Genomic DNA, 57671 nt, shown 5'->3' on the forward strand with positions numbered 1-57671 from the left:
CTGGGTATGTCAACAACGTCTCCGGCTGGAGTGATCGCTAACAACCGTCCGGACGTCCGGAGCGGATTCCCACCCCACGGCCTTCGAGGTCGGAAACGCGACCCGTCGGACCCGCGGAGCAGCGCCGGCTGATCGGTTCCACGGACGCCCGACGCGGCAGCCGTTCACGATGCTGCCGGGCACAGCATCGCCCGCCGCCCGCTCGGCGCGACCGCACGCCGCCTCACCACGTGATCTCCTGCAGCGTTTCTTCTAGAGCTCTGGGCTGCGGCTGGAGGCCCTCCGGCGTGATGGCCGAGGTGTCCCGCACGGCTGCGGAAGTCGGCATCGACGTGCCCGTAGGGCTTCCGCGTCCGGCTGCCGCGACGGCCGCCGCGGCGACGACGAGCCCCGCGGCAGCCATGCCGGCGAGCAGTACCACGACCTTCTTGCGGCGATCCCAGGTTCTGCGATTCAAGCCGGTGAACACCGCCGCGCACAGCGTCGTGGCACTGAGCGCCACCAACAGTGCCACCGCGGCGCCTCCGAACGTGGCGGCGGTTGCCGCGGCTGTGAGAACGGTGAACGCGCTGCCGAACACCTGTGCCCAGCCGGGCAGGTCTCGCGGGCTCGTCCGCTGCTCCCGGGTGGGTCGGTGGTCGTCGGGTGGCAGTCCAGATTGCATCGATGACCTCGGTGGTTCGCGTGGTGGGCGGTCGGCGTCGGGTCAGGACCGCGTCGGGTCCGGCGCCGACGGCCCGACCGTCCGCGCTGTCCGGCCACCGAGGGCCAGGGCCGTGGCGTTGTACGCCACCACGCCGAGCGTGAGCAGTAGCGCGAGCCAGAAACCGAACCGCGACTCGACCATGTCGCTCGCGGCGGCGGGGTCCAGGTTCTCGGCGCTCGACAGCCCTGAGGCGAGGAAGTCGTGGACCGAGACCTGGTTGGCGATGAGGAAGAACGCCCCGAGCGCACCGACACCGGCCCCGAGCAGGTGCCCGGCCTTCGACCTGGACAACACGACGATGCCCGCGAGGAGGACGAGCAGGGCGACGACCATCAGCGGCTGCCCGGGGATCGCGCTCTTCGAGGCATAGGCCGACTCGTCGGCCTTGCCCGACATCTCGATCGTCGCCTCACCGCCGAACGCCAGGTCCCACCCGGTGTACTCGGCGCTGATGTTGGCCATCGGCGACTCGCACGACACCGCCGTGAACGGGAAAGCCAGGCACAGCAGGGTGAGGGCCAGCAGGGACAGGTTGACGGGTCTGCGCTTCGGCGAGTTGTTCGGCATGCACCGAGTCTGGAACGGCGGCGAGGCCCTCTGGTACGGGAAGGGGTTCCCAACACCGTTGGATCAGAGAGCTCGCCACACGCAGCCCAAGGGCTCGTGATAGTCGAAGCCTGCCGGCGGCGCATCGAGGAAGTCCACTGTGTACCGCTCCTGGTTCCCGACCGGGATCCGGAACCGCGCGATCATGCGCTGGTCGGTGCGGCACTGGCCGTTCACCGGTTTGAGCACGAGGCCGACCCCGGATTCCAGTCGCCAGTCGGGCTTTTCGGTGCTGGTGTCCAGGGTGGAGTAGTGGTTCGGATCCAGGCCGCCGCACGCCCTGACGCTCGCGTTGCACATGAAGTCCCGGATCAGGCTCGCCGTGCCACCGTCGGGAATCGCTCCGACGGGGTACGCGTAGCCGAGAAATTTTTCGGCGTGGTACCGCTCTTGCACCGTCCCCTCGAAGCGGAGGATGTAGACGGGGGACCCGTTGTCGTGCTGGTAACGCCACAGCGGTACGGCTTGGTAGGGCGAGTAGTGCACGATCACCACGCCGCCGCGCTGCAGGGTGCCTGGGGCGGGTTGCTGGTCGGAGACCACGGCTCGGGGGTGGACACCGTCCGGCCGGAGCTCGCACGTCCAGCCGCCTTCGGCCAAGGTCTGGCACGCCTGCTCCTTGGTCATGTTCCTGACGTCAGGGACCGGAGGTAGCGGGGCGGCTTGGCGGTACACGGTCAGCACGACGGCGTCCCCGATGCGGACCTGTGCACCGGGTGCGGGGGTCGACGACTCGACGGTTCCGGGAGCCGGGCCCTCATTGCCCTGCTCGATCCGGCACTGCACCTGGTCGTTCGACTCGGCGATGATCGCGCTGCAGGCCGCGTCACCGGCGTGCACCCCACCGCGGAGGTCGGGCATCGCCACGAAACCCCAGTGGCGAACGGCGACCCTGGTACCCGCGGTGACGAATTCGCCGCCCTTCGGTGACTGCTCGGCGACCACGCCCAGCGCGGCCCAGTTCGCCCCGGCGGTCGGCATGGCCTGCTCGTCGCAGACGTCACCGCCGGGCGGCGCCGCGGCGGCGTTGACCGAGTCGCACGCCGGCGTGACGAGCATGCCGACGACATCGGGGACGCGCACGTTGTCGCCGTAGACGTGAACGGTCACCGTCGAGCCCTCGGGCGCTTCTGTGCCGCCGCGCGGGTTGGTGTCGCGGACCGTCCCGGTGGCCCCACCCGGCCCGATCTCCACCACCTGGCAGCGCAGTGCGGCCGCCTCGACCAGCGTGCAGGCCTGTTGCCGATCCGTGCCGGGTGGGACGACCGGGACGGTGCGCTTGGGCACCTGTGGCGGGGTCACGGTCGCCGTCGGGGAAGTGGTCGCGGTGGGGCTTGCCGGTGAGGTTGGTCGGGTGGTCGACGGCGGCGGGGGCGTCGAGCTGCGGGGCGGTTCCGACGGTTGCACGGGTTCGGGGTTCTCGGTGTCGGTCTTCACACCGGGCGCCTTGCCCTTGTCGATCACGGTGCGCCGCCCGTCCGGGTCCACCGCGACCGTGCGGCGGTCCACCGGGTCATTGGCCACCACGCGCTTGTCCTGCACCTCGACGGTGAACTTCTCCGACTTGCCCGGCACCGTGATCGACTCGGTGCGGGAGCCGGTGCGCAGGTCGAACGACCGCAGCTCGTGCTCGGCGTAGTCGGGGACGTAGACGCGGTCCTCCAGCACGACCGGTGCGCCCAGGTTGTGGTCGACGCCCTTGGGCAGGTCGAATTCGCGCCGTTGGCCGGTGCGCGGGTCCACCGAGACGAGCTTGCCCCTGCGGTCCAGCACGAGCAGGTAGCGGCCCGCACCCTTGGCCGAGGGCACGGACACGGTGTCGCCGTGTGGCACCGGCTCGCGGCTGATCGACTTCAGCGGCGTCGCGGCGACGTCCAGCGCCTCACCGGACCGCGTGATGCCGATCGGCCGTCCGTCGGCCAGGGTCAGGTGCTCGATGGGCTCCGGTGCGGGGACGGTTCGCTCCACCTGTCCGCCGACCACGTGCACGGCCTTGCCGTCCTCGGTCAGCACCCAGATGCCCGCTCCGCCGTCGCCCACCGCGGTCGGCGTGGCGCGGGGCACCGACACCGGGGTCTGCGGGGTGCCGTCGGGGTCGATCAGCTCGACGACGTCCTCGCCCGGCCGCAAGAGGTAGGCGGCCGAGGTGGCTGCGACGACGACGGGCACCTCGTCGGGGCGCGGCACGCCCGCGGACGACTGGTTGATCGGCGCACCCTGCTTGCCCAGGTCCTCGTTGAGCAGGAGCACCTGCCCGGTGGCGTGGTTGACCGACGCGGTGCGGCCGTCGGCGAGCCGGACCAGCTCCAGTTGCTGCCCACCCGTGGCCAAGGCCCGTGCTTCCGCCTCGACGCGTTCGGTTTCGGTGTTGACCTGCACCACCCCGTCACCGTGGTGCACGATGGCCTGAGCATTGCTCAATTCCGTGTCCGTCATGCTGTAACCAGCGCCGACCGATGCCGCGAACACCGCCGCGAGTACCGCGCCGACCAGCACGAGCAGGCGTGATGTGCTTTTTCGACGGGCTGGCGATTCACTCACTTGAGGTCTCCGGTACGACGATTGGAGTAACGCGTCATTCGGGCGTGGCACGGGGTGCTTGTGGAGGGTACAAAAGCGCCGGGCGCCGTCAAATGGGAAGTACTCCCCAAGGGTCGGAGGATTTGTGAGCGGGCAACTGCCGGTGGAGGTCCGGGTGGGTGCGCGGGCCTACACCGTGTCACCGGGTGAGGAGTTCGAGTTCGGCCGTTCGAGGGAGTGCACGGTGTGCCTGGATCCCGACGACGCGGCGATCTCGCGCCGCGCGGGCGTGATCACCTCGGAGAACGGCATCTGGTTCGTGGTCAACACGAGCGGCAGGCGCGGGCTCGAACTCGTCGACGACCGCGGGCTGCGCAGCCTGGTCGCACCGGGGAAGCGCTCTGTGCTGCAGGGATCGATGCGCGTTTACGTGCAGGGAAGTCGACCTCAACCGCACGTCGTGGAGATCGACGCCCATGAATTCGATTCCGCATTAGTGCGGGAATTGCCGACCGGGCAGCCCACCATCACCGGTGACGATGTCGTGCTCACCCGGGAGGAGAAGCTGGCACTGACCGCGCTGTTCGCCGGTTACCTGCAGAAGGGTGCGGCCTATGATCCCTACCCGCGCACTTATGACGCCGCCGCCAAGCGGTTGGGTTGGCCGCGCACCACGCTGCTGCGCAAGGTCGAATATCTGCGCACCCGTCTGACGAAGGCGGGAGTGCCCAACATGAACGGCGCCAACGCGTTGATCAACCTCGCCGAGCACGTCCTGACCCGCGGCCTGATCACCGAGCACGACCTGCGCCTCGTCGGCCTGTGACGCCGGTTTGGGAAGGGCTTCCGATTCCGTCGCGACAGCGGGCTGCCTAGCGTCCGGACCGACGGCGGAACCGATCGCGGGAGCGGCACGTGGTGGAGGTCGGGTTGGTGTGCGTCGGGCGCGACGGCGTCCGGCGCGCGGTCGTCGTGACCGTCGGGCCGGAGCACCGGGTCGCGGAGTTGGCTCGGGCGCTGGGCTGCCGTGAAGCCCTCTACCTGGGGCCGGTCGCGCTGCCGGGTTGGCTGCCGGTGAGCGGGTCGGGCATCGCGAACGGCACGGTCCTCGGCCTGGACGCGGCACCGCCTGTCGACCGCGGCGCGGCGGTGGGCGGCGGCGCGCGGGAGGTGGCGGTCGTGGGCGGTCTGCACTGCGGGCCGAGCACGACTCTGTACCCGGTGGGGGAGTTGAAGATCGGTCGTGCGGCGGATGCCGACCTGGTCCTGGCCGACGCGGAGGTGAGCAGGCGACACGCCCGGCTGCGGATCTCTGCGGAAGCCGAACGCGTCCACCTGGAGGACGCCGGTTCGCGCAACGGCGTGAGGTGGCGCGGGTGGCTGCTGGAGGGTTCGGCGGAGCTGGTCCCCGGTGACGTCGCGGAGTTGGGCGAGACGGTGATCGGCCTGCGCGAGACCGTACCCGCCGATGCGGAGCTGACCGACGCGCCGGATGGGATGAGCCGGGTGTTGCACCGTCCGGCCGAGCGCCCGACCACGGTGGCGTCCGGCGAGGAACGGGTGCTCCGCGCGCACGACCCCGATCCGACGATGCTGGTGAGCATCGCCTGCGGACCGTCCGCCCGGCTGTGGGAGCGTCGCCGCACCGATCCGGACTTCCTGCGCCTGCGCCTCGGGTTGCACGACCGGCCGGCCGAGGTCCGTTCGCCGTTCGCCGTTCCTGCGCCGATGCTCCACGCGGTGCCGGTCACGGCGGACCTGCACGAGGCCGGCGCGCTCGGCCTCGCCGGACCGCGTCCCGCGCTGCTCGCCTCGGCGAGGGCAGTCGTCGCGCAGGCCGCGGTGTTGTGCGCACCGGACGACCTGGTGATCGTGGTGGTGACAGGGCCGGGCGGAGCGTCGGATTGGGAGTGGGCCGGCTGGCTGCCGCACACCCGGCCCCCGATCACGGAGTTCGACTGCTCGCGGCTCGTCGCCACCGACGAGGACCAGGCTCGCGCCAGGCTCGGTGAACTGCGCGCTCTGGTGGTGCGGCGCCGTGCCGCGCCGCGGTCCGGCGGGAGCCGGGTGCTCGTCGTCCTCGACGGCGTGCGGCGGCTGCACGGGGTGCCCGGCCTGGCGGAGGTGCTGGCGGAGGTGCTGGCCGAGGGGCCGGCGGCAGGTGTCACCGCGCTGTGCCTGGAGGAGGACCCGGACGGGCTGCCCGGCGCCTGCGGCACGACCCTGGTGGCCGGCAACGAATCGGGCAGCCGTGCCGAGTTGCGGTACCGGGGGTTCCCCGCGGTGGCCGACGTGCTGGTGGACGGGCTCCTCCCGGAGCACGCGACGCGGCTCGGCTTGGCGCTCGCGCCGATCGTCATGCCGGGCGACGGCCCGCAGGAGCCGCGAGGAGCAGCGGGAGGTGACCTGTCCGTGCGACCGCGGCTGATCACCGACCTGGGGCGTGCGACCGGGAAGCCGGTGGAGGCCGAGGACGGCCGCACCGGCGTGGTGGTCACCGCACATGTGCGGTTCGCGGGAGATTTCCTTGCGCCGCAGGAAGAAGCGACGGTGGCTCACGTCCGGAGTCCGGCTGTGGGACGTGCGGACCGGTGACTATGTTGTCCCACGATCGGGGGTCGGCGGTGGTTCTGCCGCGGGGGACTGGAGGTGCGGGCGTGGTCGCCATCGAACAGCTCGCCGGTTACCGGGTGACGACCGACCCCGGCCGAGTCGGCCTGTACGCCGTGGCGCGGGCCACGAGAGAGTCCGACCACGCCGAGGTGACCGTGCACGTGGTGGTCGAACCGCTGGACCGCGCGACCCTGCGCAGGGTCCGGACCGAGCTCTCCTCGATGGCCACCGCGCTGGAGGAGCTGAACAACCCGCTGGTCGTGCCGTTGCTGGACCACGGCCAAACGCCCGACGGCCGCCCGTTCTTCGTCACCGGGCCCACCGGCCCCTCCCTCGCCGACGAGTTGGCCGAACGCGGACCGCTGTCCCTCGACCAGGTGCGGCTGGCCGTCTTCGGCACCGCGACCGCGCTGGTGTCGCTGCACGACGCGAACCTCCTGCACCGAGGCCTGGGCCCGGCGGCGCTCCTCCGCCAGCCGAGTGGGCGGGTGCTGTTGAGCACACCGGTGCCGGCGGTGCTCGCCGAGATCGCCGGTGCGGTGACCGAGGGCTCCGGGCACGAGCCGATCGAGGTCCTCAAAGGCGGCGACTGGACACCGCGGGCCGAGGTGTACGCGTTCGCGTCGACGGTGTGGACGCTGGCGACCGGCAGGCCACCGGTGCCGGGGTCCAGGGACGAGCGGTTGCTGCACCTGTTCGACGAGTCGTCCGCGCCGCCGTCCGCGCCGGGCCTGCCGCCGCGGATGGCGGACCTGCTGCGCCGGGCACTCGCGCGAAGACCCGACGACCGGCCGCGTTCCCTCGCGTCGTTCGCCTTGGACCTGAAAGAGGAGCTGGCCGACCCCGGCCGCACGACGCGCCTCTCCCCTGGCGGGTTGACGCCGTCGGAGCAGGCGATGGGCACCGACTACACGCTGCTCTCGGAGTTGGGCTCCGGCAGCGCGGGCACGGTGTGGCGGGCTCGCCGCAGGAGCGACGGGCGCGAGGTGGCGGTCAAGGTCCTCAACCCCGAGGCCGATCCCGAGGGAGCCGGTCTCGCCCGACTCGCCCGCGAACACGCCACCTTGCGCGGACTCGACCACCCGCACCTGGTGAAGGTGCTCGACATCGTGGTCGACCGCGGCCGGTCGGCGATCGTCATGGAGCTCGTGCCCGGCACCGAGCTGCGAGGACTGCTCAAAAGCGGCCTGCTGGCACCCGCGGACGGCGTGCGGCTGCTGTCGGAGGTCGCCTCAGGACTGGCGCACCTGCACGAACGGCGCATCGTGCACCGGGACGTCAAGCCGGCCAACATCCTCGTGCGCACCACGGGGGACCGCCGCACGGCGCTGCTGACCGACTTCGGCCTGGCCAAGCCCCTCGGCGAACCGGACCTGACCAGGGTCGGCCTGCTGCTCGGCACCCCGTCCTACCTGGCGCCCGAGCTCATCACCTCCGGTGAACCCTCACCCGAGGCCGACGTGTACGCGCTGGGTGTCACGGCGTACGAGGTGCTGGCCGGCCGGCGGCCGTTCTCCGGCTCGACGACCGACCAAGTGCTCCGACAGCACCAGGTCCAGCGACCCGAACGGCCGGTGGGCCTGTCGGACGCGGCGTGGAGCTTCCTGTCTGCCTGCCTGGAAAAGGACCCGAGCGCACGGCCCAGTGCCGTCGAGGCGTCGGAGATCCTGCACGACCTGATCCGCGACCTCGCCCTCACCCCGTCGGAACCCGCGTCACCGCCGGACCGCGCCGGCACCGCGGACCAGTCCCTGCCGACGCGCACCGGCGCCCGGCCGGTCGAGCCCGCTCCGGGTCACGCCGTGGTCGACAACGGCGAGCAGTCGTTGCCGACCCGCACGAGCGGCCGTCGACCGGAACCCGCGCCCGCGCCGCCGGTGAGCCGTCCGGCGCGACGCCACCTGGTGGTCGCGGCCGCGGTGGTGGCGATCGCCGGGGCGGGCTTCGCGATCGGCACGCTGGTGATCCCGGGGATCGTCGACCCGGATCGGTCCGCGTCGACCGGTTCCCCGCCGACGAGCACCACCGTCCCCGGCATCTACCGCGTACCGGCCACCGTCGTGGTCGACGCGGACGGCGCGGCAACGGTGTCGTGGCCCGCGGACACGACCGCGTTGCCCGAGCTGGACCGCTTCGTCGTCATGCAGGGCAACAGCCCCCGACAGGAAGTGCCCGCCGACACCACCACCTACCGGGACCCCGAACCGCGCGAAACCGGCTGCTACTACGTGATCGCGCTCGGCACCACCGCGCGACCGCTCGACCCGGTACCGCAACCCGCCTGCCCCACCCGGTGACCCCACTGCGAGGACGACGACCTTGACGACCCACACCGCCACCGACGCCCACGACAAGGCCCTCCGGTTCCGGACCACGCACGACGCCGTCCTCGCCGAGGTCGAGCGGACGATCAAGGGCAAGGCGCCGGCGATCCGGCTCGCGCTCGCGTGCGTGTTCGGCGGCGGTCACCTGCTGATCGAGGACGTGCCGGGCACCGGCAAGACGTCGCTGGCCAAAGCGCTGGCCACGAGCGTGTCCGGGAGCTGGCAGCGCATCCAGTTCACCCCCGACCTGTTGCCCGGCGACATCACCGGCGTGTCCGTGTGGGACCAGACCCGGCAGGAGTTCCGCTTCCGCGGCGGACCCGTGTTCGCGAACGTCGTGCTGGCCGACGAGATCAACCGGGCCAGCCCCAAGACCCAGTCGGCGCTGCTGGAGGTGATGGAGGAGGGTCAGGTGACCGTGGACGGCGTCGGCCACCCGGTGCCCAGCCCGTTCCTGGTGGTCGCCACGCAGAACCCGATCGACCTCGAAGGCACCTACCAGCTCCCCGAGGCGCAACTGGACCGCTTCCTCATGCGGATCTCCCTCGGCCACCCGGACCTGGAGGTCGAGACCGAGATCCTGACCAACCGGGCCGCCGCCGCGCCGCCGGCGCTGCGGCCGGTGGCGACGCTCGACGACGTCGAGTGGATGCGCAGGACCGCGGCCGGGGCGCACACGGCCCCGGAGATCGCCCGCTACATCGCCCTGCTGGCCAAGGCGACCCGCGAGCACCAGGCCCTGCGACTGGGCCTGAGCACCCGTGGCAGCCTCGCGCTCATGCGGGCCGCGCAGGCGTACGCACTGGGGTCGGGGCGCCACTTCGTCGTGCCCGACGACGTGCGGGCGGTGACCGGACCGGTCCTGGCACACCGGCTGGTGCTCACCGCGCAGGCGCAGGTGCGCGGGGTGACCGCCGCTTCCGTGCTGGGCGAGGTGCTCGGCTCGGTGCCCGCCCCCACCCAGGCGGTGCGGGTGTGACCGGCCGCGTGCCGCTCACGGCCTCCGGCTGGGCGGTCCTGCTGGGCACCGGCGTGCTGCTGGTGGCCGGTTCCGTGCTCGGGTACGCGGTGCTCACCTCGTTGGCGGCCGCAGGCGGTGCGCTGCTGGTGCTGTGCGCCGCCACGGTCGTCGTGCGGCCGCGCGTGCGGATGACCCGTGAGGTCGTGTCGGAACGCGTGTCGGTCGGCGAGCCCGCGCTGGCCAGGCTGGTGGTGCGCAACCCCGGTCGGCTGCCCGTTCCCGAGTTGCTGGTGCTCGACCGGGTCGGCGGACAGCCGGTGGAGGTGAGGGTGCCCGCGCTGAGCCCGGGCGGGTGGCGTGCCGTGCCGTACTCGCTGCCGACCGGGCGCCGGGGACGTCTGCTCGTCGGGCCGCTGCTGGCCGGGCGGCGGGATCCGCTCGGGTTGTTCCGGCGCGTGCAGCCACAGGGGGGCACCGACGTGCTGTGGGTTCACCCGCGCGTGCACCACGCGCACCGGATCCCCGTCGGGACGGTGCCGGACTATGAGGGCCGCGCCGAGGCGTCGAAGGCGGGGACGATGAGCTTCACCTCGCTGCGCGACTACGTGCCCGGCGACGACCCGCGCCGCATCCACTGGCGCTCCACGGCCCGCATGGGCCGGTTCGTGGTGCGCGACTCCGTGGACACGATGGAACCCACGGTGACGGTCGTCCTCGACACCCGGACCTCGGCGCTCGACGCGCCGGCGTTCGAGCACGCGGTCGAGGTCGCCGCGTCGGTCGCGCAAGCCGCGGTGGACACCGGGCGTCCGGTGGGTGTGCGCGTGGTGGGTGAGGACCCGTCCGGGTCCGACGCGGTCTCGGTGCTCGACCGCCTGGCCGCGGCCGAGCCGACCGCCGACGGCGATCCGCTTCGGCTGCTGGAGGAAGTGGACCGAGCCCAGCCAGGCGGAGCGCTCGTGGTCGTCACCGGGCCCGGCGAGGACGCCGTGACGACCAGGCTGGCCCAGCGGCGCCGGCGGTTCGCGCCGATCGTGGTGCTGCAAGTCGTGCCCGCGCACCACGAGGCCCAGCCGCCCTACCGCAGGCAGGGGATGGCGGTCCTGAGCGCGAGCACCGCGGTGGAGGCCGTCACCGCGTGGAACCACCTGGTGCTCGGCGGGGTGGTGGCCTGATGTCGTCCGTTCGCGTGGTGTCGGCCGCCGGGTTGGCCGCCCTGGCCGCCTGGTCGTTCCGGCCGGTGTTCGACGTCGATGCCGGACTCGCTCTCGCGCTGGCGGTCGTGGTGCCGCCCGTGGTCGTCGCGGTGTGGGAACTGCTCACCTCCTCGGTGCTCAAGCGGCTGTCGGGCGGTGTGAGCACCGCACTGGCCCTGCTCTGGGTGGTCGCGGCCGTCGCGGCGGTCACCCGCCCCGGCGGCGACGCGCTGTCCGGACCGTTCAGGCTGCTGACCTCCGTGCTGCCGACCGAGGCCGCGGCGCCGCAACTGGCCGCCGTGTCAGTGCTGGCGGGCTTGACGTCGCTGGCCGCGGTGCACCTGACGGCCAAGGGCCCGCTCCTGCCGGTGCTGCCGCCGTTGGTGTGCCTGGTACTGGGACTTTCGCTCGGGGCCGCCGCAGGTCCGCTGCCGGCTTGGTACGTACCGGGTTTCGTCGTCGTGAGCACCGTGCCGGTGTTGCTCAGCGCCGGTACCGCCTCACGCGCCCGGCTCGTCGTCGGCGGTGTCGTGGTGGCGCTGGCGGCGGCAGCCGGCCTGGCCTTCGGACTCCTCGGCCCGGCGCCCCGCCCGCCCGCGAGCGTGCAGGCGTTGGTGGACGCGCCGGTGCAGCCCAAGCGGCACACCAACCCGATGGCCCAGTACCTCGCCCTGCGTGACGGCAGCGTGGTGCTGGAGATCGACGGCACGGCGTCGCAGCGGGTCGATCGGCTCGGCATGGTCACGATGACCGCGTTCGACGGCCGTGCCTGGTCACCGGAGGCGGACTACCGCCGTGCGGCACACCAGCTGCCCGTAGCACCGCAGAGCACCGCGCCGCGTCGCGAAGTCACCCTGGACCTGCGGGTGGGGACACCGGGCAGCCTCGGTTGGCTGCCCAGACCGGGGTGGCCGAGCAGGGTGAGCGTGCCGAACCTCGGCTTCGACGCCGACACCGGCGACCTGGTGGTGCCCGCGGGGCAGGAACCGCCCGCGCAGTACCGGATCAGCGCGAGCGAGCCGGTGGTGTCACCGGACCTGCTGCGCACCGACCAGCCGGCGGGCGTGCAACGACCGGATCTCGTGCTCCCACCCGAGGTGCTGGGTTTCGTCAATGTCGCGACCGCCGGTCACGACACCGAACTCGACCGGTTCCTCGGGCTCTACCACAACCTGCGCGCCGAACCGTTCCACTACGACGTGTCCGACGAAGCGGCGGGTGGCAACGGTCTTTACCAGATCTCCGCCCTGTTGAAGAACCACCGCGGCACCAGCGAGCAGTACGCGTCCGCGTTCGCCGTGATGTGCCGACAGTTGGGCTGGGACGCCAGGGTCGTGCTCGGCTTCAAGCCCCGCTGGGACGGCGACGAACTGCGCGTCCAGGGGCAGGACGTCTTCGCGTGGACCGAAGTCCGGTTCGAGCGGCTTGGGTGGCTGCCGATCGACCCCAGCCCAACCCGGACTGCCGCCTTGGGTGACGACGCGCCCGACGAGGCGACGGGAACTGTCCCCGGACTCGTCGAGCTGCCACCGGCCTACGAACCGGATCCGGCACCGGAGCCCGAGACGGGCGGCGTGGCGCCACCGGACCCCGTCGCGACCCCAGCGTCCGGCCGGTCGTCGAGTGTGGTGCTGCTTGTGGTGGGCGTCGGTCTGCTGGCGCTGCTGTTCGCGATCCCGCTGCTCAAGGCCGCGCGGCGTCGTGCGCGCCGACGAGCTTCCCCTCGGCGACGTGTCGCGGAGGCGTGGCGGGACGCGGTGGCCGCGCTACGCGCCGGTGGCGCCCATGTCCATGGAGGTCAGACCACGGGACAGGTGCTCCAAGCGGCACCGGAGAGCTGCGCGCCCGCGCTGCGCCTGCTCGCGGAACTGGTGGACCGCGTCGCGTTCAGCCCGGACGAGGTCATCCAGGACATGGCGACGACAGCCGAATTGCACGGCGACCAAGTCCGGAGCCGGATTCGTGCCGGACTGGGCGCAGGCCGACGAGTGGCCTGGCTGTTCGACCTCCGCCCGCTGCTGGCCGAACGCAGACCGGTCGAGTACGCGGACCTGCGCCCCGGCCTGCGCTCGAACTGATCAGACGTGAGTTCGACGGGCGACAACGGAAACAAGCCGCGTCGGATCGCGCTCACGGGTCCACAACTGCGCCGCGAAGAGGCTTCAATTCGATGAAAACGCAGAGGGGCCGCACTCGGTCATGAAGCGCGACCAGGATGGGAAGATCACCGCTTACGCCACGTATGTGGAAGCGGATTCGCAAAGCCCGCTACCCTTTCGAGTAGCTTAAACGAGTCGACGTGGATCCGGAGAGCGTACCGCACTTCAACACGGTGACCCAACAATACGTTAATGAAGTGATCTCAACGACTTTCAGCTGAGCCGTCCGTGTTCGATACGGGTGAGTGTGAGGGCGGCTTTGGTGATGTGGCCGATCTTGCGGGGGCTGGTTGTGAAGTGCCGCAGTGCGCGCCAACGGCCGGTCAGCAGTGCGAATCCGCGTTCGCCGAGGCAGCGCAGCCCGTGCAGCAGGGCGTTGTAGGTGCGCGTGTCGCCGGTGCTCCATGTCGTGGAATACACCGTGCTCGCAACGGGCGCACTGCATCGGCTTCGAGACACGGCTGCGGACATCGTCCGCTTGGGCCGGCGATCAGTGCTCGGCGCGGCAGGAACTGGAGAGGTGCACGCGTGGCCGGGCCGGTGTCGTCGTGGCGAGAAGCCTCTTGCTCGTGTTGAGCCGGACTCCGGGAACGGCATGCTGCCCGCAAGTACGAGGGCTATAGAAATTAATTAATCTGACAATATGCGCACCAATATGCGATAGGACTGACGGGAATTTTCTGCCTTTTGGCGATAAAATCATACCGCCTACATCGCGCCTGCAATCTCGCGCTGGACGAATCTCCGGACGGTCGCGCGCACGGCTTCAGGCTGTTCGAGCCATGGCTCATGCCCGGCATTATCGATGGAGGTCAGGGGGACCTCCAGCCGCTCCGCCAGTGACGCGAGTGCCGAGATCGGACGAGGATCACCAGCACCGCCGATGATCTCCACCGCCGCCGGAAGGCGCGTGCGCAATTCGTCCAGGTGGTCGTCGAGCGGATCGGCGCGATTGTCTCTGCCCAGATCTCGATTCATCGACCAGTTGATTGGCCTCCGTTGCTTCGCGCTCTGAGCGGCCCATTCCCAGCCGTGCTCCGTGTCCACGTGGTCGGTGAACCACGACAAGGTGAGCAGTTCCTGCTCCTGCTCCTCGGTGCGGGACCGCAATTCATCCAGTTCGCGGTGTCGGTCGCGCTGGGCGGGCGTTGTACGGCGGTTGCGTTCCGCTCGGTCTGCCTTGCGCCAGTCGCCGACAAACGGCCCGCACATGAGTAGTAGCGCCCCAACCTTTTCCGGATGGGCCAGACAGAACCTGCAGGCGAGATCGGCCCCGTAGGAGTGTCCGACAATTATCGCCCTAGGCGCTTCCCAGATCTCCAGGAGCTCAGCGAGATCAGCGACATGTCGAGCCAGTGTGTGGCGCATCCGCCAGACGGACTGCCCGGTACCGCGCTGAAAATAGCGGTACGTAGGAGCGAGATCCGACACCATGGCGGCGACATCGCCCAAGTAATCCGGCACGCCCGGCCCACCATGGAGCATCACCACCGGAGGTTTACGAGTCGCGTCCCCCGCCATTGACCAGCTAATCGACGCACCATCAGACATTGGTGCCAGTCCATGCCGCTCTTTCAAGCTCACTGGTGGAACTCTACACGAGCACCGGATACCGCCCTGGAGCAGCCTCGCCCGACCGGCACGTCAAACCACGGCGGCAATCCGGTGACTGTGCTACAGAAATTCGGCGTACCTAGCCATGATGATGAGCAACCGGTTGGTGACTTCGCGTCTGACGGCGCCGACGAACCGCTCGGCGTAGCAGTTGGCTCGCGGGCAGCGTGGTGGGTCTTTACGATCTCGATGCCGGCATCGGCGAAGACGGTGTCGAACGAGGCGGTGAACTGGCTGGCCCGTCGCGGACCAGGAACCGGAAGTCGTCGGCCCGGTCGTCGAGGTCAATGAGCGGGTTGTGGGCTTGTTGGGTGGTTCATGGTCCGTCGGGGTTGGTGGTGGTGCCGAGGATGTGGACGTAGCGGGTGGCCGCCTAGAGCACGAAGAACACGTAGACCCGTTTGAGCGTGACGGCGCAGTCGACGTGGAAGACCTTGGATCCGGCGGTAGCCCCAGCCGGTGTTCTCCCTCGCCATCCGTTCGATCAGCGCCACGACGCGGTGTCGTCGACCGGTGGGGCGCCCGGTCCGATTTCGGGTAGGTCCGCTTCTTCGCGACCACTGGCACCGCCGCTCTACCGGCTACGACGACTTCGAGCGGCGCAGGTTCATCGGACTGTTCAGTCGATCTTCCAGCAATCCGTGATCTCGTCTGGCCCCCACACGAGGTCGACTTCGTCGGTGCCGATGTCCGCGCCGGACAGGGACACGACGGCCAGTCCGGAGCGGCCCGTTTCGTAGCCGGGGACGTGGTTGGCCGAGTGGCGAAGCGATTCGAGGTCGTGGCGGTCGAATGCACTGCCGATCCACTTGATCGACCCGGCGAAGTCGATCCGACCGGCGACGGGGGAGCGGTCGGCTCCGACGAGGTCGACCTCGGGGTTGTGCTGCCGGTTCCACCAGCCGCCCACCACGGTGACGTCGGGCCAGGGCAATTCGCCGGCCTGCCCGGCGAGTTCCAGCGCTTCGCGGATCAGTGGTTCGACAGCCCGACCGCGCCAGCTGGTCCACCGGCGCTCCAGCACGCGTGCGCCGATCTGGGGACGTCCGCGGCGTGCCTGTTCCTGGATGGCGCGTCCGATGGTCAGGTAGAAGCGCAGGTTGCCATCGGCGACCCGGTAGAGCGCCGGTTTGCCAGACTTGGTCGACAGCGGGTGGTCCACCGCCAAGACCCGCTTCTCCTCTGTCAGCCGACGCAGCAGCGGCGACAGCGTCCCGGAGGGGATTTGTCCCTGGCCGCTTCCTGCGGTGGCGGCGATGTTGGCGTGGGTGCGGTTATCCCCACCGATCGACTCCACGACGCGATGAGCCTGGTCGGGCGCGGGGAACTCGGCCAGCAAGGCGGACTCCGGCACGCCGAACAACGGCGCCGCCGGGTCCTCGCATTCCCTGCGCAGGAAATCGGCCGGTGGCATGGCGTGGGGCCAGGTGCGGATGATGCCGGGTAGTCCGCCGGTGACGAGATGCGCATCGATCGCGTCCGCCGCGTCCAGGCCGAGGGCATGGCCGGTCTCGACGGGGTTGAGCGGTCCGAGCACGAGGTTGTCCGCGCGCCCGTAGAAGGGGCGGTCGTAGGCGGTGAGGCGCTCCATCATGTGCAGGTCGCTGCCCAGCAGTACCAGCAACACCGGGCACCGCGACCACAATCGGTCCCACGCGGTCTGCAACGCGCCGTCGAAGACCTCGTCCTGTTCCGCCAGCCATGGCAACTCGTCGAACACCACGACCGACGGTGTCTCCGGCAGGGCCGCGCCCAGGACGCGGAACGCGTCGGGCCACCCGCCGGTGACTCCGGTGGGCGGCCCGACCTGTCCGGCGGCCAAAGACGAGTCGGCGAGTTCGGCGAGGAAGGTGGTGATCGACTCGACCGATGACGCACCTTTGGTGGCGGCGAAGTAGAAGTAGGGGACGTCGGCTCGGTCGCAGAACTCCTGCACGAGCCGCGACTTGCCCACCTGTCGTCGTCCGCGGATTGCGATCGCGGTCCCCTCTCGTGAGGTGATCACTCGATCGAGGCGCTTGTGCAGCAGGCGCAGTTCGGCCTGTCTGCCCACGAAACCTGACATGCGCATGATTGTAGATGGGATCTACATAGACAGCATCTACGTTCTGAGGATGGGCCATTCTGCGAGGACGACCCGATCGACGTCGCCACCGGCGTCGATGTCCTGCGGGATGCGGCCGCGGTCGGCGACCTGTCTGCCGGTTCGACGGGCCCACGCCCGGACGGCTGTCGGGTCGACCATCCTGGTGACGTGCGGAGCGGACTGTGGTTGGTTGACGATCACGACACTGTCGCGCGCGGCGTCGCGGATCTCCTGGGGGGTGCGCGTGGTGTTGACCTCGGGGTGACCGGAGGGCAGGTGGCGCAGGGCGGCGCCGAGTTTGCTGTCGCGGAAGATGTTCTCGATGCCGGTGCGGTGCAGGTATCGGTGCCCGACCCGGGCGGCTTTGTCCGGTGTGGACACGTCGAGGTCGGTGAGGGCGAACGGGTATCCGTGGATCGCGTCGGCGTCGGCCAGCTCCTCCAGCGGGAGGGCGCGTTGGTCGGGGTGCGGCGCAGCCGGGAGCGGGGATCGGCCGAGACCCGGGAGATGTCGGGTCGGACCCGGCGGATCAGGAGGAAGGTCCTGGCCACCGCCGAGCCGAAGAAGCTGCGCTACCGGCTGCTACACGTCGCGGCCCGCATCACCCGCACCGTCAGACGCACCCGGCTGCGCATCGCCGAAGGCCGGCCCTGGGCCAGCGACCTGGTCAACGCGTTCACTCGGCTGACCGCGCTACCGCAACCAATCACCCGAACACCGGCCCACGTCCCGACGAGCAGCCGGCGGAGGACCCCGGCCACCACGCCGGGCCATCAGCATGCCCGCGAACTCCAGCGAACCTCTTCCGAGATCGACTGCCCGGATCGCGGCCTTGATCAACGGTTGGCGAAAAGGCTGAGGTCAGCTTGACCGCCGCCGAGCCTCGGCGAGGCCCAGCGTCTCACGTGGGACTTCCCAAGAAAACCTTCCTGTTACATCTTGACGCGGTCGTTGTTATCGTTCACAGTTCGCGTGGCGCGTTCAGTCGTACCGCTGGTTGGCTACTGACACCTATACCCCTACATATTCCTGCACGGATCGTCCTCGGAAATGTTAGCGCTAACACGTCGCTTCCGGGCAGTTATCCGTGCGCGGGTGTCGTCGGGGTCCGCGCCGATGCGGCCCGCCTCATGTCGGCGGCCCCAAACGATGAAAGGAACGATGCTATGTCGGTTGGGTTTGCGCGCACCGCGAGGTGGCGCCGTCGGTGGCGGCCGGGGTTGGCCGCTGCGGCAGTCGTGGCGGTCCTGGGCGGGCTGCTCACGGTGGCCACGACGCCGGCGTCGGCCGCCACGGTGGACACCACCGCCTGGTACGTACTGGTGAACCGCAACAGCGGCAAGGCGTTGGACGTGGCGGGCGTGAGCAGCGCCGACGGCGCCGCGGTCACGCAGTGGGCCCGGCACGACGGGACCAACCAGCAGTTCCAGTTCGTGGACTCCGGCGGCGGCTACTACCGGATCAAGGCGCGGCACTCCGGCAAGGTGATCGACGTGTCCGGCTGGTCGACGGCCGACGGTGCCGCCATCCACCAGTGGACCGACGGCAACGGCGCCAACCAGCAGTTCCGGCTGGCCGACTCCGACAGCGGCTACGTGCGCCTGGTCAACCGCAACAGCGGCAAGGTCGCCGAGGTGCAGAACGCCTCGACCGCCGACGGCGCCGGCGTCGTGCAGTACAGCGACTGGGGCGGCAGCAACCAGCAGTGGCAGCTCGTCCGGGTCGGCGGGGGCAGCGGCACGTGCGCTCTTCCGTCGACGTACCGCTGGACATCGACCGGCCCGTTGGCAAACCCGAGCGCGGGGTGGGTCGCGCTCAAGGACTTCACCGCCGTGAAGCACAACGGCCAGAACCTCGTCTATGCCACGACGCACAACGGCCTCGCCGGTGAGCAGGGGCGCTGGGAATCGACGGCCTTCAGCCCCTTCACGAACTGGTCCGACATGGCGTCGGCCACCCAGAACAGAATGTCCTTCGGTGCCGTCGCGCCGACGCTGCTCTACTTCGCCCCGAAGAACATCTGGGTGCTCGCCTACCAGTGGGGTTGGCCGGATACCTTCTCCTACCGCACCTCTAGCGACCCCACCAACCCCAACGGCTGGGGCCCGCAGCAGCAGCTGTTCACGGGTACCCTCCCCGCAGGGGCCCCTCTCGACCAGACGCTCATCGCCGACGGCACGAACATGTACATGTTCTTCGCCGACGACCTCGGCGGCATCTACCGCGCCAGCATGCCCATCGGGAACTTCCCGGGCAGCTTCGGTTCGTCGTACACGAAGATCATGAGCGACACGCCGGAGAACCTGTTCGAGGCGGTCGAGGTCTACAAGGTCAAGGACCAGAACCAGTACCTCATGATCGTCGAGGCGCAGGGGTCGAACGGGCGCTTCTTCCGCTCGTTCACCGCCACCAGCCTGGGCGGCACGTGGACACCGCAGGCCGACACCCAGAGCAACCCCTTCGCCGGCAAGGCCAACAGCGGCGCCACCTGGACCAACGACATCAGCCACGGTGACCTGGTCCGCACCAACCCCGACCAGACCAAGACCATCGACCCCTGCAACCTCCAGTTCCTCTACCAGGGACGCGACCCGCGCTCCGACGGCATGGAGTACGGCCTCCTGCCGTACCGGCCGGGCGTGCTGACCCTGCAGCGCTAGCCAGTGGCGTGACGCAGGTCCGACTCCGGTTTTCTTGACGTCCGCGGGCATCGACGTACGCCGAACCGGGTGAGCGTCACGGCGAGCGATCAGGAACGTGTGGAGCATGAGCGGGCGGGCTCGGCGCAAGGCCGAGCCCGCCCGCGCACGCAGAGAACTCGGAATGACGGTCGGGACCTGTGCGGCGAGATCGAGCAGGGCGGTGTTGCGTGCTGGCCGTGCTCGGATTCCGCATCTCGGGAGGCAGCCCTTCTGTCGTGGTCAGACGACGAACTCCGGGTTCGAGCGGCTCAGCACGGCGGTCTTCGCATTGGTCGACCAGGCGGTGGACAGCTCGTCGGTGAGGGTGGCGACGAGCCGGTGGATGTCGTCGGGGGCGGTGTCGTGCAAGGCTTCCGCGACAATCAGGGCGGTGTTCGTCGTTGGTGAGACGGCGGAGCGGCCGCTCTGGCGGTTGGTCCATCGACGGGCGTGGGCGTTCCCGGCCGCATCGACGAAGGTCACCTCACCGGGCTGGGGGTTCTCGGTCGTCCCGCCGAAGGTCACGTAGGTCTCCTCGCCGGTTGCGTGGCGAACCTCGAGGGAGTCGACGATCTCGGCGACGTCGAGCACCGCCACCGGGATCGCGAACGCCATCGAGACCGCGTTGCACAGGTCGACCAGCGGGTGGATGCTCGGCAGTGCTCCTTCCTTGCGGAAGCGCCGCAGCAGTGACTCCGAGGCGCACCGGTACTGCGTCGGCTTGAGCCCCAGCCGGGCGTACGCCCGACGCCACGCCTGGATCTCGGGCAGCTCCGACTCGCCTGAGCCAGCGAGCCGTCGCTCGGCGACGAGGCCGTACGCGGCGACCTGCCGGGCGACGTCGCGGTCCCGGCTGATCCCCTCGACGTACAGCACACCGGGAACGAGCGCGGGAAAGTCGTGCCACAGCTCGTCGGAATGGCGGAAGCGCAAGGGTTTCATCCTCCCGAGAAGGCCAGTTTGGCGCTGAGCGCGACGAACGCCGCGGCGAAGGTGCGCCGTACCCAGGCCATTATTCGAGGTCGGGCGAGCACCTTGTGGCGGACGGCGGCGGCGAACGCGCCGTAGCCGGCGAAGACCACGAACGTCAGCACCATGAACACCGCGCTCAGCTCGACCATGCGGGCGACGGGGTCGCCGGGCCGGACGAACTGTGGCAGGAACGCGACGAAGAAGATCGTGAGCTTCGGGTTCAGGATGTTGACCAGGATGCCGGACAGGATCACCTTGGCGGCCGAGCGGGGCGCGGCGTCGGTCGCCACGGCCAGCTCGTCCCGGTCGCGCAGCGTGCTCCACGCCAGGTAGAGCAGGTAGGCGACACCCAGGTAGGTCAGGATCCGGAACGCCAACGCGCTCGTGTGCAGCAATGCGGCAAGGCCGGTGATCGCCGCCGTCACGTGCGGGACGATCCCGAGCGTGCAGCCGGCCGCCGCCACCAGGCTGGCGCGGGTGCCGCGGGAGAGCCCCGCCGCCACCGTGTACAGCACACCGGTGCCTGGCGTGGCCACGACGACCAGCGACGTGAGCAGGAACTCAACACTCATGCGGTCCACCCTGCTGCAAGACTGGTCCGGTGAACAGGTCCAAACCGGAGCTGTCTGACAGGTCCATAACGGCCGGGTCGGACTTCCTCCAGCTCGACGTCGGCGAGGCCCCGGCCGGCGGTCGGTCGGCATGGCTCGCCCAGCGGCTGCGGCTGGCGATCGCCGACGGCAGCCTCCCGGTCGGCAGTCGGTTGCCGCCCACCCGCGTCCTGGCGACCGAGTTGCGGGTGTCCAGAGGCGTGGTCATCGAGGCGTACCGGCGGCTGGTGGAGGACGGGCACGTCGCCGGCCGGGGACGTGCTGGCACGGTGGTCGTGGGTGGGGTGGATCGCTCGTTCACGCCCGCCTGCCGGGCCACGAGCCCGGCGCGGATCGGCACGGTGTTCGGCAGCCCGCCGGGCGCCGACGTCTTCGACACGCTGCGCGCCGCCGACGCGCGGATCGACCTGTCTCCCGGTGTGCCCGACCTGACCGCGTTCCCCCGAACGGCGTGGCTACGTGCCGAGCGGGCGGTGCTCGGGGAGCTGTCGCCGAGTGCCTTCGGCTACGGCGATCCACGCGGGACGCCGGCACTGCGGCTGGCCGTCGCGCGCTGGCTGGCGCGCTACCGGGGGATCAGGGTCGACCCGGACGAGGTGGTCGTGGTCGCCGGGGTGGCCCAGGCGCTCGTGCTACTCGCGGAGATCCTCCGCGCGGACGGGATCACGGAGCTGGCCGTGGAGGACCCCGGCTCGCTCGGCGCCCGACAGCACCTGCGCCACCTGGGCCTCGCCACCCCGCCGGTCCCCGTCGACACCGACGGGATCCGGGTGACCGACCTGTGTGCGCAGGGATCGCCGGCCGTGCTGCTGACCCCGGCGCACCAGTTCCCGACCGGTGTGGTGCTCGGTGGTGAACGTCGCCGCGAGCTCATCGCCTGGGCTGAGTCGGGCGGCCTGGTCGTGGAGGACGACTACGACGCCGAGCACCGCTACGACCGGCCGCCGGTGCCCGCGCTCCGGTCGATGCTGCCCGAACGGGTCTGCTACACCGGAAGCGTGTCCAAGCTGCTAGCACCGGCGCTGCGGGTGGGATGGGCACTCGTGCCGAGCCGCTACCTGTCGGCACTCGTCGACGCCAAGCGCTACGCCGACCTCGGCAACGCCGCGCTGCCGCAGCTGGTGCTGGCCCACCTGATGGAGTCGGGCGAGCTCGAGCGACAGCTGCGCTTCGTCCGCAGGCGTCACCGCCGCAAACGCGACGCCATGATCACGGCGATCACGACCCACCTACCGCACGCGGTGGTGCACGGCGCGGCGGCGGGCCTACACCTGATGATCACGTTCGACGCCGAACTGTCCGATGTGGACCTGGCGGCCGCGGCCCTGGCTCGAGGGGTGAAGACACAGCCGCTGTCCTGGCACCGGCAACGGCCCGGCCCACCCGGACTCGTACTGGGCTACGGCGCCAGCACCACCATCGAGATCACCGAAGGCATCACCGCGATCGCCGACGCCCTGCACTGACAAGTCCCTGATTACCGCCTACCGCTGAGGGCGGATCCTGTGTGATGCCGCGGCCGACGGGCTCGCCGGACTCGATCCTGCGGTGCACGACCTTGCCAACAAAGCACATCGTTGTTGGTGGGTGATGGCCCACAGGTCAGCGGCGCGCCGACTGCCCTCGACGATCCCCGGGGTGCGGGTGACACTGCCGTCCTTCGCTCACTTGGCGAGGATCTTCCCCTGCGGTTGACCGTCCGATGTTGGCGGCACCCGCCGCCGCGTGAACGACGGCATGGAGGTCGAAGGCCGGACTGTCGTGGTCAGTGGCGGAGCAGACCAGGTGTTACGGGTGTGGGACACGGAGACAGGCGAACTCCGCGCGGCGTACGGCGGTCACGCGGATCCGATCCTGACCGTTGGCTGTACCCAAGTTGGCGCCAGGTCGATCGCGGTCACGGGCAGGTCGGACGGTGTCCTGCGATTCTGGGACCTCGCCGCCGGCACGCTCCTGGCCACTCCTGGCGTGCGGGCGTAGTGAACGACAAAATTAGTGCGGGCCGGTTGCCAGCAGGGTGTGGCCGGTGGCGTAGCGGTATGACGCGGCGATCACGGTCTTGGCGATCTGCAGTTCATCGTCGGTGCGGGGGCCGTAGAGCATCAGGACGTTGATGGTGGGTGAGTAGAGCGGGTGGCGCTCGCCCCAGCCCTTGGTGATGACTTCCTGCTGGTCTTCCAGGGCCAGGGCCAGGTGCAGGCTGCCGTCGGTGTGGACGTGGGCGAGTTCGGCGTTCAGCCGGGGTGGCAGCAGCACCGTGCCTGGCGGGGGTGGTGTGTTGTCGAGGAAGAAGGCCAGTGATCCCGGCTCGGAGATCTCGCTGAGGCGGATGACGGTTCCGGGCAGGTTTGCGGTCATCCACTGCTTGAGTCGTTCACGTAGTTCGGCTGGGCTGTTCTGGCTGAGTTGGACGTGGGGGACCGAGGGGCCGGTGCGGGGGCGGTCGCCGGTGCGGGTGGGAAGGGTGAGCGCGGTCATGTGTGGTTCCTCCTGCTGTCGAGCTGTCCGATGGCAGGAAAGCTAACATCCTGAATACAGTAGGTTCCTAGAAGAAAGTGACTCTCTTTGAGGAACGTGTGAGGTGGACCCGATGCGCAAGCCTGTCGACGCTGTCGAGGCGTGCCCCATCAGCCCGGTGGTGGACCTGGTGTTCAGCCGGTGGTCGACACCGATCCTGTGGGTGCTCAAGGAGCACGGCCGGCAGCGGTTCGTGGAGATCCAGCGGCGCCTGCCCGCGATCACCTCGAAGGTGCTCACACAGCGGCTGCGGCAGCTGGAGCGCGACGGGCTGGTGACGCGCTCGTACCACGCGGAGATCCCACCTCGGGTGGAGTATGAGATCAGCGCTCTGGGCCGAACCCTCGGGCCCGTGTTCGCCGTGCTCACCGACTGGTCCGATGCACACCTGCCCAGTGTGGAAGCGGCCCGTCACGCCTACGACGAGGCCAACCTCCAAGCCCGCTAATCGCCAGCGCATGCGCGGTCATGTGGTCTTCCGCACGCAGAATGATCAAGCGTGGATGGCTCACCGCCGGATCCACGTCGGCAGCAACAATCGCGCCAACGCCAGCCGTGACTCGTAGTCACCCTGAACTCTGGGGACTTCAACTGCGACACGGACAACCGACCGCAACGACTGCACCGTCTACCGCGACTCCGGCATCAAAGACCAAGGTGGGTGATCGGCCGGTCATGACGACGGCGGCTACCGCGGCAATCCAGACGTGATCATGCCCTACCGCCAACCCGCGGACGGCCGCCGGCTTCCCGAGTGGAAGGAAGAGCTGAACGCCGTCCACCGCAGCATCCGCGCCAGGATCGAACACACCTTGGCCCGCATGAAGTGCTGGAAGATCCTCCGCGACTACCGACGCGCCGCCAGCACCCTCGCCGACGCGGTATCCGGATTCGCCCACCTCCACAACATCACACTCGCAGGCTGACCGAACACCGTTAGACCCCAACCAGAAGATCCGTTACGTGACAGTCCTTAGCAGGGGGTGGTTGGGCGGCGGTGACCGACGCCTCGGCTGGTGAGCACCGAGCAGGGCAGGGAGGCGGCGGCGTGGACGGTGTCGATTCCTCATGTGGTAGCCGAGTTCGATCAGCATGGACATGTAGAGCGAATCGGTACCCATCGGGCGCCACGAGTCCCGTTGCAGGCTCTCTTCCATCGCGGCGAGGGTCAGGAACATGTCGTAGACGGTCGCCTTGGCTTCGGAGGCGTTCGCGATCTTGTCGACCAGTTCATCACCCTGCCCGTAGTGGGGCTCGGGGAGGTTGAGCAGGCGGTGGGCGAGTGCGTGCCGGCGCTCCATTGCCTTGCGAAGTGCGTGCGCGCCGTCCAGCTTCTGCAGCGCGAGCCACCTCCGCGCGGTCTTGGGGCGCTGGTGCGGCGGGCGACGTTGGCCAGGAACTGGTGCCGAACCTCGATTGCGGCGTCCCAGTTCTTGTTGTTCTCCCGCACCCACCGGCGCTCGGTGAGCTCGGTGCCCTGCTCGTCGTCCGGGCTGGGCCGGAGCCGGTCCAGCGACCGGGCGTCACCGGGCCACTCCGAGATGGACTCGTCGAAGATCGTGACACCCGCGGCCGTGAGCTGCTCGACGAGCGCCGCTTCGGGCTGCCGCAGGCGCTCGGCCTCGGCGCGGTCGTTGCGCAGGCGCTGGGCGAGCACGTTGAAGTTGTTGGTGCGCTCGACGGCGGTGAGGATCAGCTTCTTGGCTGCCTCGAGACTCAGGCTGTGTGGTTGAGCTTCCGCGACGGGCGGAGCGAAGGGGCTTGGGCGCGGGTTGAGTGAGGTCGAGAAGGGGAGTGCAGGAACGAAGGCCTCACGTACCGGACAGCCGACAAACTCCTTGAGCAATGGTCAAGGATCGTTGACCATTGCTCGCATGCCTACCGATGATCTTCCCGAGACGTTTCACGTCACCAGTGACGACCAGCTACGCGCCGTCTCCAATCTCACGCGCCACCGGATCATGGCCGTGCTCCGCTTCGAGCCGGCGACGATTACGCAGATCGCCGAGCGGGTGGGTCTTGCGAAGGGGAGTTCCAGCTATCACGTGCGGCTGCTGGAGCGGGCCGGCTTGGTGAAGGTGGTACGGACGCGGAAGGTGCGGGGTGTCACCGAACGGTATTACGCGATGGCCGCGCGGTCGATCGTGTTGCCGGATCCGGGCGAGGGAGGGCCGGATGTGCTGATGCGGCATGCGGTGGCGGACCTGGAGGCGTCGCCGGTGGATGGCGAGCGGCACGTACGGATGGCGCACCTGCGGCTCACCGGGGAGCAGTTCGCGGAGCTGGGGGCGCGGTTGCAGGCTCTGGCGGACGAGTACCGGGAGCTGTCCGATCCGTCGCTGCCGGACGCGTCACTCGTCTTCGCACTGTTCCACCCGGCACCGCGCGAGCAGGCCGAGGGGGACTCCAAGTGACTTCAGATGTGAGGAAGTTGCCGGCCGGGTTCGGACGGCTGTGGACTGCGCAGACGGTGTCCTCGCTCGGTGACGGGGTGTCGCATGCCGCGCTGCCGCTGCTCGCGTTGACGTTGACGCGGGATCCGATGGCGCTCGCCGTCGTCACGGCCGCGGGGACGCTGCCGTGGCTGCTCTTCGGGGTGCTCGGCGGTGCGCTGGTGGACCGCTGGGACCGCCGGCGCACGATGTGGGTCGCGGACGCGGCGCGTGCTGTGCTGCTCGCGATACCGGCGGCGGCGACCGCGCTCGACGTGCTGAGCATTCCGCTGCTCGCGGCCGTCGCCTTCCTGCTCGGCCTCGGCGGACTCTTCTTCGATACGGCCGCCACGGCCTATCTGCCGGATCTACTCGGCCGCGACCCCGCACTCTTGGAGCGCGCCAACTCCCGCTTGCGCGGCGCCCAGACCGCCATGTCCGGCTTCGCGGGGCCGCCTGCGGGCAGTGCGCTGCTCGCGCTCGGGCGGGTGGTTCCGCTGCTCGCCGACGCGGTGTCGTTCATGCTCTCCGCACTGCTCGTACGTACGCTGCCCGCCATGCCCCGGCCCGTGCCGCAGGTCCGTGAGTCGCTGCTTCGGCAGGCGCGGGCCGGGGCCTCGTACGTCTTCCGGGACCGGTTGCTGCTCGGGCTCGCGCTCCGCCCGGCGGTCGGGAACGTCGCCTTCCTCGCTGTGGAGACCGTCCTCGCTCTCTTCGCGCACGACCGCCTCGGCATCGACACCTACGGCTTCGGCCTGCTCCTCACGGCGGAGGCCACCGGCGGCCTGCTCGGTGCAGGCATCGCCTCCTACCTTGGCCGACGACTCGGCACCGGCACCGCACTGACCTGCACGGCCGCCGTTGAAGGGCTTGCCATCCTGGGCTTGGCCGCTGCCTCGAACCCGTACGTGGCCGGGCTGGCGCTCGCCGTCTGCGGGGCTGGCATGGGCGCCACGATGGTGCTCGGGCCCTCCCTCCGGCAGGCGATCGTCCCGGCCCACCTCATGGGTCGGGTCGCCTCCACCTCCCGCATGCTGGCCATGTGCGCCGCCCCCACCGGGGCCTTCCTCGGCGGCTGGCTGGCCACCACCTACGACATCCGCACCCCGCTCTACGCCGCCGCCGTCCTCCTCCTGGCGATGACGGCCATCACGGCATCCATGACCAGCAACCGCCGGGTCGAAGCGGCGCTGCGTGCCGCCGCTCCGGCCGGCGGTCCAGATCACCCGGCAGCCAAGGGTCTCGCCCAGGAGAGCGCACCCGACTTGTTGTGACAGGGTCGCGACGCGGAGCAACTCGAAACTCGCCTCCCACTGCTGCTCGCGGGGCAACGCCCCGCAGTCGATGACCAGTCGCTCCAACAGTTCGGCCACGTGCGGTGGAGCCGCCCTGCCGAGTCCGTCCACCACACCGGCCAGGGGCCACGGCACCCCGGATTCCGGTAGAGCTGCGATCCCCGCCTCGTAAAGAGGCAGGAGCCAGGCCGGGTCGACCAGGTGTCCGAAGAACAACCGCAGGTGATGTCGGTTCGACGCCAACTCGCGTAGCCGGTCGACCTGCCCTGGACCCTGCCACGGCTCGGAGGCCAGCTCACGTAGCGCCCGCACCACGGTGTCCGGCGGTGTGAACATGCGAACGAACCACGCCACGGTCCTGTAGTACAAGGCCGTCGCGGCAGCCAGAGCCGCGTCCGTGTGCAGACTTGCGTTCGCTTCCCCTCGGAGCCGCCCGTATTCGGCCACGGGGTTGAGCTCTCCCGGCAGCGGGTCGATACCGGTCTTGTGACGCAGGTACCCGAGCAGGTGACTCGCGTAGTAGGAACTCTGGTCCCGCTTCTGCGAAACCCGCCGCAGCGTCTCTTCCAGCGCCCGCAGCGCGGTATCCCGCTCGGCAGCAGGCTGGTACATCGCCGACTGGTAACAACTCCGCCCACAGCACCGGTGAGGGCCGGAAGCCCGACGCGGTGGCCAAGGACATCTCGTGCGACCCGAACTGGTTCGTGCTCGGCGCCGTGTCGAGGTGCACGGCGACGGTGGTGACCCCGGACGGCAAGGAGTACCGCTTCTCCGGCTTCGCGAACGAGCTGTCGTCCGCTGACGTCGGTCGCGAAGTGCCGATGACCGCGTACCGGACCAGGAGCGGGAAGCCCACGACGACGTTCTACCCTCGAAGCAGTTGGCGCAGAACGATCTCGGCATGCTGCTCGGGTTCTTCGGGTCGGCGGTGCTTGCCATCGGCGGCCCGATCGCGGTGTGGCCGCGCCGCCGGAAGTCACCGGACGGCGCTCCGCTCAACACCTAGGTTCGCCACGTCGTCGGCGGCGCGGCCGACTGCGTCACGTGCTCCGACTACCGACGACAGGTCTGGTTTCGGTACTCTCGGACCGCCTGACGAAAGGACACGGGTGGGCGACTCGTCGAAGGTCGGTAGGCACGCTCGCGCGGTGCTGGCCGCCGCGAAGGCGTTCCGCGCCGAGGCAGCAGGGGTGCGCGCGGAACCGGATCGGCTGCTCGCGCTCGGCGCCGCGAAGTACCAGGAGGTCCGGGACTCGCTGGTGGCCGACCAGCTCCGCGCCATGCCGGTGGACAAGCTCCGGGACACGAAGGCGAACCTGCGGCTGAGCAAGCTGAAGGCCGCCGGGTACCGGACCGTCGCCGACGTCGCCAAGGCACGCCCGGAACAGCTCGACGGCGTGCCCGGAGTCGGCAGGCAGTCCGCCGAGCAGATCGTGCGGGTCGCCCGCGCCGTCGTCGACGGCGTCGCGCGCGACACGACTGTCCGGCTGAACCCCGACCGCGCTGACCGCGCCCAGACCGAGCTGCTGCAGCTGATGTCCAAGCTGCGCAGGGCGAACCAGCTCGTCGGTCCGCTGCGCGAGCCGCTCGGAGACGTGCTGGGCAGGGTCGACGCCGACGTGCGCGCCGCATCCCGTGCCTGGAGCCGGGTGCGGATGTTCTTCTCGTCGCGGAAGAACCGACAGGCCGCCATCGATTCGCTCGGCCGGCTCGAGGCCCTGCTGGCCAGCCGCGACGTGGCGGCGTTGCGCGCGGTGGGCGCGCAGCTGCGCGTGCCGGACCTGGATCACCGCGCGCTGTGGCGCGACTACGAGCTCGACGCGGCCGCCTACAACACGCTCCTCGCCGACCTCGCTGGTGCGGACGCGATGCCGGATCGCAGTGCCGCCAAGGGTTTCGTCCCGGCCGACATCGAGCACGAGGTCGACGCGACCACACTGGACACCAGCCTGCTGAAGGTGTCGCTGCGCGGCTACCAGGTGTTCGGAGCCAAGTTCGCGCTGGCCCGCAAACGCGTCATCATCGGCGACGAGATGGGACTGGGCAAGACGATCGAGGCCATCGCGGTGATGGCCAGCCTCGCCGCCGGTGGGCGGCGTGGGTTCCTGGTGGTCTGCCCGGCGAGCGTCGTCGTCAACTGGGTCAACGAGATCGCCAGGCACAGCGACCTCGTGCCGCACCGGATGCACGGCGCGGGCCGCGACGGCGCGGTCGGCAAGTGGTTGGCGCAGGGCGGCGTCGGCGTGACGACGTTCGGCACGTTGCCGAAACTGGTGCTGCCGAAGAGGTTCCGCCCGGCGCTGGTCGTGGTCGACGAGGCGCACTACGTGAAGAACCCGGACACGCAGCGCTCACAGGCGGTCAACACGATCGTGCAGCGCGCGGAGCGGGCGGTGCTCCTCACCGGCACGCCGATGGAGAACCGCGTCGAGGAGTTCCGCAACCTGGTCGCCTATCTCCAGCCGAGCGTCGCGGCCCGCACGGGCGCCACCGACGCCGTGGTGGGAGCGAAGGCCTTCCGCCGCGTTGTCGCACCGGTGTACCTGCGGCGCAACCAGGAGGACGTGCTGGGGGAGTTGCCGGAGCTGCTGGAGATGGAGGACTGGGTCGAGTTCGGCAAGCAGGACCGAGGTGCGTACCTCGACGCGGTGCGCGAGGGGAACCTGATGGCGATGCGCCGCGCCGCCTACGCGCCGGGCACGCCCCGCGGCTCGGCGAAGCTGGAGCGGCTGCTGGAGATCATCGAGGAGTCGAGGGACAACGGCTGGAAGGTCGTGGTGTTCTCGTACTTCCACGACGTGCTGGACGCGGTCGCGGACCACCTCGAAGTCTTCGGTCCCCTGACCGGCGCGACGTCGGCGCAGGGCCGTCAACAACTGGTGGACGCGTTCACGGCGTGCGAGGACCACGCGGTGCTGGTGGCCCAGATCGAGGCGGGCGGCGTGGGCCTCAACATCCAGGCCGCGTCCGTGGTGATCATCGCCGAGCCGCAGTGGAAGCCGAGCACGGAGGACCAGGCGATCGCCCGTTGTCACCGGATGGGCCAGGTCCGCAAGGTCCACGTGCACCGGTTGCTGGTCAAGGACAGCGTGGACGCGCGGGTGCAGGAGATCCGCGACCACAAGACCCTGCTGTTCGACCACTACGCGCGCGAAAGCGACACGAAGCACTCGCACGCGAGCGCACTGGACTCAGCGGTGTCGGTGGAGCAGCGAGTGGTGCGGGCCGAGCAGCAGCGCCTTGGTCTTTAGGATCTGGACGCATGCCGGACGTCGCCGAGTTGCAGAAGCGGTTGTCCGACCACAGCACCGCGTACGCGTCGGCGGGGTCGGCCGTGACTTCTCGGCAGCCTCGGTCAGGAGCTTCTCGGCACGTGGTGCCTCGGCGGCGATGCTGTCCAGCCTACGCGCGTTCTGCCGCAGATGATTCACGGTCTTGTGTCTGCTGGGCGCGAAATGGTTCGCCGAGAGCCGGTCCTACGTGGCTGTCTCGTCAGTCGTTTGAAGCAGATGAGAGCTGTGGCGAGGGTTGCGAAGTCCTGCGTTCACGGTTCGCCTGCCGTGTCCGGCGCGATTCGGAAGTCGGTGAGGAGGCTCCACGCGAGCGCCGTGTCGATCACTATGTGCCTGCGGGCGGTGGCGAGTACGACCGCGGCTTCTTCCTGCTCGTCGGCACCGGGCTTCCCGGCGAACAGGGCGAGTTTGCCTGACCGGAGTCGCGGAGTCGAACACTCGCTGGTAGCGTCGATCACTGTAAATTCAGTGTTGAATGAAACAATATATTGGCCCAGGTTGCCCTGATCAGCCAATCTCCGGTGGGTACCTCCCCGACCGGTACTCCATGGAGGCATGCATGATCACATGTGAGGTCGTCGTGGGCGAGAGGCGAGGGTTGTTGTGGCGTCGGCAATCGATGAGCCATCGGGGCGGGTTCTGACGGTGTGGAGGGACGTCGGTGACCGGCGTGGGGCGCCGAGTGTGGTTTGTGATGGCTTGTGGGTGCCAGAAGTGGGCCACGTGGCCTGACCTCTGGTTAGGCGGCTGTGGGTTCGTACTCGTTGATCAGGCCGCCGAGGACTGGTCGGCGACGTATCGAGGTGCAGCTCGGCTTTGCGATCGGGTGGTCTGGTCGTGGTGGGGTGAGTTGTAAGACCTGGTGTGGTCTGCGGTGGGAAGTAAAGACATCAGAATCATGAGACATTAGTGGGAGTGATCCCGCGTGTGGTGCCGGTGCAAAGATGGGGGTAAAGTGTTCGCCCGGCAGCGCGAAAGCCTGCGATTCGATGTTGATGCAATCTGCGAGGCTTGCGGATTTGTGGTCTCCAAGGTGCAGCCGGGTGAGTCGAGGCGGGGCGACGACCGCCTGCGCAGCATCTCGCTCACGCACCGCGTTGGTGCCGAGGACCACTTTTTCGACGGGAACGACTCCCAGTTTGACCAGAGCGGTAACAAGGTCTACCGCGAAGAGGTCTTCACCGAGTTCAACGAGGACTTCAAGGGGGCCTACTTCTGGGAGGTCTACCGGCAGATGCCCTTCCAGGTCGGAAGGATGCGCCTGATGGTCCTTCCTCCCCGGCGATCTATGCAATGCACCGCGACTCCAGTTGCCGCGCGCACATCGCGATCAAGACCAACCCGAACCGCCGCATCGTCGCTGGGAGCGGGGAAACCTGCACGTCCCGGTGGACGGCAGGTGTACGTATTCGACACCAGGGGCGACCACACGGCGTACAACGCGGGTGGCGAGGAGCGCGTACACCTCACCATGTCGATGTCGGACACCGAGCTGGGCTGATCGCGCCCCCGTGACAGTGGTTGCCCGGCGGACACTCGCCGTCACGGGACCGAGCTACCCACATGCGCCGCTCAGCGCTTGCCGAATCCCCGGACTGCGGACAGCGCGGTGAGCGCTGCGAAGCGCAAGAGTAGGAACGCGGCCGCGAGCGGGAACGCCAGCACCCGTGGGGTCCCGGCACCTAGGCGCCATTGGAAGCGCAACGCGCCGACGTGGTGGTGGTAGATGCTGCGGATCCGACGTGACCGGGATGACCTCCCACCGAGGTGCATGACGCTCACCGCTGGCTCGTAGAGCGTCGCGTATCCGATTTTTCGAGCGCGGAGAGAGAAATCCATGTCCTCGATGTACATGAAATACGCCTCATCGAGGCCGCCCAGTTCCTCCCACACCGTCCGCGGGATCAGCATGCAGCACCCGGAAACCCAGTCGACCGCTACCGTGCGTGTGCGATCGACATCTCGGGCGTGGTATCGCCGGGTGGCGAAGTTGTTCGGTATCGCCTTGCCCAGCACCGCATGGACCGCCGCGTCTGTGAGGTTGGGGAAGCGCCTGCCGCTTGGGTATTCCGCCCCGTCCTCGCCGACCACTCTCGGACCTACGCAGCCGACGCGGTCCTGAGATCGCGCTGTGTCGATGAGTCGGGTGAGACCGTCCCGCGGCAGGACGGCGTCCGGGTTGAAGACCAGTACCCATGGCGCGGTGCCGTTGCGGGCCCCTTGGTTGACCGCAGCGGCGAAACCGCGGTTGTCCCTGTTGCGCACGACGGTCACGCCGAGCCGCTCGGCCGTCGCGGCGCTGTCGTCGGACGACGCGTTGTCCACGACAGTGATGTTGACCCGCGCACCGCTCGCCTTTTGCAGCGACTCGATGCAGCGGGGCAGGTCCGACGCGCTGTTGTAGGAAACGACCGTGCAATCTACTTCATACAACGTCTTCCACCTGACTCCCAGGATCCCGATCGACCCGCAGGCTATCGCGTCGGATGCGGGCCAACTCCGAGAGGACGTCGGCCAGCGCCGCCCGTTCCTCGGTGACGAGCAGCTCCACTGCGCGGGCGAAGGCGACGAGCAGGCCTCCTGCCGTAGCGCGGGAGAAGTTCCGGGCGCTGGCCAACACCGAAACCACCCATTCGTCGGATGAAGTCCTGGCCCACACCGAGAAACCCGGGTCGGACGACATCAGCGCGACATGACGCGTTCGAGCGGTGATCCCCGGCAACTCGGTCGACATGGTGACCGACTGCCGGTGGCTGTCCGCCCGTTCCCCCGCGCCGGGGCCGGTCGCCAGCTCGGCGCAGTGTCGCAGGGGCGACGACCCGGAGAAGCGCGAACACCAGAAGTCGCGCGACGCCCTGCCTTCCGGGCCGGCCGGCCAGCTCGCCTGGGATTCGCAGTAGGCTGACCACTGCGGCGGCCGGTCCAGGGCGGCCGTGGACGCCGGCGCACCGTACGCGGCGGACAGGTCGGCGACGAGCACGTCCTTCGACCACCCGTCGAAGACTAGGTGTTCCACTGTGAACGCGAGCGCGAGCCACATCGCCGAGCTGCATGCCCAGGTCACGGCGCATGCAGAACCGCCGGTGGTGGTGGTCGACCGACCGTTCGCGATCCTGGCCGTGCTGATCGGCTCCGTGGCCGGGTTCGTCTTCCGCGGACCGGCGTCAATGCTCTGCCACCTGTCGATCGTGCTGCGCGAGCACGGGGTGCCCGCGGTGTCCGTGCCCGATTTCGAGGTCGAGCAGGGCCGGGTGTTGAACCTGCTCGGCAACGGCGAGGTTCGAGTGGAGGTCCCTCGTGCTTGAACGAGGGAGGGCAACCAGGATCGGGTTGGTGGAATTGTCGGGCGTTGGCAAGAGCACCCTGGCCGCGCACCTGCAACGGTACCTGGCCGACGAGTGGGCCGATTATTGTGTTGTCCTCAAGCTCGCCGACCCCCCTGTACCGCATCCAGCGGCACTACTACGAGACGGCGCGGGTCGGTGTTCGGCAAGGGCAGGACCAGACGCTGCGCGCTGCCATCGCGACCGACCTGCGGAAGCTGTCGGCCAGGGCGTTGCTCGACGACTTCCTCAGCCGCAGCCGCCTGTCGGCTCGGCCGCACAGGTGACGGAACCGCTGAAGGTTGACGACAGGCTCCGCCGCACCGCCCACAAGGCTGTAGTGGCCTGATCGGCGCACAATCGCCAGTCCGCCCATCCCTGCCAGCGCTCGCCGCAACCGGGAGGGGTAACTGTGGAGCGTCGCCCGGGCTCGGGGCTTTGCGCCCGTACCCCAGACTCGGCTGACCAGACGGCCGACCGAAACGACCTGCCCGACGTCCACCGCGAGGGCCACCAGCACGCACCGATGCCGGGGTGTTCCCAGATCCGCCGGCCGGCCGTCGATCTCCACACTGACGTCTCCCAAAAGACGCAACACCACCGGTACCCCTGGCTCCGTGGCACTCCCGCCCTCAGTCATAGCGCTCTGAACTGCGCTTTGCGGAAATCCTGCAAGCGAATCACGCGATCGGTCGCGCATCCTGGCGCTGGTACGCACCACGTCCGTAACCGGATCGAGTTAGGAAGGCGCGATGCACATGCGCACAACAAGATCTGTCGTAGTCAGTGGAGTTGTCGCACTCATCGCTTCCAGCGGAGTGCTTGCGGCCGCGTCTGCTAGTGCCGGTGACTTGTCGCGGTCCGACGCGGGCGGAGGCGGGGTTCGATAGTGTGGAGATCTTGGTGTCGACGCCACGGGGCTGCCCACGGGGTGTCGGCGCCCTATCCCCGCGTGCGGTGCCGGCGGGGCGTCGGCGATGCTTGTGCCTGTGAAGTACGTGTCCAGAGTGCCGCGACCGCCGCTGGACGGGCTGATCGACGACCTCTACTACCTAGAGGGTGCGCCGCCGTACGCCCGGCTGATGCTGCCGCCGATGCCGGCGGCGGTGCTCATCGTCAACCTCGGGGCGCCGTTCCGCATCCGCGCCGGCTCCGACATCGAGACCGCCGAGTACGCCGACGGCTGCGTGGTCACTGTGCCCACCCGCGCGTTGGAGTTCGGCTACCCGCTCCGGACCCGGTCCGTAGGCGTGCACTTCAAGCCGTGGGGGCTGGCGCCGTTCCTGCCGATGCCCGCGGCCGAGCTGTGTGACAGGCCGGTGACGGTAGAGGAGGTCTGGGGGCGGCCCGCCACTGCTGAGCTGCGGGACCGGCTGGCCACGGCGGACGGGCCGCACGAGATGCTGACGCTTCTCGAGGAGGAGTTGATGCGGCGGTTGGGTGAGACCGCTGGTCTGGGGTTGGTTCGCTATACGAGCAGTGTCATCGCGGCGACCACGGGGGCGGTGGCGATCGGTGATCTGAGCGAAGCGGCCGGTGTCAGCAGCACTCATCTGGCACAGCGTTTCAAGGAGCTCGTCGGTGTCACGCCGAAGCGGCTGGCCCGCACCTACCGGTTCGCGGCCACCGTGTTCGCGATGGATCCCGACGGGCCGGTCGACTGGGCCGGCCTGGCCGGTGGCGCGGGCTATTTCGATCAGGCTCACTTCGGCCACGAGTTCCGGGCGTTCACCGGGCTCACGCCGACCCGGTACGTCGAAGTCCGGCGGCGTTTCCTGCGTGAGCATCCCGGTCACGCGATGGATGGGTGGCCGTTGCCCGTTGATTGATTTCTTACAAGAACGGCTGCTCACCGCACGCTAGGGTCGGCGCACCCACCCCAAGCAAGCAGCAGTGGAGAAGCCCGTGGGCAAGGTGGTCATGTACAGCTCGGTGTCAGTGGACGGCTTCGTCGCCGACGACAACGACCAGCCCGGGCCGCTGTTCGACTGGCTGTCCAACGGCGAGTTCTCACTGGACGACACCGGCGCGGTCAAAGTCTCACAAACCTCCTACGACTGCACCCGCGCCTACTGGGACCAGATCGGCGTCACCATCGTCGGCCGCCACGTCTTCGACATGACCGACGGCTGGGACGGCAAACCCCCCGGCGGAATGGACCACGTCGTCGTCGTCACCCACCGCCCCCAGCCCGACGGCTGGGACCCCGAAGCACCATTCCACTTCATCAACGGCATCGAAGCAGCCGTCGCCACAGCACAACAACTCGCCGGAGACCGCCTCGTCGAAGTCGCCGCAGGCAACGTCGGCGGCCAGATACTCGCCGCCGGCCTCGTCGACGAAGTACGCATGGACGTCGTCCCCGTCGTGTTCGGAACCGGCAAACGCTACTTCGGCACAGTCAACGCGCAACACCTCCTGGAAGACCCCGACGTCACCATCCAAGGCAACCGCGTCCTCCACCTGCGCTACCAAGTACGCCGCTGACCGGTAGGAAGCGGGCGGTGTTGTTCTGAGAACGAGCGACAGCTGATCGCTGCCCACGACCGGGGCGCTGGCCGACAGCCCGGGCGAGCGCGCCGACGTCCGGGCGCCTACCTCGCTCACATGCACATCGGCTGGAGCCGCTGTTACGCCTGGGCGCGACTGCACCGGTGGTGGACGGGGCCTGGATCCCACACCTGTACACATCACCGCCTGCCCGCCGAGCTGGCCGACGGAGATCCGGTCACCCGACGAATTCCAGGGCTTGCCTGCCGGATCGCTGACTCGACGCCGTCGGCGACGAACGTGAACGGCGCGGTGTCCGCGCAACCCCAGTCGTCCGGCGCCCGGGTGTGACGACGAGGTCATGCTCGCCCGTCGCCGCCACACCGTCTCAGTCGGCCCTCAGGAAGTCCTTCGATGCCTCGTAGATTGTCGCGGCTAACTCTTGGGATATAGGTGGCGGAGTTTGACGCGTGCGTCGTCGGTGGTGAATTGCCAGCGGACCTGGCGTTGTTCGGTGTTGATGGCGTGTTGCCAGGCGTTCCTCAGATGAGGGCGCAGTTCCGTTTTTAGGATCCGGCCGATGGTGGAGTGGTCCAGGTTCGGGATGTCCTCGGTGAGTTCGACGTGTTTTCCAGCAGCCGCAACGACCACCGGGCATGCCCCGCCGGCGGCTGCGAGCACGCCAGGGCGATCAGCCGGGCCTCCACCTCGCCGGTCACCGGGGACGGCACCGGCGGAAGATCGCGCTTCTTGCGCGAGGTCGTGGCGCGGATGTCGCCGCCGGTCTCGGCGAACCGCTTGGCGACCAGCCGCAGTGTCTCGCACGAGACCCCGAGCCGGGTCGCGATCACCGCCTTCGGGTCGATCTCGCCCACGGAGGTGTCCAGCGCGAGCAGCACCCGCGCCCGCATGATCGTCGATGCCGGACGCACACCCGTGGTGGTCAGCCGGATCAACTCTTCACGATCCCGCGCCGACAACGCGACGGCCGCTTCATCAGTGAGGCCATGGCGACAGGCCTTGTCCGGCAGGAGAGGGACCTGCCGGACAACAGCCTCCCAGCCACACGTGCCACAACTAAGCAGCGACACGCTACTAGCGGGTACCCGTCATGGGAGCCGTCCACTGACACAACGGCGCCCATGACCGATTGTTCCGTCAGGCGGTTCCCTCGGCGTTCGCGGGCCGGTAGCGGAGCATGACCACTCCGGACTTGTACTGCGTGGTCGACACCAGGTCGAGCCGCAGCGGCCCGAAGCCGTCGAAGAACCGCGGGCCGGAGGGCCACAGGTGCGGGTGCACCCCGAACCAGTACTCGTCGATCAGGCCGCGCTCCGCCAGCGCCTGCGCGAACTCCCCGCTTCCGGAGACCCACAGCGTGCTGTTTTCCTTGACCTTCTTGACGCTCTCGGCGAGGTCACCCTCGAGCAGCGTCGCGTTCCACTCCAGCGGGCCGGACAGTGTCCGTGACGCGACGTACTTCGGCATCGCGTTGATCCGGGCCGCGAACTTCTCCATCCCCGGGACCTGGCCGAGTGTCGGCCACACGGCCGCCAGGCCCTCGTAGGTCTTGCGCCCGAGCAGCATCGCGTCGGCGAGCGTCAGCTGCCCGAGGTTCGCGTCCTTGCTGTCGTTGTCGAGCTCCAACCAGTGCTCCGGGGTCGGCGCCTCGTATGCCGCGTTGACGGTGACCGCGCTGTGCAGAATGACCTTTCCCATGCGGCGCATGCTACTAGCGCGCCCGCCGGGTGCGAATCGGTCGTACGACTGGCGCTCTCACAGGTCGAGACGGCCGAGCTCAGCGCGGCGCCGCACGCCGAGCTTGGGGTAGGCCCTGTAGAGATGATGGCCGATGGTGCGCGGGCTGAGGAACAGTTCGGCGGCGATCTCCCGGTTGCTCAGGCCGAGTGCCGCCCGCCGCACGACCTGTAGTTCCTGAGGGGTCAGGCCGCCCGCGGTCTGCGCGGTCGCTCCCGGTGCGGTCTCGCCGAGCGCGGTCAGCTCCGCCCGCACCCGCGGCTGCCAGCCGTGCGCCCCGATCTGGTCGAACGTCTCGTGGGCCAGCAGAAGCTGGCGCCTGGCCGCCATCCGGCGGCGGCTGCGCCGCAGCCACTCGGCATAGACGAGCCGGGTGCGGGCCAGGTCGTAGGCTGCGCAGCCGGTCGTGTGCAGGGACTCCTCGAAGAGGCGTTCCTGCTCGGCGTCCTCGGCGAGCATCGCCTGGCACCTCAACACGAGCGCGGTCGCCACCGCGCTCTTGGTGTGCGTCGCCCACTCGGTGAGCAGCGGCAGGCGCCGTCGGGCCGCGTCAGTGTCACCCAGCCGCACGGCGGCTTCGACGTAGTCGGGGACGGCACGCACCATCAGGTCCCGGCCGGGCGGACCGGCGCAGACGGCGTCGAGGCGCTTGAGCGCGGCCACCGTGTCGCCGCCCGCCAGGTCGGTGAGCGCGAGCGCCCAGGTCGCCTGTGCGGTGGCCATCCGGTGCTGCCGTGGGTCGTTGAGCACGCGGGCGGCGCTGCGGGTCGCGGCCCCGGTGTCGCCCCGGACCGCGGCGAGCCAGGCGGAGATGGCGGTCAGCACCACGGCCTGGAGGCCCTGGCCCAGCTCGGTGGCCATCGACAGTGCCTCGTCGACATTCGCCTCCGCGTCGCGGAACCGGCCGGTGACCAGCAGACCGAGCGCGAGCGGCTCCTGCGCGTAGGGCAGCCGGCCGAGCGCACCCTGGCCACGCAGCTCGGCGACGTGATCGTCGAACATCGTCACCGCCGTGTCGTCCTCACCCACCAGCAGTCCCAGGAACCCGGCCAGCATTCGCTCCACGGTGACCTCGCCGGCACTGTCGCGGGTGGCCAGCAGCGTGCCGCGCATCGGCTCGACCGCGGACCTGATGTCGCCGCGCAGCAGGTCGGTGAGGCCGATCAGGGCATCGACCAGGGCGGCCGGGCCGCCGCGTACGGCGCGCAACTGCTCGGCCGCGCGGGACAGCAGGCCGAGGTCGGCGGCGTCCCGCGCGCACCAGACCGCCTCCGTCAGGATGGCAACGGCACGTCGGGGATCGACGACGAGGACCGGTCCGGCCGCCTCGAGCGCGATCCGCGCGGCCTCGGCCGGTGACGATCGCTCGTAGGCGACCTGTGCCCGGATCCAGCCCGCCTCCGCGATGTCGCCGGGCCGCTGCGCCAGGTGCGTGCCGGCGTCGGCAAGGTCGACGGCCCGGTCGAACTGCCCGGCGTCGTACGCCGCCCGGGCGGCGGCCACCAGGCGCCGTCCGCGAGCCGCCGGGGAGGTGCTCAGCCCGGCCGCGCGCTCCAGGGCGCGCGCGGCTGCCGCCGGGCCACCCCGGCCCACCGCCCGCTCGGCCACCCTCTCCAACTCGTCCGCGACCTCGTCGTCGGGTCCTTCGGCGGCCGTCGCGAGATGCCATACGCGGCGGTCGGCGTCACGTGGTTCGTTCAGCGACAAAGCGAGCGCCTGGTGGGCGGTTCGCCGCTCGGCGTACGCCGCGTCCTGGTAGCACGCCGCCCGGATCAGCGGGTGCCGGAAGACGACTCCGTCGGGCGTCACGTGGACCAGCCGGCCCCGCTCGGCAGGCCCGAAGTCGGTCGCGCCGAGCCCGAGCCGTTCGGCGGCGGCCAAGACGGTCGGCAGTGCGGACTCGTTGTCACACGCCGCGACCAGCAGCGCTCGGCGGGTGCGGTCCGGCAGCGCGCGGACCTGCCGTCCGAAATGTTCCTCGAACCGGCCGGTGACCGGCAGTGGCGCCACCGGCGCCGGGAGCCCGGTGGCCTCCGCCGCATGGGCGGCCAGTTCGACGATGGCCAGCGGATTGCCACCCGACTCCGCGACCACACGGTCGGCGACCTCGCGCGGCAGCGGCCGGGTCGCCGCGACGAGACGGGCCGCGTCGGGCCGGTCCAGCCTCGACAGTGTGACGCTGTCGAGACCCGCCGCGGGGAACGGGCGCTCACCATCCCGGACGGCGAAGATGGTCGCGACCGGGGCGGCATGGAGGCGGCGGACGGCGAACAGCAGCGCGTCGACCGACGGCTGGTCGAGCCACTGGGCGTCGTCGAGCAGGCACAGCAACGGCCCGTCGCAGGCGAGCTCGGAGAGCAGGCTCAGCGTCGCGGCGGCCGGAACGTGCCGCTCGACCGGTGTCCGGCCGGCCCCGAACGCGGCGCGCAGCGCCTCCGCCTGCGTGCCGGAGAGCGCGGTGAAACGATCAAGGTCGCGTGCGAAGAGCAGCTGGAGCGCGGCGAACGCCAACTCGGCCTCGGACTCGATGCCCACCACCCGCAACACCCGCATCCCGCCGGCGACCGCGGCCGCGTAGTCGAGCAGCGCGGTCTTACCGATCCCCGCCTCGCCGCGCAACACCAGAGACCGGCTCCAGCCGTCCTTGGCATCGGCCACCAGGCGATTGATCCGTAATCGCTCCGCCGAGCGCCCGACCATCACAGCCAGACCCTAGTACGACCGCCGGTGCGCCCGCTTACCAGCCAGAAGGTGATCGTCCAGCGACTGCCGTCAAGTCCTCAGGGTTCGCGGAGGAACCCGGCGGCTCGTTCGGCGATCATGATCGTGGCCGCGTGGGTGTTGCCGCGCACGATGCTGGGCATGACCGACGCGTCGGCGACGTGCAGTCCCCGCATCCCGTGTACGGCCAGGTCGGGGCCGACGACCGCTCCCTGGCCGGTACCCATCCGGCATGTCCCGACGGGATGGTGGGTCGACCGCACCTGCTCGGTGAGGTAGGCGTCGAGTGCTTCTTCGGTGGTGACTTCCTGGGCCGGCGCCATCGGTGGACCACAGACCGCGCGTAGCACTGGGTCGCCGAACAGGTGGTCTCGGACCCAGACGAGTCCATCCCGGAGGATGTCGCGGTCGTGGCCGTCGGCGAGGTAGGCCGGGTCCACGAGTGGTGGTGCTCCGGGGTCAGCTGACGCCAGGCGCACCGTGCCGCGGCTGCGTGGCGTCAGCAGCACCAGCATGCAGCTGACCAACGGCTGCGGCAGCGGGGAGCCGTCGGGGCCATTTCGGAGTACCACAAAGGACAGTTGCAGGTTCGGTGCGGGAGCGTCGCGGTCGGTCTGCAACAGGGCGCCCGCGTGGAGGTGGATTGCCTGCGGGTCGTGCCCCGGCTCGGCCGGAGAGTCGATGCCCGGCAGCGACGGCCATATGACGGGTTCCAAAGGGTGGTCGTGGAGGTTCGCGCCGACCCCGGGTAGATCGTGGACGGCCGCGATGCCGTGTTCGGCCAGGTGTGCGGCCGGGCCGATACCGGACAGCATCATCAACTGCGGGGTGCGCAACGCCCCCGCGGTCAGCACCACCGACCGGCGGGCACGGATCACGCGCCCGGTCGAGTCGGCGAGCTGCACGCCGGTGACGGTCCTGCCGGTGGTCAGCAGACGGGCGACTGGGGACGCCGTCGCGACGGTGAGGTTGGGCCGGCCCAGCGCGGGCCGCAGGTAGCCGTCGACCACGCTGTGCCGCTTGCCGTTCACGGCGTTGGATCGGAGCGGTCCGATCCCGGCGCGACCGTTCTCGGCATCGACGTACGGCAGGACCTTGAGCCCGTGGTTGCCGCCTGCCGTGATGAACGCCTTGGCGAAGACGTCGAGGCCGGTGGCGTCGCTGAGCGCCATCGGCGCGTCGGTGCCGCCGCTGCCGATGCCGGGCGCTGCCTGTTCGATCGCGTGGAAAACAGGAAGGACCGCGTCCCAGCCCCACCCGCTCGCGCCCGCCGTGACCCAGCCGTCGTAGTCGGCCGGGTGCCCCCGCAACCACACCATGGAATTGATCGCGCTGCCACCGCCCAGCGCCCGCCCGGTCAGCACCGAGACTGTCCGGCCGCCGAGTGCGGCCTGCGGTGTCGTCTGGTCATCCCAGAACCAGGGCGACTCCGGGATGTGAAGCCCGATGGCCGACGACTGGTTCGTGAACTCGGGGCCGTCGAGGTGTTCACCTGCCTCCAGCGCCAGCACGGTACACGCCGGGTCCTCGCTGAGCCGGGACGCGAGAACACATCCCGCAGCACCTGCTCCGACGACGATGACATCGAACTCTTCCGGCAGTTCGGCCGCGTTGCTCACCAAGCCTGGCATGCGTGATATTGAAGTTATCCCAAGACCCCGGGGTCAAGCAGGAACAAGCCAAAGCGCACCCTGCGGGGCAACTACAGCACGGCCGAAGAAGGCCGCCCATGCCACGACTCGCGGACCGGCCGAAAGACAGCACGTTCCCACGAACAACACCTATTTTCCGGGGTGCGCCCACATGAACGCCAGCGACCGTCCAAGAACGACAGACCACGCGGACCGGCGTGATGCGACACCAACTCGACCAAATGCTGCCCTGTCCGCTGTCGTCCCAGTGTTGCCGGGGACCGCCGGAACGCCGTCGCATCTTCGAGTGTGCTGTGGCGTGACCACCGGCAAAGGGGAAGAAGCGGTTCCGTTGTCCCGCTGCGAAGCTGTGACCGTCGACGATGTAGGAGGTCAAGGTGTCGAGCACCGATGTTCCGACGCGGGAGGAACTGGTTCGCCGCGCGGCTGAACTGGCTCCCGTCCTGAGGAAGCACGCGAGCTGGTCCGAGCACAACCGGCGGATGCACGACGAGTCCGTCGAGGCGCTCGCCGAAGCCGGTGTGTTCAAGTTGCGCCGCCCGAGGCGTTACGGCGGTTTCGAAGCCGACACCCGCACGCTCGTCGACGTCGCCACCGAGCTCGGCTGCGCCGACGGCTCGGCCTCCTGGGTGGCTTCGGTGTACTGGATCCCCACCTGGATGGCCTGCCACTTCCCGGAAGCGGTGCAGGACGAGGTGTTCTCGACTCCGGACGTCCGTGTGTGCGGCACGCTCAGCCCGTCCGCGATGGCCGCGCCGGTCGACGGCGGCGTCGTGGTGAACGGCAAGTGGGGCTTCATCAGCGGGGCGTTGCACGCGCAGTGGCAGGAGATCATCGCGATCCTCGTCCCGCCCGAGGGCGAGCCGTACCCGATCATCGCGCTGGTTCCGATGTCGGACCTGCTGATCGTGGACGACTGGCACACCGGTGGCCTGCGCGGGACCGGCAGCGTGTCGACGGTGGCCCAGGACGTCTTCATCCCGGCCGAACGCGTGCTCCCGCTGCCCGCGGTGCTGGAGGGGCAGGGCGGTGCGGCCGGCTCGATCTACCGGGCGCCGCTGCTGCCGGTCGCCTCGGCGTCGTCGGTCGGCACGCTGCTGGGCATGGCCAAGGGGGCTCAGGAAAACTTCCTCAAGCGGCTGCAGGACCGCAAGATCACTTACACCGCTTACGAATCGCAACGCGAGGCCCCGCTCACGCACCACCAGGTGGCCGAGTCGGCGCTGAAGTTGGACGAAGCCCGGTTCCACGCGCACCGACTGTCCACTTTGGTTGACACGAAGGCTGTGGACGGCAGCTCGTGGAAGCTGGAAGAGCGCGTGATCGCACGGGCCGACCTCGGCGCGGTGGTCCGTCTGGCCAAGGAGTCCATCGACATCCTGGCCGCGGCCTCCGGCGGTTCCTCGATCTACCACGGTGTTCCGATCCAGCGGATCGCCCGCGACGTCGCCGCGGTCAACCTCCACGCGCTGATGCACCCGAACACCAACAACGAGTTGTACGGCCGTGTGCTCTGCGGCCTCGAGCCCAACACGCTCTACATCTAAGGGGGCTTTCATGGCCACGACCGAAACCGGCACCGCCGCCGACCAGGCCGCGATCGCGGCGCTGACCCAGAAGGTCATCGCCGCGTGGGCCTACCACGACGCCGACGCGTTCGCAGGCGTCTTCACCGAAGACGGCACCATGATCCTGCCCGGCGTCTACAAGAAGGGCCGTGACGAGATCCGCGCGTTCCTGGTGGAGTCGTTCGCGGGCAACTACAAGGGCACCCAGGTCACCGGGCGGCCGCTGGAGATCCGCTTCTTCACCCCCGACTCCGGCGTCCTCATCACCCAGGGCGGCGTCCTCGGCCCCGGCGAGACCGAGGTCTCGGACGCCCAGTCGATCAGGGCCTCCTGGACCGTCGTGAAACGGGACGGCTCCTGGCACCTGGCCTCCTACCAGAACACCCCGGCCAAGCACCAACTGCCGAAACCGGGCACCCACTGACCCCGGACACCCGGTCAGGACCGATCCAGCATGGACGTTGAGGGCCGGCTCGCGCGTGACCTTGCGGTGACGGAGACGGAGACGCGATGACGTTGGACGTTGGGGCGCCCGCGGTGGCGGTGATCGCCGGCACGCCCTACGACACCGGCCTCGGCGTTGAGTTGCTGCGGGCCAAGGGACTGGCGGCGGTTCCGCACGCCATGGCGGATTCGCCGGACGAGCAGGATTCATTGCAGTACCAGGATTCCCGCGCGTTGGCGGCGGCGTTCCACGCTCGTCTCCGTGAGCTGCGCACTCGGGGGACCGAACTGGCGATGCTGTTCTGCAATTCGATGTCCGCCGTGGTGGACCACGACAGCTCGGCGCTGCCGGTGATCTCGCCCGTCACCGTCTACCGGGAAGTGTTGCCGGAGCTGCGCTCGTCGTTGGTGATCACCGGGAACGCGCAGGCCCTCGTCGGTGTCGAACGGACCGCATGGCAGGTCAGCCCCGGCCATCGGATGCTCGGGGTGTCGGATCCTGCGCTGGTTCGCGGGATCGAGGCCGGTGACCCGGAAGCGGCCTTCACCGACTCGCACCTGCCGACGACCCTGCGCCTGGCGCAGCGCCTCGAACTGGACGCCGTCGTCCTCGCCTGCACGCACTTCACCACCGTCCTGCCGCTGATCACCGCGTGCTGCGACCTGCCCGTCATCGACGTCGGCGTCCGGCTCATCGAGCTGGCAACGCTGGCCGCCACCGGGTCGGAGATCCCTGGCTGAGCCGTCCATGGCGACCGGGCGACTCGAAGCAGCATGCAAGACGTCGCCGGCACGGCCGGCACGGATGATGAAGGGGCTTCCTGCCTGCCGAACCGTCCAAGGTGGCCGATGGCACGGAACCAAACTTTTACCTTTCCGGTATCGCCGGCAATGCGGAGTGAGAAATGGACATGTGCCCGTACGTACTGGACCGCAGCGGCAGTGACCTCCACGGGGAGAACAAGAACCTGCGTGCCCGCGGCCCGGTCACTCGTGTGGAAGTGCACGGCGGATACACCGCCTGGGCCGTGACCGGTTACGAGGAGGCGAAGCAGCTGCTCGTCGACCCCCGGATCGCGAAGAACACCAAGGACAACTGGCCCGCGTTCCGTGAAGGCAAGGTGCCGCAGGACTGGGAGCTCTACACCTGGGTGGCCATGGACAACATGCAGACCAGGGACGGAGCGGAGCACGACCGCCTGCGCAAGCTCGTCGCCCAGGCGTTCACCAGCCGCCAGGTGGCCAAGTCCCGGCCGATCATCGAGGGCATCGTGCACCGGCTCCTCGACGACCTGGCGACGGTGCCCGCCGGCGAGGTGGTGGACATCAAGGGCAGGTACTTCTACCCGCTGTCGACCATTCTCGTCTGCGACCTGCTGGGCATCCCGGAAGAGGACCAAGCGGCCCTGTTGCGCGTCGCCGCGGTGAACGCGAAGACGACCAACACCGCCGAGGAATCCGAGGCCATCCTCCACCAGTGGGACTCCGCGCTCGTCCGGATGGTGGAGGCCAAGCGCCGGGAACCCGGCGACGACCTCACCACCGTCATCATCAAGGCATCCGAGGACGACCAGGCGCCGCTCACCGACGCCGAAGTCGTCGGCTCAGTGCACCTGCTCATCGGTGGTGGCACGGAAACCACGGCCAACGTCCTGTGCCACACGGTCGTCGACCTGCTCACGCACCCCGACCAGCTCGCCGCGATCCTCTCCGGGGAAGCGAGCTGGGAAGCGGCGTGGGACGAGGAGATCCGCAAGGACGGCGCCGTCGGCTCGATGCCGTTCCGCTGCGCGCTCGACGACATCGAGATCGGCGGGGTGACTATCGCCAAGGGCGACTTGGTGCTCATCAACTACGCGGCGGCCGGCCGTGATCCCGCGAGGTACGGCGACACCGCCGACGAGTTCGACATCACCCGCGCGGACAAGAGCAACCTCAGCTTCGGATACGGCAGGCACCGCTGCCTCGGCCCAGCGCTGGCCACTATGGAGGCGATGGTCGCGCTGCCGGCCCTGTTCGAGCGGTTTCCCGACCTCAGGCTGGCCGTTCCGGCCGCCGAGCTAAAGCCCGCCGCGACGTTCATCTTCAACGGGTACGCGGAAGTCCCGCTGCTGTTGCGGGGCTGAGCGTCCGAGGGAAGGCAGCATCGATGCAGGCCCTCGTGGGTACCAGACCACTGTGCAGCCAGCTCGGCTCCGGGGACGGAGCGGCGATCCTGGTTGCCGACTTCCAGCCGCTCACCACGGCGCCGCGGCTCAGCAGGCTGATCAACGCCGCCGCCACTGGTCACCCGGTCTACCAGGTGGATCCGCGCGGTGCGTTGTCCGGCGACCGGCTCTACGCCACCCTGCCGGACCTGGCCGAGGAGACCGCGGCCAGCTTTCGCGCAGGCGGTTCCTCGGCGGGAACCGACCGGCGGGTGTTCGTCGTGAGCCACTGTAGCGCCGCAGGTCTGTCCCTGCGAATCGCCGAACTCCTGAGCAGCGATCGGGAAGTCACCGCTGTTCTGGTGCAACCGACCTGGCCAGGCACGGAACACGTCGCGGAGCGGTTCGCCGAGTTTCAGGGAAAACTGGGCGGGGGCAGCCGGCCGTGCCCTGACCTGGACGGCGATCCGTGGTCCTGCATCGCGGAGATGGAGCGGCTGATGACCGGGGACCTGACCGAGCTGGCGACACGGCTCGGACTCGGAGCGGTCCCCCCGGCGTTCGCCGAGCTGCGGGTGTCGTACCGGACCTGGCTCGCCTTCCTGCTGGCGTGCCGCAACGACCAGCCGGCGAAAGCGCCCTCCGCCGCGGTCGCGGTGTCGGTGCTGACCGACGAACCCGGCTTCGTGTTGCCCGGGGCCGCTCCGGGGCGGTGCCGGATCACACCGCCACCCCCGGCGGAGCGGCCTGATGCCGTGACGCCGGAGCTGGCCACGGCGGTACTCGCCCAAATCAGCAGCTACTGAACCGGTCTGCCACCGCCGGAACGAGAGCGTGACACGGAAATGACCCGCACCGTGCGTCGGATCGTCTCGTCTCTGCGGGCTGGGTATTGTTCGCGGCGGCCGCAATCAGAAAGTTGCCGCAATGGCCGATCGTTGCAAAGCTGTCAGCATGGCCGCACAAGAGATCGAATACATCGAGTTGTACGCGACAGATCAGTCCGCAGTTCTCGACTATTACATCAATTCGCTGGGTTTCACCCGGGTGGCGACGGCGGCTCGTGCCGCGACGAACTCCGTTCTGTTGCGCCAGGGCAAGGTCCAGTTGATCGTCACGTCCGGACCGGGCAGCGCCCTGTTCCTGGACGAACACGGTGACGGAATCGCTGATGTCGCGCTGAACTGTGACAATGTCGCTGCGGTAGCCGACGCCGCCGCGCTGGCCGGCGCCCGAGTGCACACGACCGACGCCGGCCACCCGTCCGTAACGGGATTCGGCGGCGTCTCGCACACCCTGTTGCCGATGCCGGCCGGTGACAATTTGAGACTGCCGCCTGGCCGCCCATGGGAGGTCGCGCCGACAGCGTCAGCCAGCCCGAACGGGCGGATCCGCTTACTCGACCATGTCGCGATCTGCCTCGAAGGCGGCACCCTGGTCGATCACGCCGACTCCTATCTGGCCGCCTTCGGGCTCGCCCGCTACTCGTCCGAGTACGTCGCGGTCGGCGATCAGGCCATGGACTCGATCGTGGTCCGCAGCCCATCCGGCGGTATCACCTTCACCCTCGTCGCACCGGATCCGGCCAGGAAACCAGGGCAACTCAACGAGTTCCTGGCCAGGAACGGCGGACCCGGCGTACAGCATCTGGCGTTCGCCGTCGACAACATCATCTCCGCGGTAGGGGAAGTCAAGGACCGCGGCGTGGAGTTCCTCAGTGTCCCGCCCGCGTACTACGACAAGCTCACCGAGCGCCTGCCTGACCTGAGCGCGGAGATCGGGGACCTGAGGGCTTCTTCAGTACTCGCCGATCGAGACGAGTGGGGCTATCTGCTGCAAATCTTCACCCGCTCGCCGCACGAGCGGAACACGCTTTTCTACGAGTTCATCCAGCGCGAGGGCTCGCACGGCTTCGGCAGCGCCAACATCCGGGCACTGTACGAGGCGGTCGAGCGCAACCGGCTGACGGTCAGCTGAACACACCCTGCCCGTCCGTCCCGGAGCCTTCCTGGTGTGAAGAAGGTTTCGCGGTGAGCTTGGCCGCGTCCGTTCAGGCCAGAGGACCAGCCCGACGTGCCGCGTGCCGTGTCGCGCTGAGGTTTCCGAGGTGCCGCAGTCGTGGTTCACGCCGATGCCCACTGTCCGCCACCAGCATTCGCACGGTCATCGTTCCGAACCAGCCGTACTCAGGGGACCTGCGTGGTTGGGCAACTTGAGATACGCGGGCGCCGGGGCCGGGGTGGTTGGCTCGGTGGTGCGCTGGTTTCCGATCTCGTGAGGAGTGCTGAGCCTTGTTCACCACTGATGCGTTTGCCGCACCGGCTGAGGGCGCCCCGCTCGGGGCGGCGTCGATCACCCGACGCGACGTCGGTCCGCGGGACGTGCTGATCGACGTGTCCTACTGCGGGATCTGCCATACCGACATTCACACCGTGCGCGGGGAGTGGGGGCCACGGTCCTACCCGTTGGTGCCCGGCCACGAGATCGTCGGAACCGTCGCCGCGGTCGGAGCGGAGGTGACCCGGTTCGCACTCGGAGACCGGGTCGGGGTCGGCTGCATGGTCGGGTCCTGTGGGACGTGCGCGAGCTGCCGGTCGGGCCAGGAGCAGGACTGCGCGGCCAGGGTCGGCACCTACGGCGACACCGACACCGACGGCACCATCACCCAGGGCGGCTACGCCGGGAAGATCGTGGTGGACCAGAACTTCGTGCTCCGCATCCCCGACGGCCTCGACCCGGCGGGGACCGCACCGCTGCTGTGCGCCGGTATCACCATGTACTCCCCACTGCGCCGCTACGGCGCCGGTCCCGGCAAGAAGGTCGCCGTGATCGGACTGGGCGGCCTCGGCCACATCGGCGTCAAGCTCGCCGCCACGATGGGCGCCGAGGTCACCGTGCTGTCCCAGACCCTGAAGAAGCGCGAGGACGGCATGCGTCTCGGCGCCACCCACTACCACGCGACCGGCGACCCCGACGCGCTCGCGGGCCTCGCCGGCCAGTTCGACCTCATGATCAGCACCCTCAGTGCTCCCTTCGATCTCGCCACCCTGCTGTCCCTGCTGGCGCCCGGCGGCACCCTTGTCAACGTGGGCATCCCCGCCGAACCCCTCGCACTGCACGCCTTCTCCCTCATCATGGGCCGCAAGACCCTGACGGGCTCACTGTTCGGCGGCATCGCCGAAACCCAGGAGATGCTCGACTTCTGCGCCGCCAACGACATCACCGCCGACATCGAGGTCATCACCCCCGACGCCATCAACACCGCCTTCGACCGCGTCGTGGCCTCCGATGTCCGCTACCGCTTCGTCATCGACACCGCCACCCTCTCCTGAGCCGGTCCGCCGGAAACCGCGGAAGACGCACAGGCGTGGCTGAAACCTTCGAAACAGCACCATCAAGCCGCCTGGCGATCAGGCAGCAGCGACTCAATGAGGTATCGGGCAGATGATAGCGCCAGCGGTGTTCGACTTGGCAGGCATGGCATGCGCGGCAAAGGCTGTGACACCGGCGCTCGTCTGGGATTTCGTCGAAGGAGGAAGCGGCCGCGAACTCAGCGTCGACGCGAACCGATCCGCGCTCGACTCGTTGGCGGTGGTGCCCCGGGTGCTACGCGGTGTCTCGACGCCTGCTCCGGCGTGCACGCTACTGGGCACAAGAGCCGAACTGCCGGTGGCGATCGCACCGATGGCCTACCAGCGCCTGCTGCATCCGGACGGGGAGTTGGCTGCCGCTCGCGCCGCCAAGCTCGCAGGGGTTCCGTTCATCGTGCCGATGTTGAGCAGCATCGCGGTGGAGACCGTCGCGAGTTCCGCGGCCGATCTCTGGTTTCAGCTCTACTGGTTACGCGATCGAGGCCTGACCGCGGAACTTCTGGCTCGCGCGGAGGCCGCCGGCTGCCGTGCCGTCGTACTCACCGTGGATGTGCCCAGGATGGGGCGGAGGTTACGGGACCTGCGTAACGGCTTTGCTCTGCCCCATGACGTCCGCGCGGCTCACTTTCCGGTGAACCAGGCTGAAACCGCGCAGCGCCACACGGGTGACGGTTCGGCCGTGGCAGACCACACCCGTGAGGCGTTCGACCCGGCACTGAACTGGTCGCACATTGAGTGGCTCCGGGCCAGAACCTCGTTGCCGATCGTGCTCAAAGGCTTGCTGGACCCGCGTGACGCGCTTCAGGCCCGCGAATCCGGAGTGGACGCCTTGGTGGTCTCCAACCACGGGGGCAGGCAGCTGGACGGGGCGCTTCCGGCCATCGACGCGCTACCCGCTGTTCGTGCGGCTGTCGGCGACGGCTGCGAAGTGTTCTTCGACAGCGGCGTCCGGTCCGGGTTGGACGTGTTGCGGGCGCTTGCCAGCGGGGCACACGGCGTGTTGCTGGGTCGTCCCGCGCTTCACGGCCTTTCGGTCGCGGGCACCGAGGGCCTCCTCCATTCGCTGACGCTGCTGCGCAGCGAGTTCGAGGACGCGATGGTATTGAGCGGGTGTCAGGATGTGCACGAAATCGCCGAGTTGCGAACAGCGCCGATGCCTGACCGGATATCGAGGAGAGGCGTGATCGCGTGAACGCACCCATCGTTGCCGGGGTTGGCCTGCGGCTGGAGGACTTGCACGCTTCCCTGCGCGATCCCGGCCTGGACACGATGAATTTTCTCAACGAGGTCGCGCATCGTTTCCCGGACGCCGTGTCCTTTGCGGCCGGACGGCCATGGGAGGAATTCTTCGACCTGGACGCGTTACCCCGCTACCTCGCCGTATTTCAGCGGTATCTGTCAGTCGAGAAGGGCGCTGACGACCGGCAGGTGCGGCGTACCCTGCTGCAATACGGCCGGACGAAGGGGATCATTCACGAGCTGCTGGCCCGGAATCTGTCCCTGGATGAGGGTATCGAGGTCGACCCGGAGTCGATCGTCGTGACAACCGGCTGCCAGGAAGCGATGTTCCTGGCCTTGCGGGTCTTGTGCGCCACCAGCGACGACGTCGTGCTCGCCGTGTCGCCGAGCTACGTGGGACTGACCGGCGCCGCGCGGCTGCTGGACCGAGAGGTATGGCCGGTCCAGGAGACCGAGAACGGGATCGATCTGGATCATCTGGTAGCGCAGGTCATGGCGGTCCGCGCGGCGGGAAAACAGCCTAGGGCCTTGTACCTGGTACCCGACTTCGCCAATCCCTCGGGCATGAGCCTGGATCCGGACACCCGCAGGACGCTATTGGACCTGGCGGCCGAACACGACTTCCTCATTCTGGAAGACAATCCATACAGTCTGTTTCACGTCGAAGACAGTCCCAGGGTGCCTACTCTCAAGGCACTGGACACCGACCGCCGTGTCGTCTATTTTGGTTCGCTGGCCAAGACCTGCTTTCCCGGAGCGCGCGTCGGGTACGCGGTGGCCGACCAGTTGGTCTCCGCGGGCGCCGGAGTCCGTCTGCTCGCCGATGAGCTGTCGAAGGTCAAGAGCATGCTGACCGTCAACACTTCACCACTGGCCCAGGCCATGGCTGGTGGAAAGCTCTTGGAGCACGGGTGCAGCCTGGAGGCCGCCAACCGCGCCGAGATCGCGGTCTACCGGCGGAACATGCGCTTGTTGCTCCAGGGGCTGCGGAAACGATTCCCGGAGCGCCACTCGCGCGGGGTGCGCTGGAACTTCCCTCGCGGCGGTTTCTTTGTCGTTGTCACGGTCCCCTTCATCGCCGACGACGCGATGTTGGAGCATTCGGCCCGCGAACACCGTCTGCTGTGGACACCGATGTCGCACTTCTACGCCGGAGGCGGCGGCACCAACCAGTTGCGCCTGTCGATCAGTGCGGTCACACCCGAGCAGATCGAGGTTGGCCTGGATCGCTTGCTGGCGCTGGTCGAGGAGCAGGCTCGGTAGGGCGACCGTGATGGAGGCGGAGTTCCGCGGCGGGCGCAGGGTGACTGGGGCTCCATGCCGGGTCGTGGTCACCGCGCCCGGGCGTATGTGCCGAATGTAATGCGCGTCACCGTCCACTCGGGATGATGAAAGCGGATGTATGCGCACCGCAACGTGGAGGATGCGCGGGTAGGCGAGGCCTTGCAAACTGTCACTGGGCCCATCTAGGTGAATATCGACTTGCCGGACAAGGTGTTGATGGCCACCCGCCCAGGGGAACTACCCGATCTTCTCCGGTCGTTTCATCATCTCCACAGCGGTTCAGCACGCGCACGCCACGGGCGTCATTCACGAGACGGTCTCGCGCTGGACCGTGTCGAAGTTCTTCGAGAGGCGTTTCTGGTTCCTCTGGCCAGCCAGTGGCGATCGTCGACGTCGTCGCCATGACGGCATCGAGCACCATCCCGGCGGGTGCGCTGATCAGATGATTCTCGGCTGCCGTCGATTGCGTGTGTCGATTGACGGCGCGGAAATCTCATCACTGGAGGAACCATGCATTCGGCAGTGCGGGAAGCCATACTCGCCATCAAGTCGAGGTACGCCGAGCCTATGACGCTCGACGAGCTGGCCTCGTCGGTCTTCGTCAGTCGGTATCACTTTTGCCGAATCTTCGGCAAAGCCACCGGTGTCACGCCAGGTCGGTACCTGGCGGCGGTTCGGATGTTCGAAGCGAAGCGTCTGCTGCTGACCACGTCGTTGCGGGTCGCGGATATCGTGTGCAGCGTCGGTTACAGCAGCACCGGCACGTTCACCACGAGGTTCACCAGCACGGTCGGGCTGACTCCGACCCAGTACCGTGATCCGGACGTGCGGGCGCTCCTGGTGTCCATGGCGCCGGACCTGTTACGCCTGCCGTCATCGGGAACATTGCGTGACGCAGGCGTGGAACTTGCCTCCCCGGCCGTTCACTGTGGTGGAACCGTGGTGGTCGCGGCCGAGTTGCCACCGGCGGTTGGTCCGGTGCAGGTTCTGGCCGGGATCTACCCGCAGCGCATTCCACAGTGCGCGCCAGTGGCCTACCGCTACGGGGAGATGGCGGGACGTGGCTGGATCACGATTGCCGGTGTGCCTGCTGGGCGATGGCATGTGTGGGCGGTGGCCGGACAGGTCAACGGGCCCCGGCAGTGGTTGCTCAGCGGCAGGTCCGCGAGTCCCGTGGTGGTGCGTCCTGGCCAGACCACGCGAGCGGAGGTCCGGTTCAGGGAACTGAGCCCCAGCGATGTGCCCGTAGCTCTCTCGCTCGCGCCGTTGCGGAATCGGAGTCTGGGTGTGCAGGCTCCCCGGCTGGTCCGCGCGGTCGCCCGAGGTGATCCGACCGCGGTCGTCTTCGTGCCGGCCATGGCGGCCAGGAACGCATACTGTCCATAGTGGATGGTCATCTGGTCGTGCCGGAGCCGATGTTGTCGTTGCGGCCCGGCGGCGGACCGCCGATGACGGTTTCCACGATCTGACCGAGGAGCGTGTGGTGTCACTTTCGGATGACGAGCAGATCATGAGGTTGGCGGCGTTCGCCGACACGATCATCCCGGGGAACAAGCGTTCTGCCGGTATCGAGCCGCCCCGGACGGCCGCGACGGCGGTCCCGCTGACCGTCGTGGGGGCGTGATGGCCACCCCGGTGCGGCTGGCGTTGCGGCGGGCCCAGCACAAGGTGCGGTACGTGCGGCCGGTGCGCTTCGGTGAAGCCACCGGTCAGGTGGCCGAGGTCTATCGGCAGCTCGAGGCCGACTTCGGGATGTTGGCACCGCCGGTGAGCCTGCACAGCCCGGCGCCCGCGGTGCTGCCGGCGGTCTGGGTGCTGTTACGGGAGGCCCTGCTCGTGGATCGGCAGGCGAGCAGGTTGGACCGCGAGACCGTGGCGGCGGCCGTTTCCTCGGCCAATACCTGCCCCTACTGCGTGGAGGTGCACACCACCACGGCGACCGACTTGGCGGGGGCGGCGGGCTTCGCCCCGGAGGTGACCGCGCTCGGCCGGTGGGCCGCCGAACAAGGACCGGCGGAGTTCCCGGTGGCGCAGGCGGCCGAGTTCATCGCGACGGCAGTGGCGTTTCACTACCTCAACCGGATGGTGAACGTCTTCTGCGAGCCCTCGCCCTTCCCGTCCGCCTTGCCGCCCTCGGCCAAGCGGGTGGCCAGGGGTGTGCTCGCGAGGACGGTGCGCAGGCGGCCGGACCCCGCTGCCGCGACGGCAAGGGATCTGCTCCCCGCCGGTCCGGTACCGGCCGAACTGGACTGGGCGGAAGGGCAGCCGGAGCTGGCCGACGCACTCGCCAGGGCGTACGCGGCATTCGAGGCCGCGGGCGAGCGCAGCGTCCCGGCGGAGGTCAGGCGGTTGGTGCGGGCGGAGACGAGCCGCATGCGGGAACGCGCCCCCGGCCTGGACGCGGAGTGGTTGAACAGTCCGTTGTCGACGCTTGCGTCGCCGTTACGACCGGTCGGCCGCCTGGCGCTGCTCACCGCGTTGGCCTCCTACCGGGTCCAGCCGGCCGATGTGGCGGCGGCATCGCTGTCTCCCACGGCGTTGGTCGAACTCACGTCGTGGGCGTCGTTCACCGCGGCACGGTCGGCCGGTCGTCGGCTGGTCGCGACGGTTCTCCCCGAGAACTCCCCGGAATCCGGCAAGGACGACGGCACCATCACGGCCAGGAAGCAGGTGTGATCATGACCGCGGGCGTGGTCGAGGCTTTTTACGCGGACGCGGCGGAAGTCGACCGCCTGGTGTCGGAACCACCGGATTCGGAATGGGCCCTGCCGACCCCGGCGGTGGGGGTGGACGATCCGGCACCAGGTGGCACACCTGGCCTTCGTGTTCGGCCTCGCCAGGATGGCCGCGGCCGAACCGGACACCTTCACCACAACGCAGTCCCGGATGGACGGTTCGGTCGGAACGGCGATCAACGCTTCGGTGGCGGACTGCTCGCATGAACCGGCGGACGTCCTGTTGTCCCGTTGGCGGGCCGAAAGGGAGGCCGCGATCGAGGCGTTGTCGGTGCTGTCACCGGGCACCGTGGTGCCGTGGCTCGTGCGCCCCATACCGATGGTCGTGCTGGCGCGTGCGGGGATGATGGAGTTGTTCGGGCACGGCCAGGACATCGCCGACGCGCTGGGCGTACGCCGCCGGCACACCGATCGGCTGCACCACGTCGTGGACTTTGCGGTGCGGGGTGTGGGATTTCGGCTACCACGCCAGGGGGCTCACGCCACCTGCCACCGGATTCCGGTTCGAGATCACCGGTCCTTCGGGTGCGGTGTGGACCTTCGACCCGCTCGGGTCGGAGCAGCGCGTCACCGGCCCGGCCGAGGGCTTCTGCCTGCTGGTCACCCGCCGCCGGCACCACGCCGATCTCAAGGTGACCGCGGTGGGTTCCGAGGCTGAGCACTGGTTGGAGATCGCACAGGCTTACCGGGGCTCGGCGGGACCTGGCCGGCGGCCCGGCCAGTTCGCGGCCTCGTGACGCGATCACCCACCACGATCCCGTCCGGTGTCGTCACGGCACCGGACACTGTCATGCTTGTCACCCTGGCCGCAGCACACACTGGCGTGAGGAGAAGCTCGAGTGGCACTGACCGATGCGTGGACGGAGACCCGGCTTCCAGCACGTGACCTCGATCGGGCGCGACAGTGGTATGCCGAGAAACTCGGCCTGGAACCGGTCGAGGAACGGCCCGGTGGGCTTCGGTACCGCTGTGGTCCTACCGTGTTCTGCCTGTTCATGTCCCAAGGAGCAGCCGACGGAGCGTTTACCCAGATGGCGTTCCAGGTCTCCGACATCGCGGCCGAGGTGGCCGAGTTGCGCGGTCGAGGGGTGGTGTTCGAGGAGTACGACCATCCTGGGTTTCGCACGGTGAACGGCATTGTCGACATCGACAGCAACTATCCGAGTAAGGGGGCCGGCGAGCGTGGAGCGTTCTTCCGGGACAGCGAGGGAAACATGATCTCCCTTGGCCAGCCTGTGCCCGCGACGATGCCGGAAGGCCGAGCCGACGCCACGGCGGGCGCCGGTGGCGAGTGAGATCGAGTAGCGCCTCCTGCCCTGCGCGAGGCTGCTCCGCTCAGGGCGTCAGCCCGGAAGGCGGCTTCTGCCGGCTATCGCCGGCAGAAGCCGCCTTCCCGCACGCGGCGGACTACCGGGACGCGACGGCCCGCAGGCGCACGGGGAGGGCGCGGTGGCCGTTCATGATGAAGGTGGAGAGGGGCTCGAGCTCGGTGCGGTCGACGGCCAGAGTCAGGTCGGGGTACCGGTCGAAGAGGGTGGACAGGCCGATGGTGGCCACCATACGGGCGAAGCCGGCACCGAGGCAGAAGTGCGGGCCGTGGCCGAACGAGAGGTGCTCCTTGTCGGCGCGGGTGATGTCGAACTCGCCGGCCGATTCGCCGTGCAGCGACGGGTCACGGCCGATGGCGGCGAAGTTGACCAGGATCGGGTCGCCCTGGGGGATCGTGACGCCCTCGCCGAGGTCGATGTCCTCCGCCGCGTAGCGCATCGGGGCCGAGGCGAGCGGACACTCGACGCGCAGGGTCTCCTCGATGACGTCGTTCCAGGTGGCCGCACCGGACTTGACGAGCTCCAGCTGCTCGGGGTGGGTGAGCAGGGCGGTGATGGCGTTGTCGAAGAAGTTCATCGTGGTCTCCGAACCGGCGCCGAGGATCACGAAGATCGTGTCGGCGAGCTCCTGCTCGGACAGCCGCGAGCCGTCCTCCTCGCGGGCGGCGATCAGGTCGCTGGTGATGTCCTCGGCGGGGTTGGCGCGCTTGGCCGCGATCAACTCGGCGATGGAGGAACGCCAGCCGGTGAAGATGGACTGTGCCTGCTCGGGGGTGACGGTGGTGTCCACCATCATGTGGATCACCTTGGCGGTGGCCGCGCGTGCCTGCTCGTCCATTCCGATCAGCTCGGCGACCAGCATCCCCGGCAGCGGGAAGGCGAACCGCTCGCGCAGATCGACCACCTCGTCCGGGCCGACGGCGGCGAGCCCGTCGAGCAGCTTGTTGGTCAGCGCCTCGACCTTCGGGCGGCTCGCCTCGGTTCGCCTGGGGGTGAAGGCCTTTCCGACCAGGCGGCGCAGCCGG

General features: G+C 69.2%; 51 protein-coding genes and 3 pseudogenes (1 of these 54 only partly in view). 35 read left to right on the plus strand and 19 right to left on the minus strand.

Translation table 11 applies throughout. The features are described 5' to 3' along the window. Positions 1-223: 223 nt before the first annotated feature. The 3 genes from ALI22I_RS14540 to ALI22I_RS14550 form a co-directional block, all read right to left on the minus strand. The gene (locus ALI22I_RS14540; protein ID WP_143532200.1) at positions 224-514 is read right to left on the minus strand and encodes a hypothetical protein; all 291 of its coding nucleotides are present in this window, start codon (positions 512-514) and stop codon (positions 224-226) included. 192 nt (positions 515-706) lie between these two features. Continuing rightward, entirely contained in the window at positions 707-1273 is a 567-nt protein-coding gene (locus ALI22I_RS14545; protein ID WP_077006029.1) for a hypothetical protein, read from the minus strand. Positions 1274-1336: 63 nt separating this feature from the next. Next, on the minus strand, positions 1337-3748 hold the full coding sequence (locus ALI22I_RS14550; RefSeq protein ID WP_143532201.1) for a PASTA domain-containing protein: 2412 nt from the start codon (positions 3746-3748) through the stop codon (positions 1337-1339). Between the two features lie 229 nt (positions 3749-3977). Between ALI22I_RS14550 and ALI22I_RS14555 the strand changes: the two genes are divergently transcribed. From ALI22I_RS14555 to ALI22I_RS14580, 6 genes are all read left to right on the plus strand, one after another. Further along, complete coding sequence (locus tag ALI22I_RS14555) at positions 3978-4658, plus strand: hypothetical protein (protein ID WP_077006031.1); 681 nt, start codon at positions 3978-3980, stop codon at positions 4656-4658. Positions 4659-4747: 89 nt separating this feature from the next. After that, positions 4748-6427, plus strand: a complete 1680-nt coding sequence (locus tag ALI22I_RS14560; protein WP_077006032.1) for an FHA domain-containing protein — start codon at positions 4748-4750, stop codon at positions 6425-6427. 62 nt (positions 6428-6489) lie between these two features. After that, positions 6490-8742: a protein kinase domain-containing protein gene (locus ALI22I_RS14565; protein WP_077006033.1), complete on the plus strand. Its 2253-nt coding sequence runs from the start codon at positions 6490-6492 to the stop codon at positions 8740-8742. A gap of 22 nt (positions 8743-8764) precedes the next feature. Continuing rightward, on the plus strand, positions 8765-9748 hold the full coding sequence (locus ALI22I_RS14570) for an AAA family ATPase (RefSeq protein ID WP_077006034.1): 984 nt from the start codon (positions 8765-8767) through the stop codon (positions 9746-9748). Then, a complete protein-coding gene (locus tag ALI22I_RS14575) occupies positions 9745-10905 on the plus strand; it encodes a DUF58 domain-containing protein (RefSeq protein ID WP_238598360.1) in 1161 nt (386 codons plus the stop codon). Before ALI22I_RS14570 ends, ALI22I_RS14575 begins: the two co-directional genes overlap by 4 nt. Next, positions 10905-13004: a transglutaminase-like domain-containing protein gene (locus ALI22I_RS14580; RefSeq protein WP_077006035.1), complete on the plus strand. Its 2100-nt coding sequence runs from the start codon at positions 10905-10907 to the stop codon at positions 13002-13004. Before ALI22I_RS14575 ends, ALI22I_RS14580 begins: the two co-directional genes overlap by 1 nt. 294 nt (positions 13005-13298) lie before the next feature. Here the strand turns inward: ALI22I_RS14580 and ALI22I_RS14585 are convergent, their stop codons facing one another. The 4 genes from ALI22I_RS14585 to ALI22I_RS14600 all read right to left on the minus strand — a co-directional run bounded on the left by ALI22I_RS14585 (position 13299) and on the right by ALI22I_RS14600 (position 17166). Further along, positions 13299-13505, minus strand: a complete 207-nt coding sequence (locus tag ALI22I_RS14585) for a hypothetical protein (protein ID WP_077006036.1) — start codon at positions 13503-13505, stop codon at positions 13299-13301. Between the two features lie 288 nt (positions 13506-13793). Then, positions 13794-14669 (minus strand): alpha/beta fold hydrolase, encoded by an 876-nt coding sequence (locus ALI22I_RS14590; RefSeq protein ID WP_202970969.1) that lies wholly within the window; start codon positions 14667-14669, stop codon positions 13794-13796. A gap of 649 nt (positions 14670-15318) precedes the next feature. Further along, positions 15319-16764 carry an ATP-binding protein gene (locus ALI22I_RS14595; RefSeq protein WP_077006129.1) on the minus strand — a complete coding sequence of 482 codons (1446 nt, stop codon included), beginning with the start codon at positions 16762-16764 and terminating at the stop codon, positions 15319-15321. A 36-nt stretch (positions 16765-16800) separates the two neighbouring features. After that, a complete protein-coding gene (locus ALI22I_RS14600; RefSeq protein WP_077006038.1) occupies positions 16801-17166 on the minus strand; it encodes an Lsr2 family DNA-binding protein in 366 nt (121 codons plus the stop codon). A gap of 162 nt (positions 17167-17328) precedes the next feature. Between ALI22I_RS14600 and ALI22I_RS49190 the strand changes: the two are divergent. Continuing rightward, positions 17329-17490, plus strand: a pseudogene (locus ALI22I_RS49190) (transposase); the annotation flags it as partial. A gap of 461 nt (positions 17491-17951) precedes the next feature. After that, the gene (locus ALI22I_RS14610; RefSeq protein ID WP_077006039.1) at positions 17952-19445 is read left to right on the plus strand and encodes a non-reducing end alpha-L-arabinofuranosidase family hydrolase; all 1494 of its coding nucleotides are present in this window, start codon (positions 17952-17954) and stop codon (positions 19443-19445) included. Between the two features lie 261 nt (positions 19446-19706). Here ALI22I_RS14610 and ALI22I_RS14615 read toward each other — a convergent pair whose 3' ends face one another. Together ALI22I_RS14615 and ALI22I_RS14620 are read right to left on the minus strand one after the other, a co-directional pair. Continuing rightward, positions 19707-20399, minus strand: a complete 693-nt coding sequence (locus ALI22I_RS14615; protein WP_077006040.1) for a B3/B4 domain-containing protein — start codon at positions 20397-20399, stop codon at positions 19707-19709. Positions 20400-20404: 5 nt separating this feature from the next. Next, on the minus strand, positions 20405-21010 hold the full coding sequence (locus tag ALI22I_RS14620) for a LysE family translocator (protein WP_077006041.1): 606 nt from the start codon (positions 21008-21010) through the stop codon (positions 20405-20407). 29 nt (positions 21011-21039) lie between these two features. On the opposite strand from ALI22I_RS14620, the gene pdxR reads away from it, so the two are divergent. Next, the gene (pdxR, locus tag ALI22I_RS14625; RefSeq protein ID WP_077006042.1) at positions 21040-22515 is read left to right on the plus strand and encodes a MocR-like pyridoxine biosynthesis transcription factor PdxR; all 1476 of its coding nucleotides are present in this window, start codon (positions 21040-21042) and stop codon (positions 22513-22515) included. 526 nt (positions 22516-23041) lie between these two features. Here the strand turns inward: pdxR and ALI22I_RS14635 are convergent. Continuing rightward, positions 23042-23527: a luciferase domain-containing protein gene (locus ALI22I_RS14635; protein WP_077006044.1), complete on the minus strand. Its 486-nt coding sequence runs from the start codon at positions 23525-23527 to the stop codon at positions 23042-23044. Positions 23528-23639: 112 nt separating this feature from the next. Between ALI22I_RS14635 and ALI22I_RS14640 the strand changes: the two genes are divergently transcribed. Beyond that, positions 23640-24014, plus strand: a complete 375-nt coding sequence (locus ALI22I_RS14640; RefSeq protein ID WP_077006130.1) for a winged helix-turn-helix transcriptional regulator — start codon at positions 23640-23642, stop codon at positions 24012-24014. Positions 24015-24165: 151 nt separating this feature from the next. Next, positions 24166-24492, plus strand: a pseudogene (locus ALI22I_RS14645) (transposase family protein); the annotation flags it as partial. Between the two features lie 242 nt (positions 24493-24734). Here the strand turns inward: ALI22I_RS14645 and ALI22I_RS49200 are convergent. Further along, entirely contained in the window at positions 24735-25412 is a 678-nt protein-coding gene (locus tag ALI22I_RS49200) for a hypothetical protein (protein ID WP_143532203.1), read from the minus strand. A 13-nt stretch (positions 25413-25425) separates the two neighbouring features. Here ALI22I_RS49200 and ALI22I_RS14660 point away from each other — a divergent pair, with 13 nt between their 5' ends. From ALI22I_RS14660 to ALI22I_RS14670, 4 genes are all read left to right on the plus strand, one after another. Continuing rightward, a complete protein-coding gene (locus ALI22I_RS14660) occupies positions 25426-25980 on the plus strand; it encodes an ArsR/SmtB family transcription factor (RefSeq protein ID WP_238598361.1) in 555 nt (184 codons plus the stop codon). An 8-nt stretch (positions 25981-25988) separates the two neighbouring features. Then, positions 25989-27272 (plus strand): MFS transporter, encoded by a 1284-nt coding sequence (locus tag ALI22I_RS14665; RefSeq protein ID WP_238598362.1) that lies wholly within the window; start codon positions 25989-25991, stop codon positions 27270-27272. 901 nt (positions 27273-28173) lie between these two features. Then, positions 28174-28299 carry a hypothetical protein gene (locus tag ALI22I_RS54675; protein WP_274522925.1) on the plus strand — a complete coding sequence of 42 codons (126 nt, stop codon included), beginning with the start codon at positions 28174-28176 and terminating at the stop codon, positions 28297-28299. A gap of 103 nt (positions 28300-28402) precedes the next feature. Next, positions 28403-30544 (plus strand): DEAD/DEAH box helicase, encoded by a 2142-nt coding sequence (locus ALI22I_RS14670; RefSeq protein WP_077006049.1) that lies wholly within the window; start codon positions 28403-28405, stop codon positions 30542-30544. 293 nt (positions 30545-30837) lie between these two features. Here the strand turns inward: ALI22I_RS14670 and ALI22I_RS14675 are convergent, their stop codons facing one another. Further along, complete coding sequence (locus tag ALI22I_RS14675) at positions 30838-31101, minus strand: hypothetical protein (RefSeq protein WP_143532204.1); 264 nt, start codon at positions 31099-31101, stop codon at positions 30838-30840. Positions 31102-31541: 440 nt separating this feature from the next. Between ALI22I_RS14675 and ALI22I_RS14685 the strand changes: the two genes are divergently transcribed. Then, positions 31542-32087 (plus strand): hypothetical protein, encoded by a 546-nt coding sequence (locus ALI22I_RS14685; protein WP_143532205.1) that lies wholly within the window; start codon positions 31542-31544, stop codon positions 32085-32087. Between the two features lie 71 nt (positions 32088-32158). Here ALI22I_RS14685 and ALI22I_RS14690 read toward each other — a convergent pair whose 3' ends face one another. Next, the gene (locus ALI22I_RS14690) at positions 32159-33019 is read right to left on the minus strand and encodes a glycosyltransferase family 2 protein (RefSeq protein WP_179118233.1); all 861 of its coding nucleotides are present in this window, start codon (positions 33017-33019) and stop codon (positions 32159-32161) included. Next, positions 33012-33602 carry a hypothetical protein gene (locus tag ALI22I_RS14695; protein WP_077006053.1) on the minus strand — a complete coding sequence of 197 codons (591 nt, stop codon included), beginning with the start codon at positions 33600-33602 and terminating at the stop codon, positions 33012-33014. Before ALI22I_RS14695 ends, ALI22I_RS14690 begins: the two co-directional genes overlap by 8 nt. A 1-nt stretch (position 33603) precedes the next feature. Here ALI22I_RS14695 and ALI22I_RS14700 point away from each other — a divergent pair, with 1 nt between their 5' ends. From ALI22I_RS14700 to ALI22I_RS14715, 4 genes are all read left to right on the plus strand, one after another. Next, positions 33604-33891: a hypothetical protein gene (locus ALI22I_RS14700; protein WP_077006054.1), complete on the plus strand. Its 288-nt coding sequence runs from the start codon at positions 33604-33606 to the stop codon at positions 33889-33891. A gap of 110 nt (positions 33892-34001) precedes the next feature. Continuing rightward, positions 34002-34196 carry a hypothetical protein gene (locus ALI22I_RS53645; RefSeq protein ID WP_238598363.1) on the plus strand — a complete coding sequence of 65 codons (195 nt, stop codon included), beginning with the start codon at positions 34002-34004 and terminating at the stop codon, positions 34194-34196. Positions 34197-34916: 720 nt separating this feature from the next. Beyond that, on the plus strand, positions 34917-35738 hold the full coding sequence (locus tag ALI22I_RS14710) for an AraC family transcriptional regulator (RefSeq protein ID WP_077006132.1): 822 nt from the start codon (positions 34917-34919) through the stop codon (positions 35736-35738). A 76-nt stretch (positions 35739-35814) separates the two neighbouring features. Next, complete coding sequence (locus ALI22I_RS14715; protein WP_077006056.1) at positions 35815-36396, plus strand: dihydrofolate reductase family protein; 582 nt, start codon at positions 35815-35817, stop codon at positions 36394-36396. 569 nt (positions 36397-36965) lie between these two features. On the opposite strand, the gene ALI22I_RS14725 is transcribed toward ALI22I_RS14715, so the two are convergent. From ALI22I_RS14725 to ALI22I_RS14740, 4 genes are all read right to left on the minus strand, one after another. Next, on the minus strand, positions 36966-37355 hold the full coding sequence (locus tag ALI22I_RS14725) for a helix-turn-helix domain-containing protein (RefSeq protein WP_238598364.1): 390 nt from the start codon (positions 37353-37355) through the stop codon (positions 36966-36968). 202 nt (positions 37356-37557) lie between these two features. Beyond that, a complete protein-coding gene (locus ALI22I_RS14730; protein WP_083751743.1) occupies positions 37558-38118 on the minus strand; it encodes a dihydrofolate reductase family protein in 561 nt (186 codons plus the stop codon). Between the two features lie 57 nt (positions 38119-38175). Further along, positions 38176-40857 (minus strand): ATP-binding protein, encoded by a 2682-nt coding sequence (locus tag ALI22I_RS14735; RefSeq protein ID WP_077006133.1) that lies wholly within the window; start codon positions 40855-40857, stop codon positions 38176-38178. A gap of 80 nt (positions 40858-40937) precedes the next feature. Further along, positions 40938-42509 (minus strand): GMC family oxidoreductase, encoded by a 1572-nt coding sequence (locus ALI22I_RS14740; RefSeq protein WP_077006058.1) that lies wholly within the window; start codon positions 42507-42509, stop codon positions 40938-40940. A gap of 398 nt (positions 42510-42907) precedes the next feature. Between ALI22I_RS14740 and ALI22I_RS14745 the strand changes: the two genes are divergently transcribed. The 15 genes and pseudogenes from ALI22I_RS14745 (at position 42908) to ALI22I_RS14805 (ending at position 56613) form a co-directional block, all read left to right on the plus strand. Next, positions 42908-44077, plus strand: a complete 1170-nt coding sequence (locus tag ALI22I_RS14745) for an acyl-CoA dehydrogenase family protein (protein ID WP_077006059.1) — start codon at positions 42908-42910, stop codon at positions 44075-44077. A gap of 10 nt (positions 44078-44087) precedes the next feature. Beyond that, positions 44088-44522 carry an SgcJ/EcaC family oxidoreductase gene (locus ALI22I_RS14750; RefSeq protein WP_077006060.1) on the plus strand — a complete coding sequence of 145 codons (435 nt, stop codon included), beginning with the start codon at positions 44088-44090 and terminating at the stop codon, positions 44520-44522. 86 nt (positions 44523-44608) lie between these two features. Continuing rightward, complete coding sequence (locus tag ALI22I_RS14755) at positions 44609-45283, plus strand: aspartate/glutamate racemase family protein (protein ID WP_077006061.1); 675 nt, start codon at positions 44609-44611, stop codon at positions 45281-45283. A 164-nt stretch (positions 45284-45447) separates the two neighbouring features. After that, on the plus strand, positions 45448-46668 hold the full coding sequence (locus tag ALI22I_RS14760; protein WP_077006062.1) for a cytochrome P450 family protein: 1221 nt from the start codon (positions 45448-45450) through the stop codon (positions 46666-46668). A 35-nt stretch (positions 46669-46703) separates the two neighbouring features. Further along, positions 46704-47495, plus strand: coding sequence for a hypothetical protein (locus ALI22I_RS14765; protein ID WP_077006063.1), 792 nt, complete (start codon positions 46704-46706; stop codon positions 47493-47495). 148 nt (positions 47496-47643) lie between these two features. Next, positions 47644-48666 carry a 4-hydroxyphenylpyruvate dioxygenase gene (gene hppD, locus ALI22I_RS14770; protein ID WP_083751728.1) on the plus strand — a complete coding sequence of 341 codons (1023 nt, stop codon included), beginning with the start codon at positions 47644-47646 and terminating at the stop codon, positions 48664-48666. A 314-nt stretch (positions 48667-48980) separates the two neighbouring features. Next, the gene (locus ALI22I_RS14775) at positions 48981-50021 is read left to right on the plus strand and encodes an NAD(P)-dependent alcohol dehydrogenase (RefSeq protein ID WP_077006065.1); all 1041 of its coding nucleotides are present in this window, start codon (positions 48981-48983) and stop codon (positions 50019-50021) included. A 127-nt stretch (positions 50022-50148) separates the two neighbouring features. After that, complete coding sequence (locus ALI22I_RS14780; protein ID WP_238598365.1) at positions 50149-51252, plus strand: alpha-hydroxy acid oxidase; 1104 nt, start codon at positions 50149-50151, stop codon at positions 51250-51252. Next, complete coding sequence (locus ALI22I_RS14785) at positions 51249-52562, plus strand: aminotransferase-like domain-containing protein (RefSeq protein ID WP_238598366.1); 1314 nt, start codon at positions 51249-51251, stop codon at positions 52560-52562. Before ALI22I_RS14780 ends, ALI22I_RS14785 begins: the two co-directional genes overlap by 4 nt. 588 nt (positions 52563-53150) lie before the next feature. Then, on the plus strand, positions 53151-53969 hold the full coding sequence (locus ALI22I_RS14790; protein WP_238598367.1) for a helix-turn-helix transcriptional regulator: 819 nt from the start codon (positions 53151-53153) through the stop codon (positions 53967-53969). A gap of 97 nt (positions 53970-54066) precedes the next feature. Beyond that, positions 54067-54207, plus strand: coding sequence for a hypothetical protein (locus ALI22I_RS50825; protein ID WP_179118235.1), 141 nt, complete (start codon positions 54067-54069; stop codon positions 54205-54207). Further along, positions 54207-55259, plus strand: a complete 1053-nt coding sequence (locus ALI22I_RS14795) for a carboxymuconolactone decarboxylase family protein (RefSeq protein ID WP_077006134.1) — start codon at positions 54207-54209, stop codon at positions 55257-55259. Before ALI22I_RS50825 ends, ALI22I_RS14795 begins: the two co-directional genes overlap by 1 nt. Before the next feature lie 165 nt (positions 55260-55424). Next, positions 55425-55745 (plus strand): annotated as a pseudogene (locus tag ALI22I_RS55105) (maleylpyruvate isomerase N-terminal domain-containing protein); the annotation flags it as partial. A 19-nt stretch (positions 55746-55764) separates the two neighbouring features. Further along, a complete protein-coding gene (locus ALI22I_RS55110) occupies positions 55765-56055 on the plus strand; it encodes a hypothetical protein (RefSeq protein ID WP_338013491.1) in 291 nt (96 codons plus the stop codon). A gap of 102 nt (positions 56056-56157) precedes the next feature. After that, a complete protein-coding gene (locus ALI22I_RS14805) occupies positions 56158-56613 on the plus strand; it encodes a VOC family protein (protein WP_202970973.1) in 456 nt (151 codons plus the stop codon). Positions 56614-56725: 112 nt separating this feature from the next. Here ALI22I_RS14805 and ALI22I_RS14810 read toward each other — a convergent pair whose 3' ends face one another. Next, positions 56726-57671, minus strand: the 3' portion of a protein-coding gene (locus tag ALI22I_RS14810) for a cytochrome P450 family protein (RefSeq protein WP_077006069.1). It continues 290 nt past the right edge of the window; 946 of the gene's 1236 nt are visible here — the last part of the coding sequence; its start codon lies off the right edge, out of view — the gene reads right to left on this strand; its stop codon occupies positions 56726-56728.

It is taken from the genome of Saccharothrix sp. ALI-22-I (genome assembly GCF_001984175.1).
Classification (GTDB): Bacteria; Actinomycetota; Actinomycetes; order Mycobacteriales; family Pseudonocardiaceae; genus Actinosynnema.

Excerpts from the sequence above, each read along its gene's own strand:
- ALI22I_RS14545 (WP_077006029.1), bottom strand. The coding sequence starts at position 1,273 with ATGCCGAACAACTCGCCGAAGCGCAGACCCGTCAACCTGTCCCTGCTG.
- ALI22I_RS14550 (WP_143532201.1), bottom strand. The coding sequence starts at position 3,748 with ATGACGGACACGGAATTGAGCAATGCTCAGGCCATCGTGCACCACGGT.
- ALI22I_RS14580 (WP_077006035.1), top strand. The coding sequence starts at position 10,905 with ATGTCGTCCGTTCGCGTGGTGTCGGCCGCCGGGTTGGCCGCCCTGGCC.
- ALI22I_RS14595 (WP_077006129.1), bottom strand. The coding sequence starts at position 16,764 with ATGTCAGGTTTCGTGGGCAGACAGGCCGAACTGCGCCTGCTGCACAAG.
- ALI22I_RS14610 (WP_077006039.1), top strand. The coding sequence starts at position 17,952 with ATGTCGGTTGGGTTTGCGCGCACCGCGAGGTGGCGCCGTCGGTGGCGG.
- ALI22I_RS14620 (WP_077006041.1), bottom strand. The coding sequence starts at position 21,010 with ATGAGTGTTGAGTTCCTGCTCACGTCGCTGGTCGTCGTGGCCACGCCA.
- ALI22I_RS14635 (WP_077006044.1), bottom strand. The coding sequence starts at position 23,527 with ATGACCGCGCTCACCCTTCCCACCCGCACCGGCGACCGCCCCCGCACC.
- ALI22I_RS14640 (WP_077006130.1), top strand. The coding sequence starts at position 23,640 with ATGCGCAAGCCTGTCGACGCTGTCGAGGCGTGCCCCATCAGCCCGGTG.
- ALI22I_RS14730 (WP_083751743.1), bottom strand. The coding sequence starts at position 38,118 with ATGGGAAAGGTCATTCTGCACAGCGCGGTCACCGTCAACGCGGCATAC.
- ALI22I_RS14735 (WP_077006133.1), bottom strand. The coding sequence starts at position 40,857 with ATGGTCGGGCGCTCGGCGGAGCGATTACGGATCAATCGCCTGGTGGCC.
- ALI22I_RS14740 (WP_077006058.1), bottom strand. The coding sequence starts at position 42,509 with ATGCCAGGCTTGGTGAGCAACGCGGCCGAACTGCCGGAAGAGTTCGAT.
- ALI22I_RS14750 (WP_077006060.1), top strand. The coding sequence starts at position 44,088 with ATGGCCACGACCGAAACCGGCACCGCCGCCGACCAGGCCGCGATCGCG.
- ALI22I_RS14755 (WP_077006061.1), top strand. The coding sequence starts at position 44,609 with ATGACGTTGGACGTTGGGGCGCCCGCGGTGGCGGTGATCGCCGGCACG.
- ALI22I_RS14760 (WP_077006062.1), top strand. The coding sequence starts at position 45,448 with ATGGACATGTGCCCGTACGTACTGGACCGCAGCGGCAGTGACCTCCAC.
- hppD (WP_083751728.1), top strand. The coding sequence starts at position 47,644 with ATGGCCGCACAAGAGATCGAATACATCGAGTTGTACGCGACAGATCAG.
- ALI22I_RS14790 (WP_238598367.1), top strand. The coding sequence starts at position 53,151 with ATGACGCTCGACGAGCTGGCCTCGTCGGTCTTCGTCAGTCGGTATCAC.
- ALI22I_RS14795 (WP_077006134.1), top strand. The coding sequence starts at position 54,207 with ATGGCCACCCCGGTGCGGCTGGCGTTGCGGCGGGCCCAGCACAAGGTG.